Origin of the sequence: Caballeronia sp. dw_276 (genome assembly GCF_018449635.1) — a bacterium.
Taxonomy (GTDB): Bacteria; Pseudomonadota; Gammaproteobacteria; order Burkholderiales; family Burkholderiaceae; genus Caballeronia.
Genome location: NZ_JAAVUV010000021.1, coordinates 1 through 49327, shown reverse-complemented (window position 1 = coordinate 49327; position 49327 = coordinate 1). Strand labels below are relative to the sequence as shown.

Annotated in this window: 49 protein-coding genes; 32 read left to right on the top strand and 17 right to left on the bottom strand. The window is 59.7% G+C overall.

Annotated elements, in window-relative coordinates:
* Positions 1–438: 438 nt before the first annotated feature.
* Entirely contained in the window at positions 439–1215 is a 777-nt protein-coding gene (locus HB633_RS29815) for an enoyl-CoA hydratase (RefSeq protein ID WP_213781721.1), read from the bottom strand.
* 131 nt (positions 1216–1346) lie between these two features.
* Here HB633_RS29815 and paaN point away from each other — a divergent pair, with 131 nt between their 5' ends.
* From paaN to paaK, 4 genes are all read left to right on the top strand, one after another.
* Positions 1347–3056: a phenylacetic acid degradation protein PaaN gene (gene paaN, locus HB633_RS29810; RefSeq protein WP_213781720.1), complete on the top strand. Its 1710-nt coding sequence runs from the start codon at positions 1347–1349 to the stop codon at positions 3054–3056.
* A gap of 116 nt (positions 3057–3172) precedes the next feature.
* Entirely contained in the window at positions 3173–3970 is a 798-nt protein-coding gene (gene paaG / locus HB633_RS29805; RefSeq protein WP_213781719.1) for a 2-(1,2-epoxy-1,2-dihydrophenyl)acetyl-CoA isomerase PaaG, read from the top strand.
* 33 nt (positions 3971–4003) lie between these two features.
* The gene (paaI, locus tag HB633_RS29800) at positions 4004–4435 is read left to right on the top strand and encodes a hydroxyphenylacetyl-CoA thioesterase PaaI (RefSeq protein WP_213781718.1); all 432 of its coding nucleotides are present in this window, start codon (positions 4004–4006) and stop codon (positions 4433–4435) included.
* A gap of 86 nt (positions 4436–4521) precedes the next feature.
* Complete coding sequence (paaK, locus tag HB633_RS29795) at positions 4522–5826, top strand: phenylacetate--CoA ligase PaaK (RefSeq protein ID WP_213781717.1); 1305 nt, start codon at positions 4522–4524, stop codon at positions 5824–5826.
* Between the two features lie 60 nt (positions 5827–5886).
* Here paaK and HB633_RS29790 read toward each other — a convergent pair whose 3' ends face one another.
* Positions 5887–7053 (bottom strand): MltA domain-containing protein, encoded by a 1167-nt coding sequence (locus tag HB633_RS29790; protein WP_255581284.1) that lies wholly within the window; start codon positions 7051–7053, stop codon positions 5887–5889.
* Here HB633_RS29790 and HB633_RS31075 point away from each other — a divergent pair.
* The gene (locus HB633_RS31075) at positions 7052–7174 is read left to right on the top strand and encodes a hypothetical protein (protein ID WP_255581283.1); all 123 of its coding nucleotides are present in this window, start codon (positions 7052–7054) and stop codon (positions 7172–7174) included. The two genes, HB633_RS29790 and HB633_RS31075, sit on opposite strands and share 2 nt — an antisense overlap.
* An 18-nt stretch (positions 7175–7192) precedes the next feature.
* Here HB633_RS31075 and apaG read toward each other — a convergent pair whose 3' ends face one another.
* The gene (apaG, locus tag HB633_RS29785; RefSeq protein WP_213781716.1) at positions 7193–7567 is read right to left on the bottom strand and encodes a Co2+/Mg2+ efflux protein ApaG; all 375 of its coding nucleotides are present in this window, start codon (positions 7565–7567) and stop codon (positions 7193–7195) included.
* A 293-nt stretch (positions 7568–7860) separates the two neighbouring features.
* On the opposite strand from apaG, the gene rpe reads away from it, so the two are divergent.
* From rpe to HB633_RS29745, 8 genes are all read left to right on the top strand, one after another.
* Positions 7861–8556 (top strand): ribulose-phosphate 3-epimerase, encoded by a 696-nt coding sequence (gene rpe / locus HB633_RS29780; RefSeq protein ID WP_213781715.1) that lies wholly within the window; start codon positions 7861–7863, stop codon positions 8554–8556.
* Positions 8553–9302: a phosphoglycolate phosphatase gene (locus tag HB633_RS29775; RefSeq protein WP_213781714.1), complete on the top strand. Its 750-nt coding sequence runs from the start codon at positions 8553–8555 to the stop codon at positions 9300–9302. The genes rpe and HB633_RS29775 overlap by 4 nt, the downstream gene beginning before the upstream one ends.
* A 401-nt stretch (positions 9303–9703) precedes the next feature.
* The gene (trpE, locus tag HB633_RS29770) at positions 9704–11200 is read left to right on the top strand and encodes an anthranilate synthase component I (RefSeq protein ID WP_213781713.1); all 1497 of its coding nucleotides are present in this window, start codon (positions 9704–9706) and stop codon (positions 11198–11200) included.
* A gap of 14 nt (positions 11201–11214) precedes the next feature.
* Entirely contained in the window at positions 11215–11799 is a 585-nt protein-coding gene (locus HB633_RS29765; protein ID WP_213781712.1) for an aminodeoxychorismate/anthranilate synthase component II, read from the top strand.
* Positions 11800–11813: 14 nt separating this feature from the next.
* Positions 11814–12845, top strand: a complete 1032-nt coding sequence (trpD, locus tag HB633_RS29760) for an anthranilate phosphoribosyltransferase (protein WP_213781711.1) — start codon at positions 11814–11816, stop codon at positions 12843–12845.
* 11 nt (positions 12846–12856) lie between these two features.
* Positions 12857–13642, top strand: a complete 786-nt coding sequence (gene trpC / locus HB633_RS29755) for an indole-3-glycerol phosphate synthase TrpC (protein WP_213781710.1) — start codon at positions 12857–12859, stop codon at positions 13640–13642.
* A 21-nt stretch (positions 13643–13663) separates the two neighbouring features.
* Positions 13664–14320, top strand: a complete 657-nt coding sequence (locus HB633_RS29750; protein ID WP_213781709.1) for a CYTH domain-containing protein — start codon at positions 13664–13666, stop codon at positions 14318–14320.
* On the top strand, positions 14317–15093 hold the full coding sequence (locus HB633_RS29745) for a uracil-DNA glycosylase (protein ID WP_213781708.1): 777 nt from the start codon (positions 14317–14319) through the stop codon (positions 15091–15093). The genes HB633_RS29750 and HB633_RS29745 overlap by 4 nt, the downstream gene beginning before the upstream one ends.
* A 64-nt stretch (positions 15094–15157) precedes the next feature.
* On the opposite strand, the gene HB633_RS29740 is transcribed toward HB633_RS29745, so the two are convergent.
* The 4 genes from HB633_RS29740 to HB633_RS29725 form a co-directional block, all read right to left on the bottom strand.
* Positions 15158–15754, bottom strand: a complete 597-nt coding sequence (locus tag HB633_RS29740) for an NAD(P)H-dependent oxidoreductase (RefSeq protein ID WP_213781707.1) — start codon at positions 15752–15754, stop codon at positions 15158–15160.
* A gap of 147 nt (positions 15755–15901) precedes the next feature.
* Entirely contained in the window at positions 15902–17701 is a 1800-nt protein-coding gene (locus tag HB633_RS29735; protein ID WP_213781706.1) for a PDZ domain-containing protein, read from the bottom strand.
* Positions 17702–17809: 108 nt separating this feature from the next.
* Positions 17810–18541, bottom strand: a complete 732-nt coding sequence (locus HB633_RS29730; protein WP_213781705.1) for a DsbC family protein — start codon at positions 18539–18541, stop codon at positions 17810–17812.
* A gap of 35 nt (positions 18542–18576) precedes the next feature.
* On the bottom strand, positions 18577–19749 hold the full coding sequence (locus HB633_RS29725; protein WP_213781704.1) for a UbiH/UbiF family hydroxylase: 1173 nt from the start codon (positions 19747–19749) through the stop codon (positions 18577–18579).
* A gap of 201 nt (positions 19750–19950) precedes the next feature.
* On the opposite strand from HB633_RS29725, the gene ychF reads away from it, so the two are divergent.
* The 5 genes from ychF (at position 19951) to HB633_RS29700 (ending at position 25009) form a co-directional block, all read left to right on the top strand.
* The gene (gene ychF / locus HB633_RS29720; RefSeq protein WP_213781703.1) at positions 19951–21045 is read left to right on the top strand and encodes a redox-regulated ATPase YchF; all 1095 of its coding nucleotides are present in this window, start codon (positions 19951–19953) and stop codon (positions 21043–21045) included.
* 157 nt (positions 21046–21202) lie between these two features.
* Positions 21203–21667: a BRO family protein gene (locus tag HB633_RS29715; RefSeq protein ID WP_213781702.1), complete on the top strand. Its 465-nt coding sequence runs from the start codon at positions 21203–21205 to the stop codon at positions 21665–21667.
* Positions 21664–21954, top strand: a complete 291-nt coding sequence (locus HB633_RS29710) for a DUF3761 domain-containing protein (protein WP_213781701.1) — start codon at positions 21664–21666, stop codon at positions 21952–21954. The genes HB633_RS29715 and HB633_RS29710 overlap by 4 nt, the downstream gene beginning before the upstream one ends.
* Positions 21955–22146: 192 nt before the next feature.
* Positions 22147–23814 (top strand): energy-dependent translational throttle protein EttA, encoded by a 1668-nt coding sequence (gene ettA, locus HB633_RS29705; protein ID WP_213781700.1) that lies wholly within the window; start codon positions 22147–22149, stop codon positions 23812–23814.
* Between the two features lie 76 nt (positions 23815–23890).
* Complete coding sequence (locus HB633_RS29700) at positions 23891–25009, top strand: DUF748 domain-containing protein (RefSeq protein WP_213781699.1); 1119 nt, start codon at positions 23891–23893, stop codon at positions 25007–25009.
* Here HB633_RS29700 and HB633_RS29695 read toward each other — a convergent pair whose 3' ends face one another.
* The 3 genes from HB633_RS29695 to HB633_RS29685 are packed head-to-tail and all read right to left on the bottom strand — an operon-like array spanning position 25010 to position 27784.
* On the bottom strand, positions 25010–25633 hold the full coding sequence (locus tag HB633_RS29695) for an HAD family phosphatase (protein WP_213781698.1): 624 nt from the start codon (positions 25631–25633) through the stop codon (positions 25010–25012).
* A gap of 18 nt (positions 25634–25651) precedes the next feature.
* Positions 25652–27472: an aminopeptidase P family protein gene (locus tag HB633_RS29690; protein WP_213781697.1), complete on the bottom strand. Its 1821-nt coding sequence runs from the start codon at positions 27470–27472 to the stop codon at positions 25652–25654.
* Between the two features lie 48 nt (positions 27473–27520).
* Positions 27521–27784, bottom strand: a complete 264-nt coding sequence (locus HB633_RS29685) for a hypothetical protein (RefSeq protein WP_213781696.1) — start codon at positions 27782–27784, stop codon at positions 27521–27523.
* A 204-nt stretch (positions 27785–27988) separates the two neighbouring features.
* Here HB633_RS29685 and HB633_RS29680 point away from each other — a divergent pair, with 204 nt between their 5' ends.
* The 7 genes from HB633_RS29680 (at position 27989) to HB633_RS29650 (ending at position 34054) form a co-directional block, all read left to right on the top strand.
* Entirely contained in the window at positions 27989–28750 is a 762-nt protein-coding gene (locus tag HB633_RS29680) for a response regulator transcription factor (RefSeq protein WP_213781695.1), read from the top strand.
* 52 nt (positions 28751–28802) lie between these two features.
* Positions 28803–30107, top strand: coding sequence for a glutamyl-tRNA reductase (gene hemA, locus HB633_RS29675; RefSeq protein WP_213781694.1), 1305 nt, complete (start codon positions 28803–28805; stop codon positions 30105–30107).
* A 94-nt stretch (positions 30108–30201) separates the two neighbouring features.
* Positions 30202–31284: a peptide chain release factor 1 gene (gene prfA, locus HB633_RS29670; protein ID WP_213781693.1), complete on the top strand. Its 1083-nt coding sequence runs from the start codon at positions 30202–30204 to the stop codon at positions 31282–31284.
* The gene (gene prmC, locus HB633_RS29665; protein WP_213781692.1) at positions 31281–32108 is read left to right on the top strand and encodes a peptide chain release factor N(5)-glutamine methyltransferase; all 828 of its coding nucleotides are present in this window, start codon (positions 31281–31283) and stop codon (positions 32106–32108) included. The genes prfA and prmC overlap by 4 nt, the downstream gene beginning before the upstream one ends.
* A 123-nt stretch (positions 32109–32231) precedes the next feature.
* A complete protein-coding gene (grxD, locus tag HB633_RS29660; RefSeq protein WP_213781691.1) occupies positions 32232–32543 on the top strand; it encodes a Grx4 family monothiol glutaredoxin in 312 nt (103 codons plus the stop codon).
* A 13-nt stretch (positions 32544–32556) separates the two neighbouring features.
* Positions 32557–33171, top strand: coding sequence for a UbiX family flavin prenyltransferase (locus HB633_RS29655; protein ID WP_213781690.1), 615 nt, complete (start codon positions 32557–32559; stop codon positions 33169–33171).
* A 97-nt stretch (positions 33172–33268) separates the two neighbouring features.
* On the top strand, positions 33269–34054 hold the full coding sequence (locus tag HB633_RS29650; protein ID WP_213781689.1) for a class III extradiol ring-cleavage dioxygenase: 786 nt from the start codon (positions 33269–33271) through the stop codon (positions 34052–34054).
* 94 nt (positions 34055–34148) lie between these two features.
* Here the strand turns inward: HB633_RS29650 and HB633_RS29645 are convergent, their stop codons facing one another.
* Complete coding sequence (locus tag HB633_RS29645) at positions 34149–35741, bottom strand: amino acid permease (RefSeq protein WP_213781688.1); 1593 nt, start codon at positions 35739–35741, stop codon at positions 34149–34151.
* Between the two features lie 458 nt (positions 35742–36199).
* Here HB633_RS29645 and HB633_RS29640 point away from each other — a divergent pair, with 458 nt between their 5' ends.
* Positions 36200–36403: a cold-shock protein gene (locus HB633_RS29640; RefSeq protein WP_060858913.1), complete on the top strand. Its 204-nt coding sequence runs from the start codon at positions 36200–36202 to the stop codon at positions 36401–36403.
* A 133-nt stretch (positions 36404–36536) separates the two neighbouring features.
* Here the strand turns inward: HB633_RS29640 and HB633_RS29635 are convergent, their stop codons facing one another.
* Entirely contained in the window at positions 36537–37787 is a 1251-nt protein-coding gene (locus HB633_RS29635; protein ID WP_213781687.1) for an Hsp70 family protein, read from the bottom strand.
* 196 nt (positions 37788–37983) lie between these two features.
* Here HB633_RS29635 and HB633_RS29630 point away from each other — a divergent pair, with 196 nt between their 5' ends.
* Positions 37984–39462 carry an MFS transporter gene (locus HB633_RS29630; RefSeq protein WP_213781686.1) on the top strand — a complete coding sequence of 493 codons (1479 nt, stop codon included), beginning with the start codon at positions 37984–37986 and terminating at the stop codon, positions 39460–39462.
* A gap of 42 nt (positions 39463–39504) precedes the next feature.
* Here the strand turns inward: HB633_RS29630 and HB633_RS29625 are convergent, their stop codons facing one another.
* Together HB633_RS29625 and HB633_RS29620 are read right to left on the bottom strand one after the other, a co-directional pair.
* Positions 39505–40101: a nitroreductase family protein gene (locus HB633_RS29625; protein ID WP_213781685.1), complete on the bottom strand. Its 597-nt coding sequence runs from the start codon at positions 40099–40101 to the stop codon at positions 39505–39507.
* Between the two features lie 121 nt (positions 40102–40222).
* On the bottom strand, positions 40223–41506 hold the full coding sequence (locus tag HB633_RS29620) for an MFS transporter (protein ID WP_213781684.1): 1284 nt from the start codon (positions 41504–41506) through the stop codon (positions 40223–40225).
* Between the two features lie 192 nt (positions 41507–41698).
* On the opposite strand from HB633_RS29620, the gene HB633_RS29615 reads away from it, so the two are divergent.
* Complete coding sequence (locus HB633_RS29615) at positions 41699–42286, top strand: TetR/AcrR family transcriptional regulator (protein WP_213781723.1); 588 nt, start codon at positions 41699–41701, stop codon at positions 42284–42286.
* A complete protein-coding gene (locus tag HB633_RS29610; protein ID WP_213781683.1) occupies positions 42283–42837 on the top strand; it encodes a DUF1415 domain-containing protein in 555 nt (184 codons plus the stop codon). Before HB633_RS29615 ends, HB633_RS29610 begins: the two co-directional genes overlap by 4 nt.
* Here the strand turns inward: HB633_RS29610 and HB633_RS29605 are convergent.
* On the bottom strand, positions 42827–43732 hold the full coding sequence (locus tag HB633_RS29605; protein ID WP_255581282.1) for an SAM-dependent methyltransferase: 906 nt from the start codon (positions 43730–43732) through the stop codon (positions 42827–42829). The genes HB633_RS29610 and HB633_RS29605 overlap by 11 nt on opposite strands.
* Before the next feature lie 414 nt (positions 43733–44146).
* Between HB633_RS29605 and HB633_RS29600 the strand changes: the two genes are divergently transcribed.
* Positions 44147–44467 carry a DNA-binding protein gene (locus HB633_RS29600; RefSeq protein ID WP_213781682.1) on the top strand — a complete coding sequence of 107 codons (321 nt, stop codon included), beginning with the start codon at positions 44147–44149 and terminating at the stop codon, positions 44465–44467.
* Positions 44468–44532: 65 nt separating this feature from the next.
* On the opposite strand, the gene HB633_RS29595 is transcribed toward HB633_RS29600, so the two are convergent.
* Positions 44533–45240, bottom strand: a complete 708-nt coding sequence (locus HB633_RS29595; RefSeq protein WP_213781681.1) for an FCD domain-containing protein — start codon at positions 45238–45240, stop codon at positions 44533–44535.
* Positions 45241–45414: 174 nt separating this feature from the next.
* Here HB633_RS29595 and HB633_RS29590 point away from each other — a divergent pair, with 174 nt between their 5' ends.
* Positions 45415–46437, top strand: a complete 1023-nt coding sequence (locus tag HB633_RS29590) for a zinc-binding alcohol dehydrogenase family protein (RefSeq protein WP_213781680.1) — start codon at positions 45415–45417, stop codon at positions 46435–46437.
* A gap of 8 nt (positions 46438–46445) precedes the next feature.
* Positions 46446–47561 (top strand): mannitol dehydrogenase family protein, encoded by a 1116-nt coding sequence (locus HB633_RS29585; RefSeq protein WP_213781679.1) that lies wholly within the window; start codon positions 46446–46448, stop codon positions 47559–47561.
* A gap of 1 nt (position 47562) precedes the next feature.
* Here the strand turns inward: HB633_RS29585 and HB633_RS29580 are convergent, their stop codons facing one another.
* Positions 47563–49176, bottom strand: coding sequence for an NAD(P)/FAD-dependent oxidoreductase (locus HB633_RS29580; RefSeq protein WP_213781678.1), 1614 nt, complete (start codon positions 49174–49176; stop codon positions 47563–47565).
* Positions 49177–49327: the final 151 nt, after the last annotated feature.

Sequence of the window (49327 nt, the reverse complement as noted above, 5' to 3'; positions counted from 1 at the left end):
TCCTTTCGAAAAAGACGCTCAAAACCTACCTTAATACTAGTGTGAGACTTGATACTTTCGCTTCACGGCAGCACCTCGAAAGACACCACCACGTTTCAAAGCCAAGCACCAAGCGCCCACACTTATCGGCTGTTAGTTTTTAAAGAACATTCGCGAGAACCGCAGCATCCTAACCCTCAGAACACCACCGCTTTCGCGTCGCTGCGTTTGCAGCACAGAAACAAGATTATGTAGAACGTTTCGCATTTCGTCAACAGGTTTTTTACTCAACCCCCGACTTCCGATTCCGCTGCAAGGCCCGTCCTGCTTGGCTCTGCGGCATCCTCTTGCGCGCCACTGCTACTGCACTTTCTCACTTCCCTTCGCCTCGTTGTGAAGCGAAGGAACGGAATTCTAGTGCCCGTTTCAACACTGCGCAAGGGGTTCAGCAAAAGAATTTCATCGATGCTTAAAAGCAGGTTTCCGCTTCTCTACAAAAGCAGCCATTCCTTCCTTCTGATCTTCGGTCGCGAAAAGAGAATGGAACATGCGGCGCTCGAAATGAACACCTTCTGCCAGCGTCGATTCATACGCGCGATTAACCGATTCCTTCGCCATCATCACAGCTGGCAAGGAGAAGCTTGCGATTGTCGATGCTGCCTGCATGGCTTCGTCCAACAAACTCGCCGCCGGGACGACGCGCGACACCAACCCTGCCCGTTCGGCTTCGTCGGCGTCCATCATTCGCGCAGTGAGGCACATGTCCATTGCCTTCGCCTTCGACACAGCGCGCGGCAGCCGCTGCGTGCCACCTGCACCCGGGATCACACCGAGTTTGATTTCGGGTTGACCAAACTTGGCGGTATCGGCGGCAATGATGATGTCGCACATCATCGCCAGTTCACAGCCGCCGCCCAAGGCGAACCCGGCGACAGCCGCGATGATTGGCTTGCGAATAGTGCGTACCGTCTCCCAGTTGCGCGTGATGTAGTCGCCTTTGAACGTATCCATATACGTGTAGTTGGCCATCATGCCGATGTCCGCCCCGGCTGCGAACGCCTTTTCGCTGCCGGTCAGCACGATGGCGCCGATGTTTTCGTCGGCATCGAATTGCTTGAGCACTGTGCCGAGTTCGTCCATCAGTGCGTCGTTGAGCGCGTTGAGTGCTTTCGGCCGGTTCAGCGTGATCAAGCCGACACGCCCACGTACTTCGGTCAACAGATTCTCGTAAGACATCCACTCCTCCTATATGAACTCGCGCGAAATCGCTTCGCGCACGCGTCTCGATAATGCTAACATTCGCATACCAACCGGTCGGTTAATTAATTATCCGAACGCTCCTCACCGCCATTAATCATTTTGCCGACATGACCCATCCGCTCTTCACGAAGCACGAAGCAACGCTTACTCAAGCGCTTGCCGCTATTGCAACGCGCGGTTACTGGAGCCCGTTTGCCGAAATGCCTAGTCCCAAAGTGTACGGGGAAACGGCGAATTCGGACGGCGAGGCGGCCTTCAAGGCCCACCTGAATCAGACGTTCGCGCTGGATCAGCCTTCCACTGGTGAGACAGTCGGCAATGAGCGGTCACCTTTTGGATTCGCATTGGGGATCCGCTATCCGAAAGCGGACGTCGACGCGTTGCTGGATGCCTCCGCCACGGCGCAACGCCAGTGGCGCGCGGCAGGACCTGCGGCTTGGGCTGGTGTAAGCCTCGAGATTCTTTCGCGGTTGAACAAGGCCAGTTTCGAGATCGGTTACAGCGTCATGCATACAACCGGGCAGGCATTCATGATGGCGTTTCAGGCCGGCGGCCCACACGCGCAAGACCGGGCGCTGGAAGCAGTGGCCTACGCGTGGGACCAGCTTCACCGAATTCCTGCCAGCGCATACTGGGAAAAGCCTCAAGGCAAGAATCCCCCGCTCGCGATGCACAAGCAATTCACGGTCGTACCACGCGGCACGGGGCTCGTGCTTGGCTGCTGCACATTTCCAACGTGGAATGGCTATCCCGGCATGTTCGCCGACCTGGCTACGGGTAACACCGTTGTCGTCAAGCCGCATCCGGGGGCGATCTTGCCACTGGCCGTCACAGTGCGCATTGCGCGTGACGTCCTGCGTGAGGCCGGATTCGACCCAAATGTGGTCACCCTCCTGGCTACCGAAGGGAACGACGGTCCTCTCGTACAGGATCTCGCGCTGCGTCCGGAAATCAAGATCATAGACTTCACCGGCAGCACGCAAAACGGCAACTGGCTCGAACGCAACGCACATCAGGCTCAGGTCTACACTGAAAAAGCGGGCGTGAACCAGATCGTGATTGATTCGGTCGACAACATCAAAGCCGTCGCCAGCAACATTGCCTTCTCTCTTGCCCTTTACTCCGGACAGATGTGCACTGCGCCGCAGAACATCTACGTTCCCCGCGACGGCATTCGCACAAGCGAAGGCCAGATGAGCTTTGACGACGTCGCGAACGCACTGGCGGCCGCCGTGGAAAAGCTGATCTCCGATCCGGCCCGCGCCGTCGAGTTGACTGGCGCCATACAGAACGACGGCGTGATGGGTCGCATCGCCGAAGCGCGGCAACTTGGCGAAGTGCTTACCGATAGTCAATCGCTTGCTCATCCCGTTTTCTCCGATGCTCAAGTGCGCTCACCGCTGATGCTCAAGCTCGACGTGCACACTGACGCCGCAAATTTCACACGCGAATGGTTCGGCCCAATTTCGTTTGTCATTGCCACGGATTCGACGGCGCAATCGCTGGAACTGGCCGGATCGATTGCAGCGGAACATGGCGCGTTGACCTTCTCCGTGTACAGCACGGACGACGCAGTAGTCGAAGCAGCCTATGACGCCGCAATCCGCGGCGGCGTTGCGCTGTCGATCAACCTGACCAGCGGCGTCTTCGTGAACCAGACCGCGGCGTATTCGGACTTCCACGGCACAGGCGCCAATCCGGCTGCAAACGCGGCGCTATCCGACGCCGCGTTTGTGGCCAATCGCTTTCGCGTCGTTCAAAGCAGAGTCCATGTTGCGCCAAAGATCGCGCCGCCGGTAGTCAGCCAAACGGCATAGGTGTCCGGCTCAGGAAATTGCGCCCAGTCCTAGGCCATTCGGCCGAATGGAAACCGCGGTCGGGCGCGATTAGTATCGAAGGCATGGGTATTTGCGCACTAGCCAAAGGAGACTTCATGTCCGACCAAAGCAAGTCGATTGTTTTCAATATCGACGAGACCACGCACGTAGCAACGTTGACATTGAGTCGCCCAGAAAAGCTGAACAGCTTCACGCGCACGATGCATGAGGAGTTAGGTAAAGCGCTGGACGAAATTGAAAAGAGTCACGCCCGTGCGCTCGTGATCACGGGATCGGGCCGTGGTTTTTGCGCGGGTCAGGACCTTGCCGATCTCGACTTCACGCCGGGTGCCATGACCAATCTGGGCGCGCTTATTGACCAGCACTTCAATCCGCTCGTGCGTCGGCTGCAGGCGTCACGTCTGCCCGTGATTGCGGCGGTAAATGGCATCGCCGCCGGCGCGGGCGCCAATCTCGCCATGGCCTGCGACTTGATCGTCGCCGCTCGTTCGGCGAGCTTCGTCCAGGCGTTCGTGAAAATTGGCTTGGTACCGGACTCGGGCGGTACGTGGCTGTTGCCAAGGCGAGTGGGCGAAGCCCGTGCAATGGGTCTTGCGCTTACCGGCGACAAGCTGGGTGCGGAGCAAGCGCACGCATGGGGTCTGGTGTGGAACGTCGTCGATGATGCCGAACTGGAAAGCGTTGCGGCAACACTTGCGACACAACTGGCGCAACAGCCTGCCAAGGCCGTCGCGGCAATCAAACACGCGATCCGTGCTGGCGCGAACAATACGCTCGATCAGCAACTGGACCTCGAGCGCGACGTTCAGCGTGAACTCGGCGACTCGCATGACTACGCCGAAGGGGTCGCCGCGTTCAAGGAAAAGCGTGCGCCGCGATTCGAAGGTCTCTGACAAACAACTACATCGCTTTTGGAGAAGGCAGCAATGACAGCCCAGGAACTCGCCGAAGCAACCGCGCAAACCATGTACGGAGCGGACGCGTGCAGCCGTGCGCTCGGCCTGGAACTGGAGGAAGTGCGGCCAGGATACGCGCGCATGCAGATGAACGTTCGGGATGACTTCCTGAACGGCCACGGAATCTGTCACGGCGGCCTCATTTTCACGTTGGCCGATTCAACGTTCGCGTTCGCCTGCAATTCGTACAACATCAACACGGTCGCCGCCGGCTGCTCAATCGAATTCTTGCGCGCCGTCAAAGGCGGCGATCGCCTGACTGCCGAGGCAATTGAACAATCGCTGACGGGCAGAACGGGAATCTACGACATCCGGGTAACGAACCGCAACCAGGAAACTGTCGCCATGTTCCGCGGCAAGTCGTCCCAGATCAAGGGCAACCTGGTTGCTGTCGAATCCTGAGCTGCTCCACAAAAATAATCTTCAAACCATAGCGTCCGAGCAAAATTGATTCGGGCCGCCAATAGATACCTGGAAGGAGACATTCCATGACCGCCCCGCTTCCACTGGACCGAATAGAGACGGCCAGTCGCGACGAACTCACTGCGTTGCAACTCAAACGCCTCAAGTGGTCGGTCGCGCATGCGTATGAGAATTCGCCGGTGTATCGGCGCAAGTTCGATGAAGCGGGTGTGCATCCGGACGACATCAAAAGCCTCGCGGATATTGCACGTTTCCCGTTCACGACGAAAAAGGATCTTCGCGATAATTATCCGTACGGGATGTTCGCCGTGCCGCACGATCAGATTTCGCGGATCCACGCGTCGTCGGGGACAACCGGAAAACCTACGGTTGTGGGCTATACGGCAAAGGACATCGACACTTGGGCGAATCTTGTTGCGCGATCCATTCGCGCAGCGGGCGCGCGACGTGGCGACAAGGTGCATGTCAGTTATGGCTACGGTCTTTTCACGGGCGGCCTGGGTGCTCATTACGGCGCGGAACGGGCTGGACTGACCGTGATTCCGTTCGGTGGCGGCCAGACGGAAAAGCAAGTTCAGCTCATCCAGGATTTTCGGCCCGACATCATCATGGTGACGCCAAGCTACATGCTGTCGATTGCCGACGAGCTCGAACGCCAAGGTGTTCATCCGGCTGACTGCTCGCTGCGAATCGGTATCTTCGGCGCAGAACCGTGGACCAACGACATGCGCGCCGCCATTGAAAAGCGCATGGGTATCGACGCAGTGGATATCTATGGGCTGTCGGAAGTCATGGGACCGGGCGTGGCGTCGGAATGTGTGGAAACAAAAGATGGTCCGACGATATGGGAGGATCATTTTTATCCAGAGATCATCGATCCGGAAACCGGCGAAGTACTGCCCGATGGCGAGCTGGGCGAGCTCGTATTCACTTCGCTGACAAAGGAGGCGTTGCCGATCATCCGCTACCGGACGCGCGATCTCACACGGCTTCTGCCCGGCAGCGCCAGAACCATGCGACGCATGGAGAAAATCACCGGCCGCTCGGACGACATGATGATCGTGCGAGGCGTGAATGTTTTCCCCACGCAGATCGAAGAGTTGCTGCTTAAGCAGCACGCGCTGGCGCCGCACTACCAGATCGTTCTGACCAAAGAAGGGCCGCTCGATGTGCTCACGCTCAATGTCGAACCGTGCCCGGAGACTGCGCCGGACGCCGCTGTTCTCCAGCAGGCAAAGGCTGCGCTCGCTTACGACATCAAGGCGTTGATTGGCGTGAGTGCGGTGATCCAGTTGCTAGGCGTGAACGGGATCGAGCGTTCAGTTGGAAAGGCGCGGCGGGTGATTGATAGGCGAGCGTCAGTGTCCTGATTCCTGGGCTTGAATAAAAGCAAACAAGCAGCCGCTCCCGAAGGAACGGCTGCAAGCATTCTACGAGTTCGGCAGCAACAACCACATCCTGCCGCCCTGCTTCATCCGGCCGGCGAGATCGCCCGCGTCGTCGCCTAGTCCCCAGAAGTAATCAGCGCGCACACCGCCTTTGATCGCGCTACCCGTGTCTTGTGCAAACACGAGCCGGTTCATCGGCGAATTGCTCAGAGGACGCGTGGTTTGCAGGAAAACCGGCGTTCCAAGCGGGATAGCCGAAGGATCAACAGCAATGGATCGCTCCGGCGTCAGCGGAACACCCAATGCGCCGACCGGCCCCGTCCCTACGCCTGCAGCAAGCGTCGACGTTGCGGGCATTTCCCGGAAAAACACAAAGCGCGGATTCACGTCGAGCAACGCGTCGACACGCGCAGGATTCGCTTTCGCCCAAGCCTTGATGCCCTGCATCGTTGCCTGTGCGGGCGTCAATTCGCGCCGGTCCAGCAGTTCGCGGCCAATCGATTTATACGGCTGGTTATTGGTGCCTCCAAAGCCTACGCGCATCGTCGTGCCATCTTCCATTACGACCTGTCCCGAGCCTTGGACTTGCAGGAAGAACGCTTCGATCGGGTCATCGACCCAGACCAGTTCGTTGCCGTTCAGCGCGCCCGAGCTTTCAAGCTGCGCTCGCGAGGGCAGCGTCGTGCCGGTTTTGAACCGATACGGCCATCGATACAACGCGTATTGATACGGGCCATGCCGCGTGCGCGACCCGCGCAGCAACGGCTCGTAGTAGCCGGTCACGAGGCCGTCCAGCGTGCCGTCGGTGTTGGCCAACTGGAATGGCGTGAAATAGGCCTCGAAGAATTCGCGGGCTGCATTCATGTCCAGGTCGTCAAGCCGTTGCGCCGCCGCGCACGCACGGCGCCAGTTCGGCTGCTGCGCAAGGCGGCTGCAGTTTTGACGCATCGCTGCGGTCGCCCCGAGCAATGAATCGTCCTGCCAGCCGGGAACCTGTTGCCAGCTTACTGCGGTCAGCCGATTGGCCGCTCGTTGTCCGGTAATGATCGGCGCGCCGGTCGGCGGAGCCTGATAACCGGACTTGATGGCGCCCCCGCCACCGCACGACGCGAGCAAAACTGCTGTAGCGAGAGAAGCCGCCCAAGCCGCCAATCCGGCGACCGAAGAGGTGAAACGCTTACAATGTTCGTTCTTGATGAGAACCGCCATGTCAGATCTGTTCGACGAATATCCAATGCTTGTGTTTGCGCTCGAATCACTCGTGGCGCTGCTTTTACTGATTTTTATCGTCGCGTGGACGGCGTCGGGCAAAAAGAAAAACAGGCGCTAGCAAGACGCCGCGCCCTGCTCAATGGAGCGTGCGTGGCATATGCAACGCGAACTCGGCAATCGGCGCCTCGAAACGCTCGCCATCCTCGGCCACACAAAAATACGATCCGCGCATGGTGCCGACCGGCGTCGCGATCACGGCCCAGCTCGTGTATTCGAACTTCTCGCCCGGTGGCAACAATGGCTGGTTGCCGACCACGCCAAGCCCTTTCACTTCCTGAACCACGTTTTCACTATCTGTAATGATCCAGTGCCGCGAGATCAACTGCGCGGCGACCTGACCGGTATTTCGAATGGTCAGCGTGTACGCGAACGCGAACTGGTGAGCATCCGGTTCCGATTGTTCAGGAAGGTACTGCGTCTGCACCGATACGCTGAATTCATACTGGCTCATCGCTTTTCCAATTCAAAATATGCTGCGCGAAGCGACGCCCTGTGGGGCGTACAGCGACGCGATTACGCGAATTTGCGTGAACAACAGGTGACGCATTCTGCTTCATGCGGCCGGCACCCGCAACCGAGCGCAATGGCTCGCCACGGCTTTGTCATCTCGCGGAAACCTTGGTGGGATACCGCCGTGACGGGGAAAATCGCCTGCGGCGAGCCGCGCGCGTTAGCCATTCGGCCGACGGTCAAAAGCGGCGCATCGCGGTAAAATGCGTTTCCCGCTTGCAACCGGTCGACGTCATGACGCAATTCCGTTTGTCCCCCAGTATCTTGTCCGCCGACTTCGCCATTCTCGGCGAAGAGGTTCGCAATGTCGTCGCCGCCGGCGCGGACTGGATCCATTTCGACGTCATGGACAACCATTACGTTCCGAACCTGACAATCGGCCCCATGGTCTGCAAGGCGCTGCGGCCACACACCACCGTACCTATCGACGTGCATTTGATGGTGCGCCCGGTGGACCGCATCGTGCCGGATTTCGCGGAAGCCGGTGCGAATGTGATCAGTTTCCATCCGGAAGGTTCGGATCATATCGACCGGACGCTTTCGCTCATTCGCGATCACGGCTGCAAGGCCGGTCTGGTTTTCAACCCGGCCACGTCGCTGAATCATCTCGATCACGTGATGGACAAGGTCGATCTCGTGCTGATCATGTCGGTCAATCCAGGTTTCGGCGGCCAGTCGTTCATTCCGGAAGCGCTGAACAAGCTGCGCGAAGCGCGCCGTCGTATCAACGAATATACCGAGCGGACAGGCCGCGAAATTCATCTGGAAGTGGATGGTGGCGTGAAGATCGAGAACATCCGGGCAATCGCGGAAGCGGGTGCGGACACGTTCGTGGCGGGTTCGGCGATTTTCGGCCACCACAATTACAGCGAGATCATCGGCAAGATGCGCGAGGAACTGGCCAAAGTGAACACCGGGGATGCACGATGAGCGAACTCACTGCTGAGCTTCCGGCATTTACCAACAAGACGTTGCGGGCCGCGATCATCGACCTGGACGGCACCATGGTCGATACCGCAGACGACTTCACCGTGGCGCTGAACGGCATGCTTGCGCGCATCGGCGCGAAATCGACTGATCGTGACGAAGTGATCGGCTATATAGGAAAGGGATCGGAAAATCTGATCCGTAGCATTTTGGCCGTGCGATTTTCGGCGCTGGAAGCGTCCACGAAATTCGACGATGCCCTTGCGATCTATCAGACCGAATACGCGCGCATCAATGGGCAAAGCGCCAGGCTTTACCCGGAAGTTGCTGAAGGGCTGAAGGCGCTGCGCGATCTCGGCTTGCCGCTCGCCTGCGTGACGAACAAACCACACCGCTTCGCGCTGGAATTGCTGACGAAATTCGGACTCGTGGAGTACTTCAAGGTCGTGCTCGGCGGCGACTCGGTCCCACAGAAAAAGCCGGATCCGGCGCCCATGCTGATTGCGTGCGAGCGTCTGGACGTTTTGCCGCGGGAGGCGGTTGCCATCGGCGATTCCGAGAATGACGCGCTCGCGGGCCGTGCGGCCGGAATGGCGACGTTGACGGTTCCCTACGGCTATAACCACGGCAAACCCGTGCACCTCGTGAAATCCGATGGTATAGTTTCTTCCCTGCTGGCTGCCGCACAGGCAATAGCAGCAACCATGGCCGCGCCCGACGTACCCGGCGCGACAACATCGACTGACTAGTTCAATCCCTCATGTTTCTGAACAAAAAACGGAGTCTGAGCAGCATCGACCGGGGAGCCTGGCCCTGGCGTCGCTGGTCGCGCTAACCTCGCCTGAGGTCCGCTGAAGCTTGTCTTCGGCAACCGTTTTTTGTTTCGCTGCGCACTCCGCGCGCCGATCCCGCTGACTTGTTTTACCTTTTGATGCCTGGCTTAATGCGCGTCATTCGCTGCGCCCGATTCCGGCTTACGTCCTCACAAATTCCGTGAGTGGCTCTAAGCCCTGATAATCGGACTTGCAGCGCGTGAAGCCTCGGCCGACGCACAAATCCAGACGGGTATCGCGCCGCGCGGGAATTTCCGCAGCGCCCAGTAAGTGCTCGATGTCGCAAAACCACCAAGCGACACGCAAAGGATCAGAACATGACAGAACTCGAATTCCAATCGCTGGCGAATGAAGGTTTCAACCGCATTCCGATGATCGCCGAGGCGCTCGCCGACCTCGAAACGCCGCTTTCGCTTTACCTCAAACTCGCTCAAACCGAGCGCAATGGCGCCAACTCGTTCCTGCTGGAATCCGTGGTGGGCGGCGAGCGCTTTGGCCGGTATTCGTTTATCGGTTTGCCGGCGCGCACGATGATCCGTGTGCAGAACGGCGTGTCGGAAGTGCTGAAGGATGGGCAGGTCATCGAGACGAGCGAAGTTGATCCGCTGACGTTTATCGAAACATTCCAGAAGCGGTTCAAGATCGCGCAACGCCCGGGATTGCCGCGCTTTTGCGGCGGCCTGGCCGGGTATTTCGGCTACGACGCCGTGCGTTATATCGAGAAAAAGCTCGCGCACACCGCGCCGCGCGACGATCTCGGCCTGCCCGACATTCAGTTGTTGCTGACCGAGGAAATGGCGGTTATCGATAACCTCGCCGGCAAGCTGTACCTGATTGTCTACGCCGATCCGACGGTGCCCGAGGCTTACACGAAAGCCAAGCAGCGCCTGCGCGAATTGCGCGCGCGCTTGCGTACGACCGTGCAGCCGCCGGTGACATCGGCGAGTGTTCGCACGGAGACGTATCGTGAGTTTGCGAAAGAGGATTACCTGAACGCGGTACGCAAAGCGAAGGAATACATCGCGGCGGGCGAATTGATGCAGGTTCAGGTCGGCCAGCGCCTCGTGAAGCCGTTCCGCGATAACCCGCTTTCGCTGTATCGCGCGTTGCGGTCGCTGAATCCGTCGCCTTATATGTATTACTACAACTTCGGCGGCGAATTTCATGTGGTCGGGGCATCGCCGGAAATTCTCGTGCGCCAGGAAAAACGTGGCGATGAACGCATCGTCACCATTCGTCCCCTCGCCGGCACCCGGCCGCGCGGCAATACGCCCGAGCGCGACGCCGAACTCGCCACCGAATTGCTGAACGATCCGAAGGAAGTTGCCGAGCACGTGATGCTGATCGATCTGGCGCGCAACGACGTCGGCCGGATTGCGCAAACGGGATCGGTGGTCGTGACGGACAAATTGGCCATCGAAAAGTATTCGCACGTTCAACATATCGTGAGTTCGGTGGAAGGCAAGCTCAAACCCGGCACGACGAACTTCGACGTGCTGCGCGCGACCTTCCCCGCTGGCACGCTTTCTGGCGCGCCGAAAGTGCGGGCAATGGAAATCATCGACGAACTGGAGCCGGTCAAACGCGGCCTGTACGGCGGCGCTTGCGGTTACTTGTCGTTCACGGGCGAAATGGATCTGGCCATCGCGATTCGCACCGGTCTGATTCACAAGGGCAATTTGTATGTGCAGGCCGCCGCCGGCGTGGTCGCGGATTCGGTTCCCGAGTCCGAATGGCAGGAAACGGAGAACAAGGCGCGTGCAGTTTTGCGCGCCGCCGAGCAAGTGCAAGACGGCCTCGATAGCGACTTCTGATCCGGAGAAAGACCATGCTGCTGATGATCGACAACTACGATTCGTTCACCTATAACCTGGTTCAGTATTTTGGCGAACTGGGCGAAGACGTGCGGACGTTCCGTAACGACGAAATTACCCTCGACGAAATCGCGACGCTCAATCCCGAGCGGATTTGCCTTTCGCCGGGGCCGAGCAATCCGCAACATGCGGGCATCACGCTCGACGTGCTACGCGAATTTTCCGGACAGATTCCGATTCTTGGCGTGTGCCTTGGCCATCAGGCCATCGGCGAGGCGTTTGGCGGACGCGTGGTCCGCGCGCAAACCATCATGCACGGCAAGGTCAGCACCATCGAAACCGATTGCCGTGGTGTGTTTTCCGACTTGCCGAAACATTTCAGCGTGACGCGTTATCACTCGCTCGCGATCGAGCGCGAGTCGCTGCCGGATTGCCTGGAAGTATCGGCGTGGACGCCCGATGGCGAAATCATGGGCGTGCGTCATAAGGAACTCGCGGTTGAAGGCGTCCAGTTCCATCCGGAATCGATCTTGTCCGAGCACGGCCACGCGCTGCTCGAAAACTTCGTCAAGAACGCAAAACAAGGCGAACGCGCGTGAACCGGGATCAGAACATGACTATTACGGCTCAGGAAGCGCTGCAACGGACCATTGAGCATCGTGAGATTTTTCACGATGAAATGCTCCATCTGATGCGCATGATCATGCGCGGCGAGATGTCGCCGGTGATGTCCGCCGCGATCATCACGGGTTTGCGCGTGAAGAAGGAAACCATCGGCGAGATCGCGGCGGCGGCAACCGTCATGCGCGAATTCGCCAATCACGTAACCGTGCCGGACAGCGACAACCTCGTGGATATCGTCGGCACGGGCGGCGACGGTTCGCATACCTTCAACATCTCGACGGCCACCATGTTTGTCACGGCGGCCGCCGGCGCGAAGGTTGCGAAGCACGGGAATCGCGGGGTATCGAGTAAGTCAGGCAGCGCAGACGTGCTCGAGGCGCTCGGCGTGAATATCGACTTGCAGCCGGAACACGTGGCGCAATCCATCGCCGAAACGGGCATGGGTTTCATGTTCGCGCCGAACCATCATCCGGCCATGAAGAACATCGCGGCGGTGCGTCGTGAACTCGGCGTCCGGACCATCTTCAACATTCTCGGGCCGCTGACGAATCCGGCCGGCGCGCCGAATCAGCTAATGGGCGTGTTTCACGAAGATCTGGTCGGTATTCAGGTTCGCGTCATGCAACGTCTCGGCGCCAAGCACGTGCTGGTGGTGTACGGCAAGGACGGCATGGACGAGGTTTCGCTTGGAGCGGCGACGGTTGTCGGCGAACTGCGCAACGGCGAAGTCCGCGAATACGAGATTCATCCGGAAGATTTCGGCTTGCAGATGGTGTCGAACCGAACGCTCAAAGTGGCCGACGCGCAGGAATCGAAGACCATGCTGCTCGGCGCGCTCAACAACAAGCCGTGCGTCGCGCGCGAAATCATCACGCTGAACGCGGGAACGGCGCTCTACGCCGCGAACGTGGCGGAATCGATTGAAGACGGCATGCGGCTCGCGAAAGAAGTGATCGCGAGCGGTCAGGCGCGCGAAAAAGTCGATGAACTCGTGCGCTTCACGCAGCAATTCGCCAAATAACGGAACCAGACATGAGTGACATTCTCGATCGCATCATCCAGGTCAAACGCGACGAAATCCGGGTCGCGCAGGAAAGCGTTTCTATCGAAGAATTGCGTTTGCAGGCGAGCACGAAAGACTCGCGCGACTTCGTCGGCGCATTGCGCGCGAAGCACGGCGAGGGAAAAGCGGCGGTGATCGCGGAGGTGAAAAAAGCGAGTCCGTCGAAGGGCGTGCTGCGCGAAAACTTCGTCCCCGCCGATATCGCCAAGTCGTACGAACGGGGCGGCGCCGCGTGTTTGTCGGTGCTGACCGACGTCCAGTTCTTCAAGGGCAGCGTCGCGTATCTCGAAGAAGCGCGCGCCGCGTGCAGCTTGCCGGTCCTGCGCAAGGACTTCATTGTCGATACGTATCAGATCCTGGAAGCACGTGCGATGGGCGCCGATTGCATCCTGCTGATCGCCGCCGCGCTTCAGCCGGAACACATGCGCGACCTCGAAGCCTACGCGCATTCGCTGGGGCTCGCGGTGCTGGTCGAAGTCCACGATCAGGACGAACTCGTACAGGCGCTGACGCTGAAAACTCCGCTTATCGGCATCAACAACCGGAACCTCCGCACGTTCCAGACGTCGATAGAAACAACCATCGGCATGCTGGAAATGGTGCCGGACGAGCGCATTGTGGTGACGGAATCCGGAATCCTGTCGCGCACGGACGTCGAGCGGCTTCGCGCGATGGACGTGCAAACGTTCCTGGTCGGCGAGGCGTTCATGCGCGCCGATGACCCCGGCGCCGAACTTGCGCGAATGTTCTTCTGACGCTGTTGCACGGAGTTTATTTTGAGTATTGAACGCGAGATCAAGCTGGCGCTGCCTACATCGAACCACGAAGAGATCGCTCGGGATCTGACGAAGCGCACGGCCCAGGAAGGCCACAAGATCCATCTGACAAACGTCTATTTCGATACCGCTGACCGCGTGCTCGCCAAAGCGAAAAGTGCACTGCGCCTGCGGGGCGCACCGGGTCAGTGGCTCCAGACGTACAAGACAGCGGGCGAGTCGAGTGGCGGCATGCACAACCGGCACGAATGGGAAATGCCGGTCGCGGGCGAAGCGCTGGAAATAGACAAGCTGCTTGAAATTTGCGATGACGAACACGCCCACAACGCACTGCGCGACGCCGCGCCGGAGCTCACCCCCCTTTTCCGCACCGACTTTGACCGCGTGATCTGGAATGTCGATATCGACGGCGCGACAATCGAGGCAGCGCTCGATCTTGGCGAAGTGACCACGGACATCGATGGCGAACGCCGCACCACGCCCATCAGCGAACTCGAACTGGAACTGAAATCCGGCGACGAAGCCGGAATGACGAATCTCGCTGCACAAATGCGCGGTGCGTTTCTTTATCTCCAGCCTGAAGATGCAAGCAAGGCGCGGCGCGGCTACGATCTGTGCGAACCGAAAGCTGAAGGTTCGAACGGTGGCGTGAAATGAGCCAGGCGTCGTTATTTGAGGCTGAAGGCGCTTCGAAAGACCATCCGTTCACGTCATTGGAAAGCCAGTTCGGCGCGTTGCCGGCTGATTGGCGCAAGCATTTGAAGGCGTTCATAGATAGTCCGCATTACGCCGCGTTGTGCGCGTTCGTCGACAACGAGCGCGCCGCCGGCAAGATCGTTTATCCCACCGATGTCTTCCGTGCGTTGCGCCTGACCAGCCCCGCCGATGTCAAAGTCGTGATCCTCGGACAAGATCCGTATCACGGCGAAGATCGCGGCGCGCCGCAGGCGCATGGCCTGGCGTTCTCGGTGCCGGCGCCGGTTAGGCCGCCGCCGTCGTTGCGCAACATCTTCAAGGAAATCAATGCGAGCCTCGGATTTGCCGCGCCGAATCACGGTTGTCTCGATAGATGGGCAGAGCAAGGCGTGTTGTTGCTGAACACGTCGCTGACCGTTGAACGCGATAAAGCCGGCAGCCACGCCAAACGCGGCTGGGAACATTGCACCGACACGCTGATTCACGAACTGGCGATGCGGCATGAGCACCTCGTGTTCATGCTTTGGGGCGCGCATGCGCAGGCGAAACGCGCGCTGATTGCGTCTGCCGTTGCGGCTGGAAAGGCGCACTGCGTGCTGGAAGCGCCGCATCCTTCGCCCTTATCGGCGCATCGCGGGTTCCTGGGATGCGGGCATTTTGCTTCCGCGAATGCTTATCTGGAAGAGCATGGACGGCGCGCCATCGACTGGCGTCTACCCGATTTGCCAAACTGAAAACGACAAAAAGCCCGCTCATGTCACGCAAGACACGGCGGGCTTTTCTCAAACCTGAAGCAACTTAAAGCGCAGCGATCGAATCGCGCGCCGTCGCCAATGCGGCGCCAGCCGCGTCCGGACCCATTGCCAGGCCTTCGGCAAACACGAAGCTGACATCCGTCATGCCGAGGAAACCAAGGAACGACTTCAGATAAGGCGTTTGCGAGTCGTGCGGCGTGCCGCTGTACTTGCCGCCACGCGCCGTCACGACGATCACCTTCTTGCCCGTCACGAGGCCTTCAGCGCCGTTCGCGCCATACTTGAACGTGATGCCGGCGCGCGCGATCCAGTCGAAGTACGCCTTCAATTGCGAAGAAATGCCGAAGTTGTACATCGGCGCTGCGATCACAACGATATCGGCCGCTTGCAGCTCGGCGATCAGTGCTTCGCTTTTCGCGTGAATCACATTTTGTTCGGGGGTGCGCGCATCGGCGGGCGTGAAGAACGCGCCCAGCGTGGCGTCGTCCAGATGCGGGAGGTTATCGGCGAGAAGATTGCGAACCACCAGCTTCGCGCCAGCGTGCGATTGAAGCAGCTTGGCCGACACTTCATCGGCGAGCAGCGTGGATTGAGCGCCTTGCGAGCGGGCAGCGGAATTGATTTGAAGAATGGTCGTCATGATGATTCCTGTCTCTTGTTGAGTGTGAGCGCGAAAACGCTCTGACAGGACGCATTCTTCGTTTTTTAACGATTGGGAAAAAGCTGCGCACTCAAGACGGATCGTTGCACTGGTAGAACAATCCGCCTTTCTTCCGCTATCGCGACGTCAACCTTTCAGCCAGCGTTCCCGCCATTGCTTCGTCTGACCGCTGGAATCGGCGGTGGAAAGCACGTAACGCGACACGTCCGGGGCATCGAGTTTGACATGCGTCACGCGCAGTTCGTCGCGGCGGAATGCGTGGACTTCGACTTTCGAGCCGGGCAAGTAGCGCGAAAGCAGCGAATCGAGATTCGATCCGGTGACGCGCAAGCCATCGATTGCAACCAGCACGTCTCCCGCCGATAACCCCGCCTTCTGCGCCGCGCTGTTCTCGTGAACGGCCGCGAGCACGCAATCCGCGCCGCCACGAACGCGCGCGCCAAGTGACGGTTTACCGGCTGTGCCATTCGTTGCGATATCGGCGGCGAGCTTGATGCCGAACGGTTCCAGCAACGTCTCCAGCGGCAGATCGCGCGTGCCGTGCACGCCATCGCGAAAGAGCTTTTTCAGATCGGCACCGGTGGCTTCGGCGAATAGCGCTTCAACTTCGTTCTCTTGGATGCCACGCGCTCGGCCGTTGTAAAAATCGCGGCCGTAGCGTTGCCACAAAAGGCGCATGACGTCGTCCAGCGACTTCTTGCCTGCGGTTTGCGCGCGAATGGACAGATCGAAAGCGAGCGCGACGAGCGAGCCCTTCTGGTAATAGCTGACGATGGCGTTCGCCGCGTTTTCGTCCTGCCGATAATATTTGACCCACGCATCGAACGAGCTTTCTGCAACGGTTTGCTTCAGCCGTCCGGAGCCGCGCAGCACGCCGCCGATCGTTTTGCCGAGCAGCGCGAAATAGTCGCTTGCGCTGATCGAACCGCTGCGCACGAGCATCAGGTCGTCGTAGTAAGACGTGAACCCTTCGAACAACCAAAGCAGCGACGTGTAGTTTTCCTGAGATAAATCGTACGGCGCGAATGCGGCCGGTTTGATGCGCTTCACGTTCCACGTGTGGAAATATTCGTGGCTGCACAAGCCAAGATACGTCTTGTATCCCTCCGTCATCTCCGGCCGTCCGGTGACGGGCAGGTCCGAGCGATTGCAGATCAGCGCTGTCGACGCACGATGTTCCAGCCCGCCGTAACCATCGCCGACTGCAACGGTCATGAACACATAGCGATCGACGGGCGCCTTCTTCGTGCGCGGTTCGAACAGCGCGATCTGCGACTCGCAGATGCGCTTGAGATCGGCTTCGAGACGGCGCATATCGAGCGCGGTCACGCGGCCCGAAATCACGATGTCGTGCTTCGCGCCGTGGGCATCGAAGGAACCGAGCGCGAATTCGCCGAGCGTCACGGGATGATCGATCAGCGCATCGTAATTCGGCGCTTCGTACGCGCCGAAGCCATAACGCTTCGTGCCGCGCGCTTCGGGCAAGGCCGTCGCCACGCGCCAGCTCGCGTACGACGCGCCCGACGGCTTTTGAATATCCACGATGCACGGCGCGTCCGCCTGCCCTTCCACCGCCAGAAACACGCTCGTGCCGTTGAAGAAACCGATGGTGTCATCCAGATGCGCGGCGCGCACCGACAAATCCCAGCCGTAGACCTCGTAGCGCAGCGTGATCGGGCCGTCGTGCGGTGCGGTTTGCCACGCATGTTTATCGGTTTTATCGATGGCGATCTTCCGTCCCGCCGCGTTGAACGCCTGCAGCGTCACGATATTGCGCGCGAACTCGCGGATCATGTAGCTGCCCGGAATCCACACGGGCAACACGAAGCGTTGACCGGCCGGATCGGGTTGCGCGACGGTCAGCGTCACTTCGAACAAATGCGCGGCGGGATTTTTCGGAACGATGGTGTAGCGGATGGCGTTCATGCTTCGAGGTCCTTTTTTCTTGTCGCCGGCAAGGCCGGCGTGGGATGCCCGTTTGAAAGCGAAAAGAGGCGCATCGCGCGCCTCCTTCGTCGTGTATCGGTCGCTAAGTTAGCGAACCGCCGACAATTCCTTTTCCAGCCGGTCGGCCGGCACGGCGCCGGGCAAGCGGCGTCCATCGGCGAGGAAAACCGTGGGCGTGCCGGTGACGTTCATGGACTGGCCGAGCTTCAGGTTTTTATCGATGGCCGTCGTGTCGCAACTTGCCGACGCGGTCGGCGCGTTGTGGTCGAGCATCCAGCCTTCCCATGCGTTCGAGCGATCCTTCGAGCACCAGATCGACTTGGATTTCGAAGTCGAATCCGGCGATAAAACCGGGTACAGGAAGGTGTAGACGGTGACGTTATCGACGGATTTCAGCGTGGTTTCAAGCTGCTTGCAATACGGGCAATTCGGGTCCGAAAACACTGCGATCTTGCGCGCGCCCGTGCCCTTCACGACCTTCACCGCGTTTTCGAACGGCAGCTTCGCAAAGTCGATCTTGTTCGTTTCCGCCAGACGCGCTTCGGTGAGGTTCGTGCGCGTGCGGGTATCGACGAGATCGCCCATCAGCAAATAATTGCCGGTCGCGTCCGTGTAGACGATCTGCGCACCGAGGTTCACTTCGTACAAGCCCGGAACCGGCGACTTCTGCACGCTCTTGATATCCGCGTCGCCGATTCGCGATTGCAGCGTGGACTTGATCTTGTCGGTGGTTTGATCGGCCTGGGCCGCAATGCCGATGCCAAACACCGCTGCCAGCGTGGCGGCGGCGACCAGAGCGCGGCGAAGAGTAATTTTCATTCGAATTCCTGTGATGCAGAATAGGTGAGTAGGTCTTAACCAAGCGCTGCGGAGACGAGCCAGCGCTTGACCTGCGGCTGCGCGCCCACGAGCGCCATGCCGGTGTTGCGCACCGCACGGGCGAGCGTGCCGGGCACGGCAAAGAGTCTTTGCAGGCCATCGCACGCGATGGTCAGTTTCTGGATGTCCTCACGGCGGGCGCGTTCGTATCGGCGAAGTAAAACCGGGTCGCCTGCCGAGCGGAACGCTTCCTTGCCGGCGAGCGTTTCGGCGAGCGCGGCGACATCGCGCAAACCGAGGTTCATGCCTTGGCCTGCAAGCGGGTGAATCAGATGCGCCGCGTCGCCGACCAGCGCCACACGCGGTCCGATCAAACGATCGACGGTTTGCAGCGCCAGCGGGAAACCCTGCGCGGGCGTCACGCATTCCAGCGTCCCGAGCATGTTTTGCGTGGCTTTTTCGACTTCCGCCGCGAGTTGCTCGGGATCGAGTTTCAGGAGGGAATCAGCGTGATCGGCTTTGGCGGACCACACGAGCGATACGTAATCGCCTGGCAACGGCAGCAACGCGATGATTTCGCCGTCGCGAAACCATTGGTACGCAGTTTCGGCGTGCGGTTTCTCGCACTTGAAATTTGCGACCACACCCGTCTGCCGATATTCCCTTCGATGCATCTTCGCGCCCGTCTGCGCCCGCACCCAGGAATGCGCGCCGTCGGCACCGACCACGAGATCGGCCTCGAGGGTGTCGCCATTGGCAAGCGTGAGATGCGCGGCGTCGTCGTGAATCACGAGGCCTTGGGCGCGCGAATCGATCCACGTGAGGTTCGGCTGGAAACGCAGCGCGGCATCGAGCGACCGTTCAATCACCGACGATTCCGCGATCCACGCCAGTTGCGGCACGGCGGCCTGAAACGCGGAGAAATGCAGTTCGGCGAAGGCATCGCCGAAAACACGCATGTCCAGCACCGGCCCGAGCTTTTCGCGGTCCAGCGCCTGCCAGACGCGCAAGCGCTCGAGCAGCGCCTGCGAACTCGACGACAGCGCGTAGATACGCGAATCGAAGCTGCCGGGGGCCGGCGGCGGTGCGGCGGGCGTTGCGAGCAATGCCGTGCGCAAGCCGGATTGCGTCAGCGCGAGCGCCGCCGTTTTGCCAACCAGGCCGCCGCCGACCACGACCGCGTGGAAATTTCGAGAGTGGAAAGTCATGCGGGCATTATAGCCGCGGGGGTATTTGGGGATTTGATGCGTACACGGCGTTTCGGCAGCCGATCCCCGCGCGCCCAGCGTACCAGGCCACAGCGGTACAATATGGGTTTGTCCGGCCCGCAAGACGTGGCCGCCCGCTGCACAGCGAAATGCAGCGTTGACCCGCGCGGCGCACGCCGTTTCACCAGTTCGAAGGATCCCATGAGCCTCCAATGCGGCATCGTCGGCTTGCCCAACGTCGGCAAGTCCACACTGTTCAATGCACTGACCAAGGCCGGCATCGCCGCCGAAAACTATCCGTTCTGCACGATCGAGCCGAACGTCGGTGTGGTCGAAGTACCCGATCCACGTCTTGCCGGGCTTTCCGACATCGTCAAGCCGGAGCGCGTGGTCCCGGCCATTGTTGAATTCGTCGATATCGCGGGCCTCGTGGCCGGCGCGAGCAAGGGCGAAGGCCTGGGCAACAAGTTTCTCGCGAACATTCGCGAAACCGATGCCATCACGCACGTCGTGCGCTGTTTCGAAGACGAGAACGTGATTCACGTCGCGAACAAGATCGACCCGCTGGCGGATATCGAAGTTATCAATACCGAACTGGCGCTGGCGGATCTGGCGACGGTGGAGAAGGCGCATCATCGATATGCAAAATCGGCGCGCTCCGGCAACGACAAGGAAGCGGCGAAGCTCGTGCCCTTGCTCGAAAAGATCCAGGCGCAGCTCGATCAGGCAAAGCCCGTGCGCGGCCTTGATCTGAGCGAAGACGAACTCCTGCTGATCAAGCCGCTGTGCCTGATCACGGCCAAGCCGACCATGTACGTGGCGAACGTGAAGGACGACGGCTTCGAGAACAATCCGCACCTGGACGCGGTGCGCAAGTACGCGGAAGCCGAGAAGGCGCCGGTGGTGGCGGTGTGCGCGGCGATCGAAGCGGAAATTGCGGATCTCGACGATGCCGACAAGCAGGAATTTCTCGCCGATATCGGCATGGACGAGCCGGGTCTGGATCGCGTGATTCGCGCGGGTTACAAGCTGCTCGGACTACAGACGTATTTCACGGCGGGCGTGAAGGAAGTGCGGGCGTGGACGATTCATATCGGCGATACGGCGCCTCAGGCCGCCGGCGCAATCCACACGGACTTCGAGCGCGGCTTCATTCGCGCACAGACGATTGCGTTCGATGACTTCATCGCGTTCAAAGGCGAACAAGGCGCGAAGGAAGCCGGGAAGATGCGGGCCGAAGGGAAGGAATATGTGGTCCACGACGGCGATGTGATGAATTTCTTGTTTAACGTGTAAGCCGCTACGAAGTAATCAGACGCGGCAAACGTCATATTTCGTCTCGCAAGCTTGTCATTAAAAGCGGAGTCCTTGATAAAGGGATTCCGCTTTTTTACGTTTAGTGCATGTCTGGCCGGATGCTAGCGACCGGTGCACGCCTGTCCCGGACGCCGCCTTGAAAACCGAACTGATTTATTCGCTGACCGAACATTTCGAAGCACATGCTCAACGCACAGAGAACGGCGTTGAATTCTGGCTCGCACGCGACCTTCAAACCCTGCTGGGCTATGCCAAATGGGAAAATTTCGTCAAGGTCGTCAACAAGGCGAAAATTGCCTGCGAATCGTCCGGACACGCTTCGGCCGACCATTTTCCCGACGTCGGGAAAATGGTCGAGCTCGGCTCTGGCAGCCAGCGTGAAGTCGAAGACATGATGCTTACTCGATACGCCTGTTATCTGGTCGCTCAGAACGGTGATCCGAAAAAGCAGGAAATCGCGTTCGCACAGACTTATTTCGCTGTTCAGACCCGCCGGGCCGAGTTGATCGAACAGCGTCTCCTGGATTCCTATCCAGCGCGCGGATCCAAAATCGGTCCGCGCGGCTTACCGGCGCACCTCAAAATAACAAAAAGAGAATGACTGAAGTTTCCCTCCGCCGCATCACCCCGCTCCTCCTCACCGCCCTCCTCGCCCTGAATTGCTCGACGGCCCACGCCTACGCCTACTCCACCCCGAACGAATCCGACCTCGATAACCACCAGTCCTACCGCAACCACGACGGTCAAATCGTTCATTCCCCGGCGCATTCCCGATCGGGCGCAATCCCCGATGGCGCAACAGCCCAATGCCGCGACGGCACCTGGAGTTTCAGCCGCCATCGCAGCGGAACGTGCTCCCGCCACGGCGGCGTCGCAACCTGGCGCTGAATCTCGGGACGCCACGCCGACCGCCCCTACCCGTCGAAGTACAATGTCGGCACGTTCCTGCTGTCCGGGAACACGCATCATCGCGTACTGAATCGAGGCGCTTCGCCGCAGTGGCCTGAAACACCAGCCACCGCCAGCCGAAGCCACTTCGAATAGCAAACCCCGAAAACCTCAAGACAACCGAATCCGCAAATGGCCCAATACGTCTTCACCATGAACCGCGTCGGCAAGATCGTGCCGCCGAAACGCCAGATCCTGAAGGACATCTCGCTGTCTTTCTTTCCGGGCGCCAAGATTGGCCTCCTCGGCCTGAACGGCTCGGGCAAATCGACGCTGATCCGCATCATGGCCGGCGTCGACAAGGAAATCGAAGGCGAAGCCACGCCGATGCCGAACCTGAACATCGGCTATTTGCCTCAGGAACCGCAACTCGATCCCGAGCAAACCGTGCGCGAAGCGGTTGAAGACGGCCTCGGCGATGTCTTCACCGCCCAGAAAAAGCTCGACGAAATCTACGCGGCCTACGCCGAACCCGACGCCGATTTCGACGCCCTCGCCGCCGAGCAAGCCAAATACGAAGCCATCCTCGCCACAAGCGATGGCGGCACGCCCGAGCAACAGCTCGAAGTCGCCGCCGACGCGCTGCGCCTGCCCGCGTGGGACGCGAAGATCGAACACTTGTCGGGCGGCGAAAAGCGCCGCGTCGCGCTGTGCAAATTGCTGCTGCAAAAGCCTGACATGCTTCTGCTCGACGAACCGACCAACCACCTCGACGCCGAATCGGTCGACTGGCTCGAGCAATTCCTGACACGTTATCCGGGCACGGTCGTGGCCGTGACCCACGATCGCTATTTCCTCGATAACGCCGCCGAATGGATTCTCGAACTCGACCGCGGCCACGGCATCCCGTGGAAAGGCAATTACAGCAGTTGGCTCGACCAGAAACAGGATCGGCTGAAACAGGAAGAATCGTCGGAATCGGCGCGTCAGAAAGCGCTGAAGAAGGAACTGGAATGGGTCCGTCAGAACCCGAAGGGACGTCAGGCGAAATCGAAGGCGCGTATCGCGCGATTCGAGGAACTCAACAGCCAGGAATACCAGAAGCGCAATGAAACGCAGGAAATCTTCATCCCGGTCGGCGATCGTCTGGGCAATGAAGTGATCGAGTTCAAGAACGTCAGCAAGGCGTACGGCGACCGTTTGTTGATCGATAACCTCAACATGAAGATCCCGGCGGGCGCGATTGTCGGAATAATCGGGCCAAATGGCGCAGGGAAGTCGACGTTGTTCCGCATGCTGACGGGTAAGGAGCAGCCGGACTCGGGCGAGATCGTGACGGGGCCGACCGTGAAGCTGGCTTATGTGGATCAAAGCCGCGACGCGCTCAATGGCAACAAGACGGTGTTCGAAGAGATCTCGGGCGGCGCTGATGTGCTGACCGTGGGCAAGTATGAAACGCCGTCGCGGGCGTATATCGGCCGGTTCAACTTCAAGGGCGGCGACCAGCAGAAGACGGTCGGCGCGCTGTCAGGCGGTGAGCGCGGCCGGTTGCATCTGGCGAAGACGCTGATCGAGGGCGGCAACGTGTTGTTGCTGGACGAACCGTCGAACGACTTGGACGTCGAAACGCTGCGCGCGCTGGAAGACGCGTTGCTGGAATTCGCGGGATCGGTGCTGGTGATCTCGCATGATCGCTGGTTCCTGGATCGGATCGCGACGCACATCATCGCGTTCGAAGGGGATTCGCAAGTGACGTTCTTCGATGGCAATTATCAAGAGTACGAAGCCGACAAGCGCAATCGTCTCGGCGATGAAGCCGCAAAGCCGAAGCGCCTGCGCTACAAGCCGATCGTCCGCTAAAAGCGGCGTATTGACGATAACGACCAACAACACATCGGCTCGCCGCCCGCGCGCGGCTTGATTTGGAGACATCGGGATGGCGGGTTCGAAGGCGCAGCGCTTGATGCTGTGGGCGGGCGCGGTGGTCGTGGTTCTGTTGCTCGCGGCAGGCGGCGGCTGGTTGTACGTCATGCACGAGATGAAGGCCCGAGTGGTTGAAGCGCTCGGGCCGCTCGGATCGGTGGAGGACGTGGATGTTGGTTATTCCCGGATCACGCTGAGCCGCGTGCGTTTGCGTGGTCCGCAAGGCTGGCCAACGGACGACGCCATGCGCGCCGAACGCGTGACAATTCATGTCGACATGCGCTCCGTGTTGACCAGCACGCTGCATCTGCGAAACATCACGGTGGATGGCTTTTATCTCTCGGTGGCGCGTTTCCCCGATGGCCGTGTCGACCTGCTTCCCAATCTCAAGCAATCCACGCGCGAAGCGCAAGCCAGCTCAACCGAAGCCGCCGACCATGCGCGTGAAGAGCGGTTGATCGATCACGTCTCGTTCGAACGCGGCGCCATGGAATTCTTTGATCAATCCGTACAGCAACCGCCGTATCGGATCCTGATCTCGAACGCGCGCGCAACCGTCGACAATTTGCATCTTCCCGCGCTGACCGATCCGACCAAGCTCGACATGACGGGCTCGATCAAGGGACCGTCGCACACGGGTACGGTTGCGTTCAATGGCTGGATGAAGATCGCGAACAAGGATTCGCAAACCCACACGACGCTGCGCAACGTCGATATCGCCACGCTCGATCCGTATTTGATGAAAAAGGCTGGCGCGCGCACGACGGTCGCCGGCGGCACGATCGATCTCACGCTCGACGCCACCGTACAAAACTACACGATCCATGCACCAGGAACCGTGTTGCTGAATCACTTGCAGTTGTCGGATAACGGGAACCCGCTCGACACGTTCCTCTCCATCCCCACGAAAATCGCGATCGCCGCGCTGAAGAATCACGACCAGATCAAGCTCGATTTCGAACTCGATGGAAACCTTCGCGATCCGAAGTTTTCACTCAATGAAAGCCTGACGAAGAAACTTGCCGTCGGGTTCGCGAAAGCACTTGGCGTGAACGCGGAAGGCGCCGCCAAGAACGCCGGCGGCGTGGTCAAGAGCATTGGTGACGCGCTGAAGAATCTGTTCTCGAAGTAATCAGACTGGCAAGCCGAGCGCTCGCAAACGCGCTTCGGTTTGCTCTGCATTCGTGTGATGCACGGCGTTCCAGCCGAGCGCGTTCGCGGCCGCGATGTTCTTGGCGTTATCGTCGATAAAAACGACTTCCTGCGGTTCGATACCTGGAAAATGCCGGTCGATTTCCTTCCACATCAACGCAAAAATCGCTGGATCGGGTTTGGCGACCAGCACGCGTCCCGATACAACCACTTCGCGAAAACGCTGCAGCACGGGAAAACGTTCCCAGGCCCACGGGAAGGTTTCGGCCGACCAGTTGGTCAGCCCGAACAGCGGAATACCCGCCGCTTCGAGCTTGTCGACCAGCGCGACGCCATCTTCCAGCACGCCCGCCACCATCTCCTGCCAGCGTTCATAAAACGCGCGGATCAGCGCTTCGTGCTCGGGAAATTTCGCGATCAATTCGGCGTTGCCATCGGCGATGGTCTGCCCCGCGTCCTGTTGCAACACCCAGTCCATGTGCACGACGTTGTCCATGAACCAGCGCCGCTCGGCCGCGTCCGGGATCAGGCGGCTGTACACATACTCGGGATTCCAGTCGATCAGCACGCCGCCGAAATCGAACACCACTGCCTTGATCGCCATGCGTTTATCGCTCCGTTTTCAGATTGCCTGCGTGCGTTTCTCGAGCCACGTTTTCGCCGCGCCCGAAACATGCGGCGAAACGCGTTCGAGAACCGTCGCGTGATAATCGTTGAGCCACGCGCGTTCGTCGTCGCGCAGCAAGGTCAGGTCGATACAGCGGGTATCGATCGGGCACAAGGTCAGCGTCTCGAACTTGAGGAAATCGCCGAATTCCGTCTTCCCGGCGGCTTCGTTCATCACGAGATTCTCGATGCGAATGCCCCATTTCCCCGGCCGATAAAGCCCCGGTTCGATGGATGTGATCATGCCCTCTTCCATCGCCGTGAAAGGCTCGGCCGGCGCGTAGTGCGAGATGACCTGCGGGCCTTCGTGCACGTTCAGGAAGTAGCCCACGCCATGCCCCGTTCCATGTCCGTAGTCCGCGCCCGCTTCCCAGATGGGCGCACGGGCGATGGCGTCGAGCATCGGCGAACGGATGCCGCGCGGAAAGCGCGCGCGTGACAACGCGATCGTCCCCTTCAGCACGACCGTGAAATCGCGTTTGTGCTCGGCCGTAATCGTGCCGATGGGCACCACGCGCGTGATGTCCGTCGTACCGCTCAGATACTGGCCGCCCGAATCGATCAGCAACAAACCATTGCCTTCGATCACCGAATGCGAGTCGTCGGTGGCGCGGTAATGCGGCATCGCGCCGTTCGCGTTGAACCCTGCGATGGTCGCAAAACTCAGCGTGACAAAACCCGGCCGGCGAGCGCGCGCGGCCGTCAGTTTTTCATCGATGGTCAATTCCGTGATCGTCTCGCGCCCGAGCGCATCTTCGAACCACGCGAAGAATTCGGCGAGCGCTGCGCCGTCCTGCTCCATGGTCGCGCGAATGTTGGCGGCATCGGCGGGAGTTTTGCGTGATTTGGCGAACGTCGACGGATTCACCGATTCAACGATCTTTACCTTCGCCGGCACTTTTTCCAGCGAACCGAACGTGACGCGGCGCGGATCGACGAGCAACGCGGAACCGGCCGGCAACGCGGCAAGGGCGTAACCGGTCTTGGCATATGGCTCGACATATACGTTGTCTTTCAGCAACGACGCTCTCAGTTCGGCGGGGATTTTTCCATCACCGACGAACACTGCCGCGTCGTCGAGCCCAATCAACGCATGCGCGACGAACACAGGGTTGTAGGTGACATCCGAGCCGCGCAGGTTGAAGAGCCACGCGAGGTCGTCGAGCGTGGAAATGAAATGCCATTGCGCGCCTTTCTCGCGCATCACGCGGCGAACATCGGCTAATTTATCCGCGCGCGTGACATTCGCCTGAGGCGCGGCATGCTCGTAAACACTATCCGGTGGCAGGCCCGGCCGTTCCGGCCAGACGACATCGAGCAGATCGAGATCCGTGCGCAGCACGATCCCGCGCGCGGTCAGCGCGTCTTTGAGCGTACGCGCGGCGGCCACGCCGAGCACGGTGCCATCCACGGAAACCGTGTCGCCCGCCGCGACATTCTCGGCAAGCCAGTCGATGTGCGGCGCGGACTGCTGGCCGGCCATCATCTTCACGAGCGTGATGCCAGTTCCGGCAAGCTGCGCCTCGGCTTGCGTCCAGTAGCGGCTATCGGCCCAGACGCCGGCGAAATCGCGCGTCACGACCAGCGTCCCGGCCGAACCGGTGAATCCCGACAACCACTGCCGCGCCTGCCACCGTTCGGGCAAGTATTCCGAAATATGCGGATCCGACGATGGCACCAGCACGGCAGCCAGCGCTTCCCGCGCCATGACGCCTCGCAGCAGCTCGATTCGGCGGGCGAAGGTCTGGGCATCGGGGGAATTCAGTCGATCGTTCATGAGGTCACCTGCAGGATTTATTTAGTACGCGCGTTCAGTGGAGCGCCTTTAGCGCCGCGCCGCCAGTCCAGCCGCGACGGTCACGGCTGCCAGCGCAATGAGCGCACAGGTCAGCCACTCGAGCGAATCGCCATCGTGAAAAGCGCCGGTGAGATTGCCCAGCATTTTCGCAATGACCGCTCCGAGAATGGCTGCTGCCAGGGCCAGCCAGAAACCGCCCGCGCGTTTTGCGCCCGAGCGGCGCAAGGGATGCAGCCACCAACCCGCCAATCCGACCACAAGCCCGAGAAAAACGATGCCAGGCCACCCCATCACAAATCCGTTCCGGCCGAATTCAGACTAAACCTATGTGTCGAACCGGAAGGGTGAACTAGCATTTTCAATCCCGTGTTATTAGAAGGTCTGGAAAGGCGCTCGCAGCGCAGCGGTTGAGTTTAGGGGGCTGGAATGGCGATGGCAAGCGCACGCCACGCCGCCCGGCACCCCCACTCGACGCTCGCGGCGGCGTAAGAAATCATGCGAATCGCCATCATCGACGCGGACGTCCAGCACGCCGCACTCATCCGTCGGACTCTCGTCCTGGACGGCCATTTCTGCCATTTCTTCCCGACTCCGCCGGCGCTGCTCGACCGTATGCGGCACGACACGTTCGACCTGCTGATCGCGGCCAATGAAACGCGCGATATGATCGGCGCGGAAATCATCGAACGCGTGCGGCATCTGGCGCCCCAGCTTCCCATCGTGTTGATGGCTGCAAGCCAGAACGAGGCCGACGTGGTCGCGTGCCTGAAAGCCGGCGCGGACGACTGCGTGTCGAAGCCCGTACGTTTCGACGAACTCGCCGCCCGCGTGGAAGTCCTCGCCCGGCGCAGCATGGTGCGCACGCCCGCGGCGGAGCATTTTGGCGACTATCGTTTCAATTCGTCCGAACTGAGCGTCAGTTTCGCCGATCAGCGGGTTCTGCTCACGCCGAAGGAGTTCCGCTTCGCGCGCCTGCTGTTCACGAACCTGTCGCGCGCCGTATCCCGGGCACACATCATGGAAGTGGTGTGGCCGCGAGGCAGCGACATGGCGTCGCGCACGCTCGATACCCATGCGTCCCGCCTGCGCTCGAAATTGCATCTTCGCCCGGAGACCGGATACAGGCTGACGCCGCTCTACGGCTACGGCTACCAACTCGACCGGATCGAAGCCAGCGAAATGCCTGGAGGCTTGTCTGGCATGGGTTACGCGGGTGGTTCGCTAACCGGAACTGAAGAAATTCGTGAAAGGCTATAATATCGGGCTAATTCTTAGGCATTTTTAAAGGCCATCAGCTCAGGCCCACAACATGCAGCTCCTCGCGATCGGTATCAACCACCACACTGCGCCTGTCGCCTTGCGCGAACGCGTGGCGTTTCCGGTCGAGCAGATCAAGCCGGCCCTCGGCGCGCTGAAGGACCTGTGGCTCGGGTCCATGGGCAAGGCGGCGCCGGAAGCCGCGATCCTCTCCACGTGCAACCGCACGGAGCTGTATTGCGCGACCAACGACAAGGCCGCACGCGACGCCGCTGTTCACTGGCTCTCGAAGTACCACAACCTGCCCGTCTCCGAGCTTGCGCCACACGTGTACGCGTTGCCGCAGTCGGAAGCGGTGCGGCACGCGTTCCGGGTCGCCTCAGGGCTTGATTCCATGGTGCTGGGCGAGACGCAGATCGTCGGACAGATGAAGGACGCGGTGCGCACGGCTTCGGAAGCCGGCGCGCTTGGAACGTATTTGAACCAGTTGTTCCAGCGCACGTTTGCCGTCGCCAAGGAAGTGCGCACGACCACTGAAATCGGCGCGCAATCCGTTTCCATGGCGGCCGCCGCCGTGCGTCTCGCGCAGCGCATCTTCGAGAACATTTCCGGACAGCGCGTGCTGTTCATCGGCGCCGGCGAAATGATCGAGTTGTGCGCAACGCATTTCGCCGCGCAAAAGCCGCGTGAACTCGTGGTCGCGAACCGGACTGCCGAGCGCGGCGAGAAGCTCGCGGATCGTTTCAACGGGCGCTCCATTCCGCTGTCCGAACTCCCCGCGCGTATGCACGAGTTCGATATCATCGTGTCCTGTACAGCGTCCACGCTGCCTATCATCGGGCTGGGCGCGGTCGAGCGGGCCGTGAAGGCACGCCGTCACCGGCCGATTTTCATGGTCGATCTCGCCGTGCCGCGCGACATTGAACCGGAAGTGGGCGAGCTGCAGGACGTGTTCCTCTACACCGTCGACGATCTCGGCGCCATCGTGCGCGAAGGCAGCGCGTCGCGCCAGGCGGCGGTGGCGCAGGCGGAATCGATCATCGACACACGCGTGCAGAACTTCATGCAATGGCTCGATGCACGCAGCATCGTGCCCGTGATCCGTCACATGCACACGCAAGCCGACGCCCTGCGCCGCGCCGAAGTCGAGCGTGCGCGCAAGATGCTGGCGCGCGGTGAAGACCCGGCGGCGGTGCTCGAAGCGCTGTCGCAATCGCTCACCAACAAGCTGATCCATGGCCCCACGCACGCGCTCAGCCGTGCGAGCCATGAGAATCGCGACCAGCTCATCGATCTGATGGGCGGACTTTACAAACACGGCCATCCGGCGGGATCGAACGATCCCACGGAAAATTAGCGCCCCTATCTCATCTCTTCATCTTCAGTAGCGCCGTTTTTTTACGGCCGCTTTCCTGACACGCAGTCTTCCCGGAGCCTCGCTCCAGCATCCCATGAAAACGAGCATGCAAAGCAAGCTCGACCAGCTCACTACCCGGCTGGCCGAACTCAATGACTTGATGAGCCGCGAAGATGTGACGGCCGATATGGATCAGTATCGGAAGATCACGAAGGAAAACGCGGAAATCGGTCCCGTCGTCGAGCAATACGCGTTGTGGCGCCAGGCTTCCAACGACGAACTGACCGCCCAGGAATTGCTCGCCGATCCGTCCATGCGCGACTTCGCCGAAGAAGAAATCGGCGAGGCGCGCGAGCGGATGGCGGTGATCGAACGTGATCTGCAAGCCATGTTGCTGCCGAAAGATCCCAACGATGACCGCAATATTTTCATCGAAATCCGCGCGGGCACCGGCGGCGATGAATCTGCGTTGTTTGCCGGCGACCTGCTGCGCATGTATCTGCGATACGCCGAGCGCAATCGCTGGACGGTCGAGATGATGTCGGAGAGCGCGTCGGATCTTGGCGGCTACAAGGAAGTGATCGTGCGGATCGCGGGCCTCAACGTGTATTCGAAGCTGAAATTCGAGTCGGGCGGGCATCGCGTGCAACGGGTTCCGGCGACCGAAACGCAAGGGCGCATTCACACGTCGGCGTGCACGGTGGCGGTGATGCCCGAAGCCGATGAAATCGGCGAAGTGGTGATCAATCCCGCGGATTTGCGCATCGATACCTTCCGCGCTTCGGGCGCGGGCGGCCAGCACATCAACAAGACGGATTCGGCCGTGCGGGTGACCCATTTGCCGACAGGGATCGTGGTGGAATGCCAGGACGACCGCTCGCAGCACAAGAACAAGGACCGGGCGCTGAAGGTGCTCGCCGCGCGAATCATGGACAAGCAGTATCACGAGCAGCACGCGAAGGAAGCCGCCACGCGCAAGAGTCTGATTGGATCGGGCGACCGCTCTGAGCGGATTCGGACCTACAACTTCCCGCAAGGGCGGATGACGGATCATCGGATCAACCTGACGCTCTACAAGCTGGACGCGATCATGGATGGCGATATCGATGAACTCGTGGCCGCGCTCGTCAGCGAGCATCAAGCCGAGTTGTTGGCCGCGCTGGGCGACGCGGAATGACAACGGTCGCCGGGTTATTGCGTGCATCGACGTTGCCTGCGCTCGAAGCGCGGATCTTGCTTGAGCATGTGCTCGGCTGGCGGCGCACGGAGTTGATCACGCGCGACGACGAGGCGTTGCCCGCGGAAAGTGTCGGCCAGTTCGAAACGCTTGCCGAGCGGCGTATGAATGGTGAACCGATCGCGCAACTCGTCGGAACGCGCGAGTTTTTCGGGTTGTCATTCGATGTCACGCCCGATGTGCTGATTCCCCGGCCCGAAACAGAGCTGCTGGTTGAGATTGCGCTGACGAGGATCGAGGGAATCGAAAGGCCACGTGTACTCGATCTCGGCACGGGCAGCGGCGCGATTGCCGTGGCGATTGCGTCGTCCCGCCCCGATGCTCAGGTCTGGGCCGTCGATCAATCGGCAGAAGCGCTGGCGGTCGCGGCTCGAAATGCATCGAAATTGCTTGGCGGCGACCGGACTCTGAACCTGCTTCAAAGCAACTGGACCGAAGCTTTGAACCCGGCGCTGCGGTTCGAGGTGATCGTGAGCAATCCGCCTTACATCGCGCAACACGATTCCCATCTGTCCGAAGGCGATCTGCGTTTCGAACCGCGCACCGCCCTCACCGATGAAGCGGACGGACTCAGCGCAATCCGCACGATCATCCAGACGGCGCCGTTTTTTCTCGCCGCGAACGGTTCTCTGTGGCTCGAGCACGGCTACGACCAGGCGGCGGAGGTTCGCGCGCTGCTGACCGCGCGCGGCTTCTCCGACGTGCGTTCGGAACGCGATCTCGCCGGTATCGAACGCGCCAGCGGCGGAGTGTTCGCTGCATGAGTTCCGGGCGCGCTCAAGCTGCGTCGATAGAAATCCGCTATCATTTCAGCCACGTTGGCGTGTGAAATCCCGCGCCGCTCGACCCCAAATCAACCCGCATTACAACGCATCGCAGGAAAGACCATGGATACGCAAGAACGCATCAAGCAAATCGTCGATCAAGCACCGGTCGTGTTGTTCATGAAAGGCACGGCGCAATTCCCGATGTGCGGTTTCTCCGGCCGCGCCATCCAGGTTCTGAAGGCTTGCGGCGTGACCGAGCTCAAGACGGTCAACGTCCTCGAAGACGAAGGCGTGCGCCAGGGCATCAAGGAATTCTCGAACTGGCCGACCATCCCGCAGCTTTATGTGAAGGGTGAGTTCATCGGCGGGTCGGACATCATGATGGAAATGTACGAATCGGGCGAATTGCAGCAATTGTTTACTGCCGCCTGAGCCTGACCCGAGCTTGGCCGCCGACCGTCCTTCTCCCGCCGCTCCCGCGCCGCGACGGCTGATCGTCGCGATCACCGGCGCGACGGGTTCTGTCTACGGCGTCCGGCTGCTCGAAACGCTGCGCCGCCTTGGTGGCGTGGAAACGCATCTGCTGATATCGAGTGCAGGCTGGCTGAACATCCAGCACGAGCTCGATCTCGATAAAACCACCGTCCATGCGCTCGCGGACGTCGTGCACAACGTGCGCGACGTCGGCGCGAGCATTGCGTCGGGATCATTCGCGACGGACGGCATGGTCGTCGCGCCCTGCTCCATGAAGACGCTGGCGAGCATTGCGCTGGGTTTATCGGACAACTTGATTACTCGTGCCGCCGACGTCGTGCTGAAAGAGCGCCGCCGGCTCGTGCTGATGGTGCGCGAAACGCCGTTCAATCTCGCGCATCTACGCAATATGACGTCGGTCACCGAGATGGGCGGCGTGATCTTTCCGCCGCTGCCGGCGTTTTATCAACGGCCGGGTTCTATCGACGAAATGGTCGATCACACGGTAGAGCGGGTCATCGATATGTTTTCGATCGGGCGTCCAATTGCCACCGCTTGGCCCGGCCTGAAGAGCGCCGAGCATTAACAACAAGCACGACACAATTCATCTCCTCAGCAACCGTTTATCAACACGCAGAGCGCACGTATATTTGTGGCAACTACTCTTTCAGAGGCTTGCTGCCATGTCCCGCCTTCCCACCATTTTTATTTCGCACGGCGCGCCCACGCTGCCCATCGATCCTTCGATGCCATCGGCCGAGTTCGCCTCGTTCGCTACCCGCTTCGACCGACCGAAGTCGATCCTCATGCTCTCCGCCCACTGGGGCACGGCGCAGCCGGTCGCGAGCATTGCCGAGCAACCGGAAACCATCCATGATTTTTATGGTTTTCCGCGTGCGTTGTACGAAATTCACTACCGTGCGCCCGGTGCCCCTGAACTTGGGAAACATGCCGCCTCGCTTCTGACGCAAGCCGGCATAGCGTCGGCGATCACGGAGCACGGGCTGGATCACGGCGCCTGGGTGCCGCTGTTGCTGATGTACCCGGACGCCGCGATTCCTGTCGCACAATTATCGATACAACCGCGTCTCGATCCCGCCCATCACTACCACGTAGGCCGGGCGCTGCAGACGCTGCGCAACGATGGCGTGATGATCGTGGGCTCGGGCCAGATCACGCATAACCTGCGCACGGCCGATTTCGGCGCGCGGCCGGAAGACGGCGATCCGCGCGTGACCGAATTCACAAACTGGTTCGAAGACAAGATGGCAAAACGGGATATTGCCGCGTTGCTGGATTATCGGAAACAGGCGCCGCATGCAGTCCTCATGCATCCAACCGATGAACATCTGCTGCCTATTTTTGGCGCGTTGGGGGCAGCGGGAGATGATTTCGAGCTCGATATTCAGTCGCTCGGTACATTCCAGAAAACGCTGGCGATGACGAATTACGTTTTCAGCAGCACCTGATTTACACGAAATCCGTCAACTTGCCGCAGAAATAAAAAACCCGCCGAGACTTCGGGCGGGTTTTTTGATTTCCGGCGGATTCAACGCATCATTTTCAATGACCAATGCCTTCCAGATTGTCATCGTGGATTTCGCGTTCTTCGAGATATTGCGTCCTGTAGCCGGTTTGCACGCCCCAGTAATAAAACGCGAGCGCTAACACAGCAACCAGCGCCATATCCCATCCGTACGGCAATAATCCGCGGCCGCCGAATTCCTTGCTGCCGATCAGCGACAAAACGGCCATCGAAGGCAAATAAGCGACCAGCCACCACGACGCCTTCAGGTCATTTCCCCACGAATCGAAGCCGGTTTTAGCCTGATAGTAGAAATAAACCGGTAACGCAACGACCATCAACACGATGATTTCACCGGTCAGCGGCCATTTGGCCCAGTACAGCACTTCCGAAGCACACACGAATGCGAACGGCGCAATGATGGCCATGCCCGGAATCGTCAACGGCCGATGCAGATCAGTGGCCGCCCGACGCAGTGCCATCAGGCTCACCGGGCCGGTCAGGTAGGAGATCACCGTGGCCACCGAAATCACGGCTGCCAGCGAACTCCAGCCACGGAAAAAGAACATGAAGATGAACGCGACGATCAGGTTGAAGAACATCGCCGGACGCGGCACGCCGTAAAGCGGATGCACGCTGCCGAGGAACTTCGGCAAGGTGTTGTTGCGCTCCATTGCATAGATCATGCGGGAGGTGGTCGCCATATACGTAGTGCCCGTGCCGCTGGGACTCACGAATGCATCGACGTAAAGCAGAAATGCCAGCCAATTCAAATTCAACGCCAATGCGAGTTCCGCAAAAGGCGATGCAAAATTGAAATGACTCCAGCCCTTCAATACATCGCCAGGGCTTACCGCGCCAATATAAGCGACTTGCAACAGCACATAAATGACCAAAGCAAGCAGGATCGAACCGATTACCGCGAACGGAATGCTCTTCGATGGATTACGCGCTTCACCGGCCAGATTAACGGGACTTTGAAATCCGTTGAAACTGAATACAATACCGCTGGTTGCAACAGCCGTTAATACCGCCGACCAACCGTATGGCGCAAAACTCGACGTCGTACCAAAGTTCTCTGCGTGAAAACCTGTCAGCATCAACCCGAGAATCGTGGCGCCGGGAATGATGAATTTAAAAACGGTAATCAGCGAGTTGGCGCGCGCAAACAATTTGACGCCCCAATAATTCAACAAGAAATAAACAATAACCAGCAACGCCGATAAACCCAACCCTATTGGCGTTAGAGATTCATCAACATAAAGTGCATGCGCCCAGGCATAAGGCCAAGTGCTCATGTATTGAATCGATGCCTCCGCTTCAATAGGAATGACCGAAACAATTGCGATCCAGTTCGCCCACGCGCTTACGAACCCGACCAGCGCGCCATGCGAATAGCGTGCGTATCGCACCATTCCGCCAGACTCAGGGAACATTGCGCCAAGTTCCGCATAGGTAAGCGCGATGGCGAGTATCACGAGCGCCCCAATGACCCACGCCACGATAGCGGCCGGTCCCGCAATCTTGGCCGCTTTCCACGCGCCGAACAACCAGCCGGAGCCGATGATGGAACCCAGACCCGTCAGCAGCAACGCGACTGGCCCAATGTTCCGTTGTATAGAACTTTTCACTCCATCTCCTTGAGTCAGCAAACTTCCAATCGGCCGATACGGTTTATGTGAACTCGCGCAATCTCATCGGTTCAATCCAGCTTCCCGCACCAGCGTGGCGCGTAGTTTAACGGCTGCCGACGCAATATGTTGTATGAGGTTTCCTAATCACGCATGAATTGTGGCTGCACCGACAAAGATCAAGAAACGAAAGTTTTGTAAGATATTCATTCGATGTCCGATGCTTGCATCCCGTACTCAGGTAATCGTATCTCAAAAAACCCCAAATTCCGCTTGGTTATTATTTGACCTTGAGTTTGATTCGCCGTATAAACCTTCTTGCAGGATTTCAAGCGGCGAGTGAATTGGTCTTTCGTAGTTCGCCCATTACGGTACTCCGGTTGGTCCCATTGCCCCTTCCTTGATTTTCATGCACATTCGGGCTTCGGCCTTATTCAACATCTTTAGGAACACGTAACATGGAAACCGGTACCGTCAAGTGGTTCAATGACGCAAAGGGCTTTGGCTTCATCACGCCGGACGGCGGCGGCGAAGATCTGTTCGCTCATTTTTCTGAAATTCGCACGGAAGGCTTCAAGACGCTTCAGGAAAACCAGAAGGTTACCTTCGAAGTGAAGACCGGCCCGAAAGGTAAACAAGCTGCAAACATCAAACCGGCCTAAGTTCTAGTCCGTTTGGTTCAGCAATAGAAAAACCCCGCATTCGCGGGGTTTTTCTTTTTTGCGTCACGGGTTTATCAAGGCTTATTGAGATTCAGCTTTAAATCCACTCAAACTAAATAGCAATTAATACCGATCAACCGAATAAACGCCGAGCGTAAATACCGAGTCCCGTTGCAACGCTCGCCAGACGATCGCCAAACACTGCCTCGGCCGTAGGGAACGCGCTGGATATCGATTGCGAGAGAAAGCTTAGACCCGTGGAACCGCCCGTGAAGTAGACCGCGCTGACATCGGCTGGCGCAACGCCCGCGCGACGCACGGTCTCCTCCGCCGCCTGTGCAATCCGGCGCGTTTCTTCCAGGCCTGCATCGACGAGCTGCTGCGCCGTAAAACCGATGCGCAACGCTTCCTCGACCTCTTCCATGCCGATGGACGTCTCGCCGCCGGCGGCCACGTCGATCTTCGCGGCTTCCGCGTGCGATGCCAGCGCGTGGCCAAGCCGCCGATCGACAACGCGCATCAACCGGTCGTGATGGCGCTGGTCGCTGTAAAGATGGCGCATCAGTTGCAGTTCGCCCACACGCTTGGGCGCATAGACGGTGTTGATCAGGTGCCACGTGGCGAGATCGAAATAGACGCGGTTCGGCACCTCGCGGCCTTCCGGCGCGATGGACTGGTAGCCGAGTTCGCGCAGGATGGTCGCGAGCTCGACGCGCCGGTCGAAGTCAGTGCCCGCCACGTGCACGCCGTAATGCGCGAGCACGTCGTCTTTACGCGACAACTTTTCCGCACGCTCCGGCCCGACGCGCACGAGCGAAAAGTCCGACGTACCGCCGCCAATATCCGCGACAAGAACCAGCGCTTCCTTTGTGAGACTGGCTTCGTAATCGAACGCAGCCGCAATCGGTTCGTACTGGAAATGGATGTCCGAAAGGCCAATGGCTTGCGCTGCGGCTTGCAACTGGTTTTGGGCGAGTTGATCGGCGCGCGGATCGTCATCGACGAAAAATACCGGCCGTCCCAGCACCGCGCGCGTGATCGGCGTGCTCGAAACGGCCTGCGCCTTCTGTTTCAGATGCTGGAGGAACAGCGTGATGACGTCGACATAACGGATCGCGGAACCGTCGCCGAGATCCGTGCTGGTCTCGGCGAGCGGCGAGCCGAGAATACTTTTCATGGAGCGCATCAAACGGCCGTCGAAGCCGTCGATATACGCCTCGAGCGCCGCGCGCCCGTAGGCCTGCTCGTCCTCGTCCGTGTTGAAAAAGACAGCGGTCGGCAGCGTCGTGGCGTTGCCTTCGACCGGAGCAAGCCGGATCGATGCCCCGTCGGGCAATGCGACCGCTGAGTTCGACGTGCCGAAATCGATCGCGCAATAAGTCATGGGGTGAGCGACGGCAGCGTGAACCCCGCCGAGCATCGCAAACAAAAAGTGGAGCGCGTTTTTAGCACGTAACGGGCTGCACATCAACCGGCGATCAAAAACATCGGCGACGGTACGGTTTTTGCTCGAAAACCCGGTAATTAGTGCTCTACCGGCGGTCATCTTGCCGGATTTTTCCACGTTCCCGGCGAAATGCATGAACGACACCACCACAGCAACCGACCTCGACCAGGATGACAAAGCGCCCGCCAGGATCATCGAAACCGATCTTCCTGGGCGGCTCGACAGATTGCCGTGGGGGCGGTTTCATACGCTGATCGTGGCGGCGCTCGGCATTACATGGTTGCTGGACGGGCTGGAAGTGACGCTCGCCGGCGCAGTGGCGAGCGCCCTCAAGGCGAGCCATGTACTGCAGTTTTCAAACGCCGATGTCGGCATTGCCGGCAGCGCCTACATTGCCGGCGCGGTGGTCGGCGCGCTGGGCTTTGGCTGGCTTACGGACCGGCTCGGGCGCCGGAAACTCTTTTTCATCACGTTGTTTCTATACGTGGCGGCGACGGCAGCGACCGCGTTTTCGTGGGATCTCGCCAGTTTCGTCTTGTTCCGCTTCCTTACTGGTGCGGGCATAGGCGGCGAATACACCGCGATCAACTCCACGATTCAGGAGTTCACGCCTGCCCGCGTGCGCGGCTGGACCGATCTCGCGATCAACGGCACGTTCTGGGTCGGCGCGGCTTTGGGCGCGGCTGGGTCCATCGTGCTGCTCGATCCTGGCTTGCTGCCGCCGGATTACGGCTGGCGCGCGTGTTTTCTTATCGGCGCGATTCTTGGGCTCGCGATTCTTTTCATGCGCATGTGGGTGCCCGAAAGTCCGCGGTGGTTGATCACGCATAACCGAGTGGACGAGGCGAAGGAGATCGTGGAAGGCATCGAGGCGCAGTTTCACAAGCATGGCGTGACCCTTTCGTCCGATCCGGTCAAGCCCCTGCGCCTTCATGCCCGCGACCACACGAAGCTGAGCGAAGTCTTCCATTCGCTGTTTTATTCTCACCGGCGCCGTTCCTTGGTGGGCCTGACGCTGATGACCGCGCAGGCCTTCTTCTACAACGCGATATTTTTCACCTATGCGCTGGTGCTGACGGATTTCTATCATGTGCCGGGAGACCACATCGGCTGGTACGTGTTGCCGTTCGCCGCAGGCAATTTCCTCGGGCCGCTCGTTCTTGGCCGGCTCTTCGATGTCCTCGGCCGCCGCAAGATGATCGCCTTCACCTACGGCATGTCGGGCATCTTGCTGACCATCAGCGGCTACATGTTCGAGCAAGGCATGTTGACGAGCACGACGCAAACCATCTCGTGGATGGTGATCTTCTTCTTCGCGTCATCGGCGGCGAGTTCGGCCTACCTCACCGTCAGCGAAACGTTTCCTTTGGAGATCCGCGCGCTGGCCATCGCCATTTTTTATGCCTTTGGGACGGCGCTGGGCGGCATTGCCGGGCCGGCGCTGTTCGGGCGGCTTATCGATACCCACCAGCGCGGCGCCGTGTTCACGGGCTATCTGATCGGGTCTGCGTTGATGCTGCTGGCGGCAGTCGTTGCGGGGATCTGGGGAGTGTCGGCCGAGCGCAAGTCGCTGGAGGACGTGGCGCGGCCGTTGTCATCGGCGGAAGATTGATGTTTCCCTCGCCGTTGCGGACCAAGGGAAACACGCCGTTGCTTATTTGAACGCCTTGTCCCAGGCGCCATCGAATGCAATTTCGCTGATCGCCACGCGTGCGCGCTGCGCGAGTTCACGTTCGCGCAGGGCGTCGTCGAGGGTGGCGGGGTCGCCCGGATGACCGAGCGAGATCATCGCGATGACTTCGACGTCGTCCGGCGGCGAAAAGGTCTCGCGGAACGCGTTGGTATCGAAACCGCTCATCTGGTGTGCAACCAGTCCCAGCGAATGCGCCTGCAGCGCCAACGAAAATGCAGCCGCGCCAGCGTCGTAAGGCGCCGTGCGGTTCACGTCGCCCTTCGCCGTCAGCGTCTTCGCCAGCACGCAAACCAGTACCGGCACGTTGGCGTTCCAGCCCTGGTTGAACGGCACGAGCGTGGCGAAGGCTTTATCGAACGCGGCCTGGTCGTGGTTGCGGTCGAACACCACGAAGCGCCACGGCTGCATGTTGTAGGAAGACGGCGCCCAGCGCGCGGCTTCCAGAACGCTATGCAACTGCTCGCGGCTCACAGCCGTGTTCGATATGGCCCGCGGGCTCCATCGGCCGGCCAGCAATGGGTCGATGGCAACTTCGGTAGGCGCGATTTTTTCGGTCATGGGCAATCCTGGTTCGGGTGGGTGAGTACGAGCGGCGCAATGAAACGCGCCGCAGCCGCAATAGGATAACCAAGGCCGCGAACCTGTGCTGCGGCACTGAAACTGCCGCCGTTTCGGATCGTTACGTTGCGACTGCCTGCACCCGCCGCGATGCCTTGTTGATCCGCAGGACCATCACGGCGGCGACAATGCACAGGCTGCCCGAGATCATGGTGGCGACCGTATAGGTGCCGAGGCTCGCGCGCAGCATGCCGCCGCCGAGCGCCGCGAACGCCGCGCCAAGCTGATGCGCCGCGACGACCCAGCCGAACACGATGGGCGCCGATTCCTTCCCGTACACATCGGTGGCGAGCTTGACCGTGGGCGGGACGGTGGCGACCCAGTCGAGGCCGTAGAACACGGCGAAGATCGGCAAGCCATAGAAATCGATACCAAACGCCTGCGGCAAGAACATCAGCGACAAACCGCGCAAGCCGTAATACCAGAAGAGCAGCACACGGGCGTTGAAACGGTCCGAAAGCCAGCCGGAAAGCGTCGTGCCGAACAAATCGAAGATGCCCATGGCAGCAAGAAGACCCGCGCCCTGCACTTCGCTCATGCCGTGATCGGCGCACATCGCGATCAGATGCGTGCCTATATATCCGTTCGTGCTCGCGCCGCAAATGAAAAAGCTGCCGGCCAACAGCCAGAAATCGCGCGTCTTGCTTGCCATGCCAAGCGTGCCGAACGCGAGCGTGATCGGATTTTTCTGCACAACGGGAGCCGGCGGAGGGGCATCGGCGGGTTCGCCAAATGGACGCAATACGAGGTCCGACGGACGTTCCGGCAGCAACCATGCAACCAGCGGCAACATGATCGCGGCTGCGGCGGCCACGACCAGCACGACGGGGCGCCAGCCAAAATGCTGGGCGATTGCTGCGAGCACCGGCAGGAACACGAGCTGGCCGGTCGCCGAACTGGCGGTGAGAACGCCCATTGCAAGACCGCGATGCGTGGTGAACCAGCGGTTCACCACCGTTGCCGCCAGCGTCATCGCAGCAACGCCGGTCGCGCCACCCACAAGCACGCCCCAGACGAGGACCATTTGCCAAGGCGCTGTCATCAGCGACGACAACGCCACGCCCGTCGCCAAAGTAGCAAGCGCGACCAGCACGGTCGGCCGAACGCCGAAACGCTGCATGGCGGCGGCGGCAAAAGGTCCCGTCAGCCCGTAGAGCGCCAGATTGATCGATATCGCCAGCGAAATCGTCGCGCGGCTCCAGCCGAACTGCTGCTCGAGCGGCAACATCATGACGCTCGGCGTCGCGCGCGTCCCGGCCGCGGCCAGCAGCACCAGGAACACCACGCCCACCGATATCCACGCGTAATGCATGCGGCCGGAAAGCCGCCTTGCTGCCCAATTCATGCTTCGCTCCGGTTTTTCATCGTTTTTCGCGTGACGGATCGGCCTCTACGTTACCGATCAGTCACATTGAGGTTGCGAGCTTAGTGACTGATCGGTAACATGTCAAGAATCCCTTCGGATTCAGAGGATATCGCTGTGGTACGAGCATCGACTGGAAACACTATCGCCGATAAAAAACCTGTGCGCCGGCACATGGACGGTGCGACCGCGCAGGAGCAACTGCTCGACGCGGCTGAACGGCTTTTCTATCGCGACGGCATTCGCGCAATCAGCGTGGACGCCGTCGTGGAACGCGCCGGCGTGAACAAGATGAGCGTGTACCGGCAGTTTTCATCGAAGGATGATCTCGTGGTCGCGTATCTCACGCGCATGGACGAGCGGTTCAGGGAACGCGTCGAGGCGAGTATCGCGAAGCATCCCGGCGACCCCGCAAAAGGACTCGTGCAAAGCATCGCGGATCTTGTCGAACGCGCGTCGCGGCCAGATTATCGCGGCTGTCCGTTCGTGAACGTGGCGTGCGAGTTCGCGGACCGGGAGCATCCGGCGCGGGTATCGGTTGCGCGCAACAAGGCTTATTTGATTGGACGATTGCTGGAGTTGTCGGAGGGAGCGGGCGCAGCCAATCCCCAGTTGCTTGCGGATTCGCTCGCGCTGCTGGTCGAGGGCGTGTATGCATCGAGCCAGACGTTCGGACCTGGCTGCGGCGCAATGCGCAGCGCGCCCTTGACTGCGGAGATGCTCGTGCGCGGCGCGTGCGCTGGAAGCAAGGTAGAAAAATGAACGAAGAAATTATCGATGCAACGCGGCATTGGCTGACGCAGGCGGTTATCGGGCTGAACCTGTGCCCATTTGCCAAAGCCGTGTATGTGAAAGAACAGATTCGCTACGCGGTAAGCGAGGCGCGTACGTTCGAGGACGTGCTGGCCGATCTGGAAAGCGAGCTCAAGCATCTCGCCGATTCAGACCCCGAAGAAACCGACACCACCTTGCTGATCGTTCCTTACACCCTGGGCGATTTCGCTGAGTACAACGACGCACTTCATTTCGCCGATACGCTGCTCAAGCAACTCAAGCTCGAAGGCGAACTGCAAATCGCGAGTTTCCACCCCGACTATCAGTTCGATGACGCCAGTCCCGACGACATCGAAAATTTCACGAACCGCGCGCCCTATCCGATCTTCCATTTGCTGCGCGAAGCGAGCATAGAACGCGCCGTGGATGCCTTCCCCGACGCCGCCGATATCTACGAGCGGAACATGTCGACGTTGCGCCGTTTAGGGCAAGCCGGCTGGCAAGAACAGATGAAACGCGACATCGATCTCAAGCCGTAAAGAAGCGCTCACGCATCTCCTCCAGACCGAGCGTTTCGAGGACATCGGACAGACGTTGCGCGGGTTTTCCGCGCGGTAAGTCCTTGAATTGCGCGATGATCAATTCGTTTTTCATCGAATGCTCCCAGCCGACGAGCTCCGTCACGCTGACCTGATAACCATGCGACTCCAGTTGCAGGCATCGCAAGACGTTCGTGATCTGGCTGCCGAACTCGCGCGTATGCAGCGGATGCCGCCACATTTCCGTCAACACATTCTTCGATAACGAATGGCCTTTGTTCTTGCGTAGAACAGCGGCTACTTCTGCCTGGCAACACGGCACGACCACGATGGTTTTCGCCTTTTTCTCCAGGGCGAAATGAATGGCGTCGTCGGTTGCGGTATTGCATGCATGCAAAGCCGTGACGACATCCACCGTTTCCGGCAACCGGTCTGACGTGGTCGATTCAGCCACCGACAAATTGAGAAACGACATCCCCTCGAAGCCCAAACGCGCGGCCAATTCCTCCGACTTTTCAACCAGTTCAGGGCGCGTCTCAATTCCATAGATATGTGACCGATCGCGCAGAGCTTTGAAGTAGAGATCGTAGAGAATGAAGCCAAGGTAAGACTTGCCTGCACCATGATCAACCAGCGTCACCGAACCCTGCTTTGCATGAATTTCCGCAAGCAAGGGCTCGATGAACTGAAACAGGTGATAGACCTGTTTCAGCTTGCGGCGGCTGTCTTGATTCATCTTGCCGTCGCGGGTAAGGATATGCAGTTCCTTCAAAAGCTCGATGGATTGCCCGGGACGAATGTCGTGCTTGTCGCCCGTCGAGCTGGCCTCCGGTTTTTGGTCGGACGAATCCGATGATGCATTGGGCGCGTTCAACGCCCGGGACTTCTTGGCCATCGTCTGGATACCGTAGGGATTTTTTGCGGAGGGATTTAGCGCGAAGTGTGCGCTAACCGCTGGATGTATCGGTGCAAATGCGCAAGTTTACCCAAAAGCGCAAAGACGCTCCCGCACAACGCAGCGTCAGGAATTGGTAAGCGTTCGATTGTCGTCATCACTCGGTCGAAGCTCACCGGTTTCAGATGGAACATTTCGTGCATTTAGAACGGGACAACCACGGGACGGATAGACGCAACGGCGGCATGAAGCCGCGAAACAAATCGAACAACAAGCCTGTAGCCAAGGGCGAGCGCGATTAACCGATGACCGGTGAGATGTACCGAGTCTCGTAACCACGCGCTGCCTGTTACGTAGCACCCACGCACACAAGGCGCGTTCCCTGAGGAACACGCGAACGAAATGAGGACGGCAATGGACCCAATCCGAGACAGTAAAGCCGAACGGCAGTTTCAAGAAATGCTCGCCAAGCTCACCGCATTGCCGGAATGGAGCGAAAAGCAACAACTGGAACTGGAGATGGCTCGAGAAATTTCCGGCGAAATGCTTCGGCTTGCAGAAGCCATGCGCGACGGAACCACCGACATGGAAACGTGCTTGACGATGCTCAAGTACGCCAAGGTCATGGATTTTGTACTGACGACGCTCGCTTCGCGTCGCGAGATCGCGCCGCAGACGTTGCGCGTGATCTTCAAGCTCGCCGGGCTGAAAGTCGACGAGGCTTACCCGGGCTGAGCGTGCATGTAGCGATGTCCCTGCGGCCAGTTCGACCTTTGCCTCGACTGGCTTGAAGCAAACTCTCAATGCTTGCGGCGTGTCATCAGCCGCTCGTAAGACGCTTTCAGATGGCGCTGCATGGCAGCCTGGGCCTGGATCGCATCGCGCGCTTCAAGCGCGTCGAGTATTTCCTTATGCTCGCTCAGCGCGTCTGCCCACGTTTCATCCCCCTCGAAATGCCCACGCAACGTTGATGACAACGGGCTATGCCGTTCATCGAAGAGACCTGCAACGGTACGTACCAGCACGTCATTTCCCGACATTTGCGCCACGGCCATGTGGAACGCGCGATCCGCTGCAAGCGGAATCTGGCCATGCGCGACTTGCCTTGCCATGTCCTCGTAGATGTCGCGCAACGCCCTGAGCGCCTTGGGCTTGGCGAATGCCGCGACGCTCGCGGCAATCGCGCCTTCGATCACCATGCGCGCCGTCATGATTTCCAGCGGGCTTTCGCCGAGTTCTGTACCGGCAAGCAAGGCCGGACGGGAACCCGGCGCCGGCGTCGCGCAAATATAGACGCCCGATCCCATCCGGATCTCGACACGCCCTTCCAGTTCCAGCGCCACGAGCGCCTCGCGCACGGATGGACGCGACACGCCGAGCATCAACGCCAGTTCGCGCTCGGACGGCAAGCGGCCGTTCGGCGCGAAACCCTTTTCGTCGATGAGCGCGCGCAGTTTGTCGGCGATCTGGAGGTAGAGACGACGCGTTTCGATGGGTTTGCCAGCCACAAGGTTTCCTTTTCTGCAGTATCACCCGCCGGTTTTCGCCGGCTGAACGCGTGAATTCTAAACATTCGCCGACGGCAATGGTCAGGCCAAACCCGCATTGACGGCAAATTGGCTTGACCAGTTGTCTTTTACGAAACTAACATGCACTCTGGTAAGGCCAAAACAATCAATCACATGAAAACTGTCATCTGCGAACAACCCGGCTCCCTTGTCCTGATCGATCGGCCGTCTCCGGAAGCCGGACCCGACGACGTCCTGATTCGCATCAAACGCGTCGGCGTGTGCGGCACGGACCTGCACATCTTTACCGGAAACCAACCGTTTCTCGCCTATCCGCGCGTGATGGGACATGAATTGTCGGGAATTGTCGAATCGGCGCCGTCGGGCGCGCGCGTCGCGAAAGGCGATCAGGTCTACGTGATGCCTTACCTCGCGTGCGGAAAATGCATTGCGTGCCGCGCGAAGAAACCGAATTGCTGCATGAACATTCGCGTCCTGGGCGTGCATACCGACGGCGGTCTGGTCGAGCAACTGGCCGTGCCGCAAGCCTTCGTGTTCAAAGCCGATGGCGTCACACTCGATCAAGCCGCGATGATCGAATTCCTCGCGATCGGCGCGCACGCCGTCGCACGCGCCGACGTGCAGCCGAAGCAGCGCGCGCTCGTGGTGGGCGCGGGTCCCATCGGCATGGCGGCGATGATTTTCGCCAAGTTGCGCGGCGCAGAAGTGACCGTGCTCGATAGCCGGGAAGATCGCCTGAAGTTCTGCGAGACGCAACTGAACGCTGATCACATCGTGCGCCTCGATACCACCGACGCCGCGACCGACGCCACTCAACTCGCCGAACTCACGGACCACGAGTTCTTCGATATCGTCTTCGATGCCACCGGCAACGTCAAAGCCATGGAACGCGGCCTGGAGTTCGTTGCGCATGGCGGCAAGTACGTGTTGATATCGATTGTTCGCGATCGCATTTCATTCGCCGATCCTGAATTCCACAAGCGCGAGACCACGTTGCTCGCGAGCCGCAACGCCACGCCCGACGACTTCGAAACCGTCCTCACCGCGATGCGCGCCGGCCTGATTCCAACAGCCGCGCTCAACACGCACACGCTGCAACTCGGCAACTTGCCGCATGAGTTTTCGAAGCTGCTGGATCCATCGGCTGGCGTGATCAAGGCGCTGGTCGAGTGTTGAGCGCATCAATGAGCAATCCCATTCTGCAATTCGGCACGAGCCGGTTCCTTCAGGCGCACGTGGATTTTTTCATAGCGCAAGCCTTGCGGCACGATCCTTCGAAGGCGCTTGGCCGCATTACCGTCGTGCAAACAACGGAGAGCGCTGAAAGCCGGGCGCGGATCGATGCGTTGCGTGCCTCGAGTGCCTATCCCGTGAGAATCCGCGGCAGAAAAGGCAATGCGACCATCGATGAAACCGTGCAATGCGACGCGATCACCGAAGCCTTGAACGCCGCAGATGACTGGCCGACGCTTCGTGAATGCATCCGGCATGACGTGAAGGTCGTCGTATCGAACACGGGTGACACGGGATACGTTTCCTTCGATGAGGACATCGCCCAAGGATTCGAAAGCCCCTCCGTACCGCGTGGATTTCCAGCGAAACTTGCTGCGTTGCTGCATGACAGGTTTATCGCCGGGGCCGAACCGATCACGTTGCTGCCATGCGAACTGGTTTCGCACAATGGCGATACCTTGCGAGACGCGGTCCTCAGCATCGCGAATCAATGGCACGCAGACGACGCGTTCATTCGTTATCTTCAACACGATTGCGTCTGGGTGAATTCGCTTGTCGACCGGATTGTCTCGGAGCCGATTCATCCGGTGGGCGCAATAGCCGAGCCTTATGCGCTCTGGGCCATCGAGCGCCAGGCGAACATGGTCTTGCCGTGCGAGCACGAAGACATCGTCGTCACCGATGACCTCGCTCACTACGAGCGCCTCAAGCTTTTGCTGCTGAATCTTGGGCACACGATGCTCGCCGAACTCTGGCTCGCCGATCAATCTGCCTGCGCGAATGTCCTGGATGCAATGCGCAACAACGCATGGCGCGAGACGCTGGAGTCGGTGTGGCAGGATGAAGTGCTGCCCGTCTTCGACGCATTAGGCAAGCACGATGCCGCGCGCGCCTATCTCGTCGATGTCCGCAATCGCTTCGAGAATCCTTTCCTCGATCATCGGTTAGCGGACATCGCGCGAAATCACGCGGAGAAGAAACAACGCCGATTCAAACCGGTGATCGATCTCGCACGCGAACTGGGTTTGGAGATCGAACAGAAACGGCTGCTAGCCGCGCTGCACTGATCTACTTCGCCATCATGTCCAACGCGAGCGCTTCGGCCACTTCGATCCCATCGATCGCCGCCGAATAAATGCCGCCGGCGTAGCCTGCGCCTTCGCCCGCAGGGTACAGCCCATCGACATTCATGCTTTGATAATTGTCCTTCCGGCGCACGCGTATGGGCGATGACGTACGCGTCTCCACGCCGGTCAGCACGGCGTCGTGCATGGCGAAGCCAGGGATTTTTTTATCGATCTGAGGCAGCGCTTCGCGAATAGCCTCGACCACGTAATCAGGCAATGCGCTGCTCAAATCGGTCATGCGCACACCCGGTTTATACGATGGCTCGACTGAACCAAGTTCGGTCGATGCCCGACGCGCGATGAAATCGCCGACCAATTGCGCCGGCGCCGAATAATCGCCGCCGCCAAGCTCGAACGCCCGTTCTTCCCATTGCCGCTGAAACGCTATGCCAGCCAGGGGACCGCCCGGAAAATCCTCCGGCGTGATCCCAACGACGATCCCGGCGTTCGCATTTCGCTCATTTCGCGAATACTGGCTCATGCCGTTTGTGACGACCCGGCCCGGCTCCGACGTCGCGGCCACTACGGTCCCGCCCGGACACATGCAAAAGCTATAAACCGCGCGCCCGTTGCTGCAATGATGAACAACCTTATAGTCAGCCGCACCCAGCAGCTTGTGTCCGGCGAACTTCCCGAACCGGCTCCGATCGATCAACCCTTGCGGATGTTCGATCCGAAACCCGAGCGAAAACGGCTTCGCTTCCATATACACGCCCCGGCGATGCAACATCTCGAACGTGTCCCGCGCGCTATGTCCCACCGACAACACGACATGATCACAACGCAGCGTCTCGCCATTGGAAAGCGTCAGCCCGCGAACCTTCCCGTTTTCAATCTCGATATCTTCGACTCGAGTATCGAACCGCACTTCCCCGCCGAGCTGGTGAATGGTGGCGCGCATTTTCTCGACCATCCCGACCAGCCGGAACGTACCGATATGCGGCCGGCTCAAGTAGAGAATGTCCTCCGGCGCACCGGCAAGCACGAATTCATCGAGAACTTTGCGCCCGTAATGCTTAGGATCTTTGATCTGGCTATATAGCTTGCCGTCCGAAAAAGTACCGGCCCCACCTTCGCCGAACTGCACGTTCGATTCCGGGTTTAATACGTTTTTGCGCCACAGACCCCACGTGTCCTTGGTCCGTTCGCGAACCGCTTTGCCGCGTTCGAGGATGATCGGGCGAAATCCCATCTGCGCAAGAATGAGCCCGGCGAACAAGCCGCACGGGCCCATGCCAATCACGACCGGTCTCGGCGAAGTCATCTGTTCGGGCGCTTTCGCCACGAACTTATAAGCCATGTCGGGTGTGACGGAACAATGCGGCTGATCGTCGAGATGTTGAAGGACGGCCGCTTCGTCGAGAACTTCCACATCGACGATATACGTGAGCTTGATGTCGGAGCGTTTCCGGGCATCATGCGCGCGACGAAACACCGTATAGCGGATGAGGCCATCGGACGGGACGTGAATAAGCGCAAGGCGCGAGCGAACAGCCGACTCGAGCTCGCTTTCCGAATGCTCAAGCGGAAGCTTGATTTCGCTTAAACGTAACATGGGGACCTGATTGTTTTGCAGACGCCCTGGACTTTGGGCAGAAGCGCTATTTTAGCGTGTTGATACCCACCAAGCCGATGGAAGGACAGATTCCTCTCCGACTCTGGACTTGGTCGAGAATGAGCCTGTAAACGCAAAAACCCCACTTTTA

Bases quoted from the DNA above. Each gene is read 5' to 3' on its own strand.
- HB633_RS29815 (WP_213781721.1), bottom strand. From the start codon at position 1,215: ATGTCTTACGAGAATCTGTTGACCGAAGTACGTGGGCGTGTCGGCTTG.
- paaN (WP_213781720.1), top strand. From the start codon at position 1,347: ATGACCCATCCGCTCTTCACGAAGCACGAAGCAACGCTTACTCAAGCG.
- paaG (WP_213781719.1), top strand. From the start codon at position 3,173: ATGTCCGACCAAAGCAAGTCGATTGTTTTCAATATCGACGAGACCACG.
- paaI (WP_213781718.1), top strand. From the start codon at position 4,004: ATGACAGCCCAGGAACTCGCCGAAGCAACCGCGCAAACCATGTACGGA.
- paaK (WP_213781717.1), top strand. From the start codon at position 4,522: ATGACCGCCCCGCTTCCACTGGACCGAATAGAGACGGCCAGTCGCGAC.
- HB633_RS31075 (WP_255581283.1), top strand. From the start codon at position 7,052: ATGTCAGATCTGTTCGACGAATATCCAATGCTTGTGTTTGCGCTCGAA.
- HB633_RS29790 (WP_255581284.1), bottom strand. From the start codon at position 7,053: ATGGCGGTTCTCATCAAGAACGAACATTGTAAGCGTTTCACCTCTTCG.
- apaG (WP_213781716.1), bottom strand. From the start codon at position 7,567: ATGAGCCAGTATGAATTCAGCGTATCGGTGCAGACGCAGTACCTTCCT.
- rpe (WP_213781715.1), top strand. From the start codon at position 7,861: ATGACGCAATTCCGTTTGTCCCCCAGTATCTTGTCCGCCGACTTCGCC.
- HB633_RS29775 (WP_213781714.1), top strand. From the start codon at position 8,553: ATGAGCGAACTCACTGCTGAGCTTCCGGCATTTACCAACAAGACGTTG.
- trpE (WP_213781713.1), top strand. From the start codon at position 9,704: ATGACAGAACTCGAATTCCAATCGCTGGCGAATGAAGGTTTCAACCGC.
- HB633_RS29765 (WP_213781712.1), top strand. From the start codon at position 11,215: ATGCTGCTGATGATCGACAACTACGATTCGTTCACCTATAACCTGGTT.
- trpD (WP_213781711.1), top strand. From the start codon at position 11,814: ATGACTATTACGGCTCAGGAAGCGCTGCAACGGACCATTGAGCATCGT.
- trpC (WP_213781710.1), top strand. From the start codon at position 12,857: ATGAGTGACATTCTCGATCGCATCATCCAGGTCAAACGCGACGAAATC.
- HB633_RS29745 (WP_213781708.1), top strand. From the start codon at position 14,317: ATGAGCCAGGCGTCGTTATTTGAGGCTGAAGGCGCTTCGAAAGACCAT.
- HB633_RS29740 (WP_213781707.1), bottom strand. From the start codon at position 15,754: ATGACGACCATTCTTCAAATCAATTCCGCTGCCCGCTCGCAAGGCGCT.
- HB633_RS29735 (WP_213781706.1), bottom strand. From the start codon at position 17,701: ATGAACGCCATCCGCTACACCATCGTTCCGAAAAATCCCGCCGCGCAT.
- HB633_RS29730 (WP_213781705.1), bottom strand. From the start codon at position 18,541: ATGAAAATTACTCTTCGCCGCGCTCTGGTCGCCGCCGCCACGCTGGCA.
- HB633_RS29725 (WP_213781704.1), bottom strand. From the start codon at position 19,749: ATGACTTTCCACTCTCGAAATTTCCACGCGGTCGTGGTCGGCGGCGGC.
- ychF (WP_213781703.1), top strand. From the start codon at position 19,951: ATGAGCCTCCAATGCGGCATCGTCGGCTTGCCCAACGTCGGCAAGTCC.
- HB633_RS29710 (WP_213781701.1), top strand. From the start codon at position 21,664: ATGACTGAAGTTTCCCTCCGCCGCATCACCCCGCTCCTCCTCACCGCC.
- ettA (WP_213781700.1), top strand. From the start codon at position 22,147: ATGGCCCAATACGTCTTCACCATGAACCGCGTCGGCAAGATCGTGCCG.
- HB633_RS29700 (WP_213781699.1), top strand. From the start codon at position 23,891: ATGGCGGGTTCGAAGGCGCAGCGCTTGATGCTGTGGGCGGGCGCGGTG.
- HB633_RS29695 (WP_213781698.1), bottom strand. From the start codon at position 25,633: ATGGCGATCAAGGCAGTGGTGTTCGATTTCGGCGGCGTGCTGATCGAC.
- HB633_RS29690 (WP_213781697.1), bottom strand. From the start codon at position 27,472: ATGAACGATCGACTGAATTCCCCCGATGCCCAGACCTTCGCCCGCCGA.
- HB633_RS29685 (WP_213781696.1), bottom strand. From the start codon at position 27,784: ATGGGGTGGCCTGGCATCGTTTTTCTCGGGCTTGTGGTCGGATTGGCG.
- HB633_RS29680 (WP_213781695.1), top strand. From the start codon at position 27,989: ATGCGAATCGCCATCATCGACGCGGACGTCCAGCACGCCGCACTCATC.
- hemA (WP_213781694.1), top strand. From the start codon at position 28,803: ATGCAGCTCCTCGCGATCGGTATCAACCACCACACTGCGCCTGTCGCC.
- prfA (WP_213781693.1), top strand. From the start codon at position 30,202: ATGAAAACGAGCATGCAAAGCAAGCTCGACCAGCTCACTACCCGGCTG.
- prmC (WP_213781692.1), top strand. From the start codon at position 31,281: ATGACAACGGTCGCCGGGTTATTGCGTGCATCGACGTTGCCTGCGCTC.
- grxD (WP_213781691.1), top strand. From the start codon at position 32,232: ATGGATACGCAAGAACGCATCAAGCAAATCGTCGATCAAGCACCGGTC.
- HB633_RS29650 (WP_213781689.1), top strand. From the start codon at position 33,269: ATGTCCCGCCTTCCCACCATTTTTATTTCGCACGGCGCGCCCACGCTG.
- HB633_RS29640 (WP_060858913.1), top strand. From the start codon at position 36,200: ATGGAAACCGGTACCGTCAAGTGGTTCAATGACGCAAAGGGCTTTGGC.
- HB633_RS29635 (WP_213781687.1), bottom strand. From the start codon at position 37,787: ATGACTTATTGCGCGATCGATTTCGGCACGTCGAACTCAGCGGTCGCA.
- HB633_RS29630 (WP_213781686.1), top strand. From the start codon at position 37,984: ATGAACGACACCACCACAGCAACCGACCTCGACCAGGATGACAAAGCG.
- HB633_RS29625 (WP_213781685.1), bottom strand. From the start codon at position 40,101: ATGACCGAAAAAATCGCGCCTACCGAAGTTGCCATCGACCCATTGCTG.
- HB633_RS29620 (WP_213781684.1), bottom strand. From the start codon at position 41,506: ATGAATTGGGCAGCAAGGCGGCTTTCCGGCCGCATGCATTACGCGTGG.
- HB633_RS29615 (WP_213781723.1), top strand. From the start codon at position 41,699: ATGGACGGTGCGACCGCGCAGGAGCAACTGCTCGACGCGGCTGAACGG.
- HB633_RS29610 (WP_213781683.1), top strand. From the start codon at position 42,283: ATGAACGAAGAAATTATCGATGCAACGCGGCATTGGCTGACGCAGGCG.
- HB633_RS29605 (WP_255581282.1), bottom strand. From the start codon at position 43,732: ATGGCCAAGAAGTCCCGGGCGTTGAACGCGCCCAATGCATCATCGGAT.
- HB633_RS29600 (WP_213781682.1), top strand. From the start codon at position 44,147: ATGGACCCAATCCGAGACAGTAAAGCCGAACGGCAGTTTCAAGAAATG.
- HB633_RS29590 (WP_213781680.1), top strand. From the start codon at position 45,415: ATGAAAACTGTCATCTGCGAACAACCCGGCTCCCTTGTCCTGATCGAT.
- HB633_RS29585 (WP_213781679.1), top strand. From the start codon at position 46,446: ATGAGCAATCCCATTCTGCAATTCGGCACGAGCCGGTTCCTTCAGGCG.
- HB633_RS29580 (WP_213781678.1), bottom strand. From the start codon at position 49,176: ATGTTACGTTTAAGCGAAATCAAGCTTCCGCTTGAGCATTCGGAAAGC.